The organism is Murimonas intestini (assembly GCF_024622195.1).
Lineage (GTDB): Bacteria > Bacillota > Clostridia > Lachnospirales > Lachnospiraceae > Murimonas > Murimonas intestini.
The window spans coordinates 1-57671 of sequence record NZ_JANKBI010000026.1 but is presented as its reverse complement, the minus strand read 5'-3'; the positions used below and the strand labels follow the sequence as shown (position 1 = coordinate 57671).

Here is a 57671-nt window from a genome sequence, read left to right as displayed (position 1 = left end):
ATCCACGCAAAAGCTATCCAAAAAATACCAAATGCAGCTATAGCCGGCATATACGGCCCGGTTACGGAAAGCGTACAGGAATTTGCAGCCAAATATCAATGCAGGGTATACCTCTCTTCTGAGGAAATGCTGGCAGATGAGGAAGTGGATGTGGTAAATATCTGTACACCGAGCGGAGTACATGCAGAACTGGCTATTGCGGCTGCAAGGGCTAATAAGCATGTAATAGTGGAAAAACCATTGGCGGTCAATAAAGAGGATGCACAGGCCGTGGTCCGGGTGCAAAAGGAGACGGGCGTAAAAATCTGCGTAATCTCACAGCTGCGTTTTTCTCCCGGGGTACAGGCCCTTAGGGATGCAGTCCGCCATGGGAAGCTGGGCAGGATGATCATGGGCAGCTTATCTATGCTGTATTACCGCAGTGAGGAGTATTACCAGAACGGAGGCTGGCGGGGACGCTGGTCCAGCGACGGGGGCGGTGCTCTTATGAATCAGGGTATTCACGGCCTTGACCTTCTTTCTTATATCTGCGGTCCGGTAGTGTCGGTACGTGCATTTTATAAAACCTTATTCCACGATATTGAGGTGGAAGATACCCTGTGTGCAATTTTGGAATTTAAAAACGGGGCACTTGGTACAGTGGAGGCAAGTACAGCGATAAAGCCCGGCAGTCCTCGTAAAATCCACATCGGAGGGACGCAGGGAAGCGCGGTGCTCACTGAGGATGCCATCACGGAATGGAGGGCGGATGAACCTGTTCCTGAAAGCGGGGAGCATTGGCAGATAGGCGCAGCAAATGATCCCTCCGCTTTGGATGTGACAGGACATCTGCTTCAGTTTAAAAATCTGCTGGCTTCTATTGAGGGCAGGGAAGAGCTTCTGGTAGATGCAGCGGCAGGATGCAGCACAGTAGAGCTTGTGCTGGCAATTTATGAATCCGCACGGAGCGGAAAAACAGTAAACCTTGAAATGAGTGAAAAGGACATATGAAAACAGCAGTAATCACAGACGAGATCTCGCAAAATCCCGAGCAGGCGGCAAAGGTTGCCTCTGACTTTTGTTTAGATGGAATTGAATTGCGCAGTGTGTGGGACAAGCAGCCGCACGAGTTGTCAGAAAAGGAAATAGATCGGATCAAAAATATTTGTGAAAGATACGGTCTAAAGGTATGTGCCATCTCCTCACCCTTTTTTAAATGTAATTTTAATAAGGATGAAATTGAGGCACAGATAAATCTTTTAGAAAAGACCATTCAATTGGCAAAACGGCTGGATTGCCGGATCATCAGAGGATTTAGTTTTTGGCAGGAGGAAGATTTTGAAAAGATGCTGCCTCTTATTGCAGAAGCTTTTAAGGTGCCTGCAAAGATGCTGCAGGAAGCAGATATGGAGCTTGCGCTGGAATTGGATCCTTCTGTGTATGCCTGCAATGGTCAGAGGCTTGCACGGCTGGTGGAGGCTATCGGGCATCCGTGTGTAAAAGCCTTATGGGATGCAGGGAACGATATCTATTCTCCTGTTCCGGAACAGCCATTTCCCGAGGGATATCATTATGTTCGGCCCTATATCGTACATGTGCATCTTAAGGATGCCGTGAAAAAGGGGGAGACTGCAGAAAGCGTTAAAATTGGAACAGGACAGGTGGATTGGACTGCCCAGCTTGCAGCACTGAAAGAGGATGGTTATAAAGGATATATCAGTCTGGAAACGCATTATCGAAAAGGGATAAAAATTTCAGAAGAGCTGCTGCGGCAGCCCGGAGGAGCAGATTTTTCTGAATGCGGCCTTGAGGCCAGCGAAGAATGTCTGGAAGCTCTGCAGGATATATTGGGAGAACTAAATTAGATACAGCAGGAGGTTAAATGTTACCGGGCACGGAGTGGACAGTAACATTAACACAGGAGGATTGCAATGCTTGAACTTATCAACGGAAAGATCATTGCTGACCGGGTTTTGGAGGGGTGGAACCTGTGGATCGAAGGAGGCAGGATTGCGGCGGTTACTACCCGTGACTGCCCGGGCGCCCAGGTAATTGATGCAGGGGGAGCATATATAGCCCCTGGATTTATAGATATCCATACCCATGGCGGGGGAGGATATGATTTTATGGACGGGACAGTGGAAGCCGTATGTAAGGCTGCCTCCATGCATATGAGCCATGGGACTACAACACTTCTGCCTACCACCTTGTCTTATGGGGTGGATTCCATAGAAGCGGCAATCCGGCACGCCAGGGAAGCAGGGGATAAACCGGATATGCCCAATATTCCGGGGGTACATCTGGAGGGTCCTTATTTTTCTTTAAAGCAGGCAGGGGCCCAGGATCCTGCATATATTAAGTCCCCGGCAAAGGCCGAATATGAGGGCATAACAGAACGTGCAAAAGGCTTTATTAAACGATGGAGTTTTGCTCCTGAACTGGAGGGGGCAAAAGAGTTTTGCGAATACCTTACAAAGCATGGGATTTCACCCTCTATAGGGCACAGTGACGCAGAATATGCAGATGTTCTGAAGGTATATGAAAAGGGCTGCCGTATGGTCACACATCTGTATTCGGGTATGTCCGGCATTGTACGGAAGAATGCATACCGTGTGCTCGGAGTTGTGGAAAGCGCCTATCTTCTGGATGACATGGCAGTTGAGGTGATCGCAGACGGCTGCCATCTGCCTGTTGAACTGCTGCAGCTGATCTATAAAGGTAAGGGAGCCGATAAGATATGTCTGGTAACGGATTCAATGCGTGGTGCCGGAATGCCCGACGGACCGTCGATCCTTGGACGCAAGCAGGACGGAATGCCCTGTATTATTGAGGACGGAGTGGCAAAACTGACGGACCGCTCGGCCTTTGCGGGAAGTACAGCTACCTTTGACCGGCTGGTGCGCATCATGCATAAGAATGTGGGCATTTCTATTGAAGAATGCGTAAAGATGGCAAGTACCACACCTGCACGAATGATCGGACTTTCTGGATGTAAGGGAAGGCTGCAGGAAGGATATGACGCGGACATTGTTGTTTTTGATGAAGACATACAGGTGAAGAAGGTTTTTGTCAAAAAGGGTGATATGGTGAGGATGCATTGTTATTAAAACACCCGCCAATCTATTTGTAAAATCAAGTGATCAGGCTTTAAAAAGTGATATAATACACCGAAAACCTGCTATACAGCACAATATGGAAAGTCTATAATAAAATTCAGAAAACAGAATTGAAAAAGAGCATAAATCAACCATAATAAGAAAGGAAAGAGTGATTGCTATGAAAATTACGATTATTGGAGCCGGCAGTTCTTACACGCCGGAGGTTCTTGAAAGACTGAACGGAATGCGTGAGGAGTTGCCTGTAACTGATATAACACTGATGGATATCAATGAAGAGCGTTTGAACATTGTCAGCGGATTCTGCGGGCGTTATGCAAAACATATGGGGCTTAATGTTAACTTTGCATGCACAACAAAGCTGTCTGAGGCACTGCCGGGAACAGATTTTGTTATTGTCCAGATCCGCGTGGGCGGCAATGCTGCACGTATCAATGATGAAAAGATTCCTCTGTCTTTTGGTTTGGTCGGACAGGAAACTACAGGTGCAGGCGGATTTATGAAAGCGCTGCGTACAATACCTGCTATGCTTGAGATTGCTCATGCAGTGGAGGAATATTGCCCGGATGCATGGATCATAAACTATACGAACCCCACAGGGATCGTTGCTGAAGCAGTGAATAAATATTCAAATGCCAAGATCGCAGGCCTTTGTGCAGGCGGATTTAACGGACGTAACTGGACAGCTATGGGACTGAATGTGGATGCAGACAGTGTACGGTATGATCTGGCAGGCCTGAACCACTTGAACTTTGCATACAACATTACAGTAAAAGGGAAACCCCTTACGGAAGAACAGTTCCGTACTATTGCTGCATACCGGGGCGAGCAGGACGCAGAAATGTGTATTAAACTAGGTGCCCTTCCTTCACCGTACCTGCAGTATTATTACCATAAATCTAAACGTGTCAAAGAGCTCCAGGAAAAGGAAATGTGCCGTGCAGAGGAAGTGCTGAGCGTAGAAAAAGAAGTTTACAGGGACTATGCAGATCCGGCCTGTGAGACAAAACCCGCTTCCATTGAGAAGAGAGGAGGCGGCGGATACTCTGAGATTGCACTTGGGGTCATTTCTGCCATTTACAATGACAAAGATACATGGATCACTGTAAATGTACCGAACAGGGGAACTTTTAGCTGGCTGCCGGATGATGCGGTGATCGAGACAGCCTGCATGGTAAATGCTTCCGGCATCCGTCCCATAAATGCAGGTCCGGTTCCAAAAGCTGTACGCGGGCTGATATGCGCAGTTAAGAACTATGAACAGCTGGCAGTTGAGGCAGCTGTGACGGGTTCCGTAGAGACTGCGGAATTAGCTTTGCTGGCTCATCCTTTGGTAGGGGAATGGGAACTTGTAAAAGGTATGCTGCCTAAGCTTCTGGAAGCAAACCGTCAGTGGCTGAAAAACTTTAAATTATAAATGGAGACCCCTTTTATGAAATATTATTTATCTATTGATCAGGGCGGAAGCAAGACAGATGCCCTGATCTTCACCCAGGAGGGCAGAATCTTAGCCTTTGCTGATGACCGTGATCTGCGTGCGCCGGGGGAGTCCTATTATCAGCTGCAGGGCCGCTGGATCAGATATGCTGCTGAGAAGGCAGCAGAAAAGGCAGAGCTTACTCTTAAAGATCTTTCTGGGGCCTGCTGTTCGCTTAACGGTGCAGACTGGCCTGAGGATTATGTACGTCTCCGCAAGCTGGTGTCAAATGAACTGGGACTGGCAGAAGAGAATATCCGAATTGTAAATGATTGCATCGGAGCCATGCGGGGCGGTACCGGCGGAGGCAATCAGGCTGTTCTGTGTGCGGGGACTGGCATGAACTGTGCTGTGCGTGCAGCAGACGGCAGAGAGTATATCTACGGCTACTTTGTTAATGCGCCGGATCAGGGAGGCGGTGCCATCGGCACAAAGGCATGGCAGAGTATTCTGGATGCTTATACGGGCCTTGGGCCAAAAACCATGCTTACAGAGCTTCTTTTGGAGCAGCATGGTGAGAGTGATCTGACGGAGCTGTACAAAAAGTTTACTTCCAATCAGATAGTATTCAAGAATTATAATCTGAGTCCGCTTGTAATGCGCGGCGCTAAAATGGGTGATGATGTATCCAGGGATATAGTTGACACGGCTGCAAAGCGGATGGTCTGCTATATGGAAAATGCAGCCAAAAAGCTTGAGCTGCTAAATGAACAGGTGACTCTGGTGCTTACAGGTGGTGTTTTCAAAGGCGACGGGGAAGTATTGTTTCAGGCCATTGAGCATTATATCGGACAAAAGGGTCTTAATTTCATCTGTACTCCGGCCCACTATGAGCCGGTGGCGGGGGCGGCACTGCTTCTGCTGGATGAGTTAGAACCACAAAAGCGGGCTTCTGCCATGGAGAAATTTGCCCAGGATGCCCCGCGCTTCGGAGTAAAATGGGGCTGACGACAGGAGGAACAGATCATGAATGAAAACAAAATGGAAGACAAGATCTTTCTTACCACCATACATCACTCGGATCTTACATGGCAGTTTCCGTATGAGGAGTACGATGAGATCCGCGAAGAGCAATTAAATATTGTAATGGATTTTTTTGAGAAATATCCAGGCTATGGCTATATTTTTGACCAGGCTTATGTACTTCAGAATTACCTGGAAAGGAATCCAAAGAAGCTTGAACAGATCCGTGCATATGTTGATGAAGGACGCGGTATGCTTGAACTTATTGGCGGCTATTGCATTCCTGATATGAATCTGATCAGCGGAGAATCTTTTCTGCGCAACTGTATGCTGGGACGTGAGTTTTATCAGAAGACATGTGGATATACACCCCAGTGTGCAAGTCTCATGGATTCTTTTGGCACACCGTTCCAGACGCCGCAGATGCTGGCAGCAGCAGGTTATCATTATCTTGCACCGGGACGTATGCCAAATGCTCCCGAAGATCTGGATGTGGATGCACCGTTTGTGTGGCAGGGTGCGGCAGGCACATCTGTGACTGTGGCTCCCCAGGGTGCAGGTATTGATAAAACATCATATGTGACAAACGTGCCTGTAATGCTGGACGAGGATGAGCGTTTTGAAAAAACATTTACTGACCTGCAGAAAATGAAGGGAAATGTGCTGGCATACTACATCTCAGAGGTCCAGATGCTGGATGAGAGATTTTTTAAGCATCTTGAAGCGGTAAATGCAAATGCAGGTGCAGAGCGCAAGGTAACGTTCGGCCGTCTGGCTGATTACTGTAAAACATTGGATGAGGATATACTGCCTGTTTATAAAGGAGAATTTAATCCTGTATTTACCGGATGTTATACGACTCGCATTGGAGTCAAACAGCAGATTCGGGCTGCAGAGAATGCACTGTTTAATGCAGAGCTGGCATGTGCCCTGACAGACAGAGAACCGGATCTTGAAAAAGCGTGGAGACAGCTGGCTCTTGGCCAGTTCCATGACGCTGCCTGCGGCTGCCATCATGATGCATGTAATACGGGAGTGATGAAAAAGCTGCAGTTTGCTTTAAGCTGCGCAGAAGATTCCTGTGCAGAAGCATTAGGCAGAGGTACAGCTGTGGCAGTGCTGAATCCTTCAGCCAGCGGGGAGGAGCAGCTGATAGAGACTACCGCGGGGGCGCTGCCGGCAGGAGTTCCCCTCCAGCGTGACGGTGACAGATATTACTTTACTGCTAAACTTCTGCCTCTCAGTGTAAAGACTTTTGAAGCAGGGTGCCCTGATGAAGCAGTGGACCCGCTGAAAAGAGATACTGCAGGCTACTGCGGAGAAACAGATTGCTTTGCCTTTGATTTTACAAATCCCATGCCTAAGATTAAATCCAGGCGCTATGGACATTCTGTGTTTGGACAGGAAAATTTCGGCGAAATTATTTTCCGTCATGAAAGTGGCTCCATGTGGGCAGAAGTTCTCCGTGAGGTTCCTTATGGCGCTGAATTTCAGGATGAAGAAGTATGTGATGTGGAAGAAGGACCGCTTTTTATCAAAGTGACCACCAGAGGAGCGGTGCGTCCGGGCCACAGGCCTATTTCAGGGAACGCAGGTGACTATTGGCCGGGATTTGGTTCTCTGTCCTTCAAGAAAGAGTATATCTTCCCGCGGTATCTGCCATATTTCCGGCTGCGGCTGACTGTGGATTTCACAGGATACAATACTAAAATTTCCCTGCGAATCCCTGTAGAGCTGGATCCGCTGAAGGCGAAAGCACTGTATGATACGCCGTTTGCAGCAGTCTGCCGGAAACCGTATTTTGAAGTGCCGTATAAATATCGTGATACAGCTCAGCCGATGCAGCCGGGTGTGTATAATTACGCAAAAGGTGACTACCCTGCTTTGCACTGGGTAGATTACAGTGACGATCAGGCAGGATTGTCAATTGCCAATACAGGTACTCCGGGCCATCAGATGGTAGGAAAGGATATTTTCATCAGCCTGCAGCGCAGCGGAACAAACTGTCAGGACGGTACTATGTATCCGCAGCCGGGATCTTATGATAACGGGGAGCATGTATTTGATTTTGCTTTTTCAGATCATGCTCCTGAGGAAGATACTGCAGCAGTGGCACTGGGGGCGGTATTGAACCGTGCACCAGTCTGTATTGCGGGGACTTCGGTACAAAATCAGGAGAGCCTTCTGCGGTTCAGTAAATCTAATGTGGCAGTGTCGGCTGCATATCGCGATAAAGGTGTTCTTATAGTAAGAGCCTATGAGATTTTAGGAAAAGAAACACAGTGCGGGCTGATCTGCAGTGAGGGGCTGTCATGCTATGAATCTGATGTGTATGGTAACATAGGTGAAAAGCTGGACAAACAGCAGCTGCAGTTTGCGCCATTTGAGATCAGGACGTTTGTTCTTAAAATGGAAGAACAGCAAGGAGACTTTTCATGAAGAAAATAGTGAGTGGTTCTATGGAAGAGCAGGCAAAAACGGCCGCAAAGATTATTGCCTCATACGTAAAGAAAAAGCCAAATGCTTTGCTGTGCCTGGCAGCAGGCGACACTCCTACGGAGACATATGCCTGGATGGCCCGTATGCAGCGTGAAGGTCTGGCGGATTTTAGGGACTGCAGGCTTATAGGTCTGGACGAGTGGGCAGGACTGGATGAAGATACGGAAGGCGGCTGTATAAAATGTATCATTGACCATGTGGTGAAGCCCTTGGGATTAAAGAAAGAGAATGTTGTCTTTTTCGATGCCTGTTCTGAAGATTTGGATGAAGAGTGCGCCAGAGTCAATAAATATCTGGCAGCAGAGGGGCCGATCGATGTTTCACTCATGGGAGTGGGAATGAACGGCCATATTGCTCTCAACGAGCCTGGATGTGATTTTAACAGTACTGCACATACAGTGCTCCTGGATCCAATTACAGTAAAGGTGGCCCAAAAGTATTTTCAAAAGCCAACCCCTGTCACACAGGGCATCACATTGGGAATGAAACAGATATGGGACAGCCGGGTCCTGGTTGTTATTGCAAACGGGAAAAAGAAACAGGCCATTATGCATACATCCATGTACGGTGAGGTGACAAATGCTGTGCCGGCCAGTGCATTGCAGAATCATCCAAACTGTATCGTAAGCCTGGATACTGCTGCAGATTCTGCCGCAGATTGGGACTTAGATTCGGCTATCGGGGATAAAGGAGAATAGAGATAATGGCTTTTCGGAAGGATTTTGTCTGGGGCGCTGCCGCGAGCGCTTATCAGATAGAGGGTGCAGCATTTGAAGACGGGAAAGGAGAGTCTATCTGGGATGTTTTTTCTCATCAGCCCGGAAAAGTATTTGACGGCCATACCGGCGATACTGCATGCGGACATTATCACTGCATGGAAAAAGATGTAGAAATGATGGCGGATCTGGGTCTTAAGGCCTACCGGTTTTCTGTTTCGTGGCCCAGAGTGCTGCCCCAGGGAATCGGAGATGTCAATGAGGCGGGAATGCATTTTTATGAACGTCTGGTGGACATGCTGCTGGAGCATGGCATTACGCCTTATGTAACATTATACCACTGGGACATGCCATATGCGCTGTATCTTCGCGGCGGCTGGATGAATCCGGAAAGTCCGCAGTGGTTTGCTGAGTATGCGGCGCTGATAGGCCGGAGGTTAAAGGGTAAAGTAAAGCATTTTATCACTTTTAATGAACCCCAGGTGTTTATCGGATGCTCCTTTATACAGACAGTTCATGCACCAGGAGTCAGAATGGAGCGGAGGGAGTGTCTGCAGATGAGCCACAATGTCCTGCTGGCTCATGGGCGTGCAGTCCAGGCGCTGCGGGCAGAGGTGCCCGGTGTACAGATTGGATATGCACCTACCTCAAATGCGGCAGTCCCGGTAAGTGAGAGCCTTCAGGATCAGGAGGCTGCCAGACAGGCTTACTTCGCAACCCCTGGCGGTGATGACTGGGTATGGAGTGTTGCATGGTGGAGTGATCCGGTGCTGCTGGGAAAATACCCGGAGGATGGAATGAAAATTCTGGAGAAAGACATGCCGCATGTTGGCGGGGATGACATGAAGCTGATCTCTCAGCCCATAGATTTCTACGGCCAGAATATTTACCGGGGTGACCCGGTGCGCATGGGCCAGGATGGCAGGCCGGAATTTTTAAAACATCCGGCGGGCGGTCCTAAAACGGCTATCGGATGGCATGTGAATTTTGACTGCCTGTATTGGGCTGTGAAATTCTTGAATGAACGGTATAAGAAGCCGATTTACATTACTGAAAACGGCATGTCCTGCCATGACTGGTTAAGTTTAGACGGTAAGGTACACGATTCAGCCCGTATTGATTATCTGCACCGCCATCTTTTGGGACTGCGCCGGGCAGCAGAAGAAGGTATCGATATTGCCGGATATTTTCAGTGGTCGCTGATGGACAACTTTGAGTGGAGCCAGGGATATAGCGACCGCTTCGGTTTAGTTTACATAGATTTTGCAACTTTAGAACGTATCCCGAAAGATTCATATGAATGGTATCGTGAGACTATTCATATGAATGGAGAAAACTTGTAAGTGCGGTCAGCCTTAAGAAGTAATAAATAAAAACAGGAAACCTTCTGTATATATGCAGGGTGAGAAATATTTGAAGTACCAAAACAATTATTTCTGCATGACTGCGTTGATATGGAAGGTTTTTGCGGTTAAATTACTGGTTAGATGATTAGAGGCGGGGAGGACGCTTTGCATTGTAGGTAGTGAATCAGCGGGAGGGGCAGGCGGCGGGCATGTGGCTTCGGGGCTCTGTCCGAACCGCTGTGTCCTGAAAATCTAAGGTTCCAAAGTCTGCTTGAACCGTGAAAGGCGGGCGGAAACTCGGTGCGTTTGCCTGATGCAAACGCCCCTCAGACAGTTCCGCCCTTGAGCGCAAGCGCTCACTTTCACTGACCGCAGACTCTGGAACCTAAGATTTTCATGTCCTCGCTCAAGTCCTTCACCCCGAAGCCACACGCCCGCCGCCTGTCCCTCCCACTGATGCCAAGGTTATCGGTGCAAAGCTGGCTCCCGTAATGAGGCTGGGGTATGGGTGAGACCACTACTTTGCTGGATTCCCGAAATATATTGGAATCAATTATTTGTCATATTCAAAATATATAGGGTATTCTATTTCTAAATCAACATAGAGAAAGATTTCAATTAAACTCCTTCATATACATAGTGGTTTTCCATCCCAGTCCCGGCCTGTTTATAACAGCCAGCTTTGTGCCAGTAAACTTGAAGCCTTGAGTCAGGAGCAGGGGCAGGAAGAGGCCGTTGTGGCGGACTATAGCGAGGACATGAAACTCTTAGGCTCCAGACAGCGCGGTCAGCAAAAACGAGCGCTTGCGCTCGAGGCCGGAGCTGTCTGAGACGAGTCCGCATCGGCGGACTTGTCGAGTTTCCGGCCGCTTTTTGCGGTTCTAGCGGTGTCTGGAGCCTTAGAGTTTCAGGACACAGCGGTTCGGACAGAACAACGGCCTCTTCCTGCCCCTGCTCCTGACTCAAGGCTCACTGCCTTCTGGACAAAGCGTCCTGTTACTCCCCTAAACAGCAATTAATGTGAAATTATTGTGTTTCTTTACACAAAAGCATTGCGGCAGAGACAAAAAAGGGCTATAATAAGCTGGTGCAGGCGTCTTTGCGCCCTGCAGCGATTTATGAACTTTAGGAGGATACTTACTTATGAATAAGTTAGGCAAGAGATTGGCAGTTATGGGACTGTGTGCCTGCATGGGAGCGGCTTCCCTGACAGGATGTTCTGGCAGCCCGGCAAAGGTAACGGTTGCCACATTAGATGGTGAAGATATTAAATTGGATTTATATACATTTATGGTCCGCTTTAATCAGGCACAGTTCCAGGGAGGGCCGTATGCATCTCTGTTCGGGGATGATATGTTCAATACTGACCTGGCGGGAGACGGGACTACATACGGGGAGACATTTAAACAGGGGATCCTTGAGAATATAGAGCAGATGCTCCTGCTGGAGAAGCATGCATCAGAGTATAATGTAGCTCTTACGGATGAAGAGAAAGCATCCCTTACAAAAGCTGCTGAAGACTTTATTGCAGCAAATGATAAAACTGTCCTTGATGAAATGTGCGCTACCCAGGAAGTCGTTGAGAGGGCTATGACATTGTATGCAGTGCAGTCCAAGATGCAGCAGGCCATCTACAATCAGGCGGATACAAATGTGAGTGATGAAGAAGCGGCACAGAAGACGGTAAATTATGTATTCCTGAGTACTGCAGGTACAGAGAAGGACGAGGAAGGCAATACGATTGACCTGACTGATGAGCAGAAGGCAGAGGTAAAGGATAAGGCACAGAGGATTCTGGATGCAGCTAAAGAGAGCCAGGATCTGGAGGCTGCCGCCAAAGCGGAGGATGACTCCCTTTCCATGATTTCCTCTTCCTATGGGACTGACAACGGAAACCTGAAGGAAGAAGTGAAAACAGCAGCAGAAACACTTGAAGACGGACAGTTTGCGGATGAACCTGTGGAAGCTGAGACAGGTTACTATGTGCTTCAGATGAAGACTACATTTGACAAAGACGCAACAGAGACAAGAAAAGAGACGATCGTACAGCAGAGAAAAGCAGACAAGTTTGAAGAGGTGACTGCTGCATGGAAAGAAGAAGCAGAGTTCACAGTAAATGATAAAAAAGTGGCAAAACTGGATTTCTTTGATACATTTACGCTGAAGCCGACAGAAGCATCCACCGAAGCCCCAACAGAGGCTCCGGCTGCTGAGACAGAGACTGAGTCAGGTACAGAAGCCGCAACTGAGGCACAGACAGCGGGAGAAGATACAACAGAAGAAAATACAACAGAAGTAGCTTCTGAGAGTGAGTCTGCTGCCAAAGCCGAAGAGACGGAGGATACTTCTGAAGCAGCAGAGACAGAGGCTCAGAACAGTACAGAAACAGAGGCATCAACAGAAGCCTAGAGCATAATTTTATAATAAAAAGCAGTTGGAGAGTTGTGAAATTCCTTCCAGCTGCTTTTTTTCTGTCTTTTTCTGTATTTAATTTTTCATGCGGTATTCAATATGATATTTTCGCAGCTGAACAGTTACTTAGAATGAATCCTTTCCAGGGAGAATGGCAATCATAAGACTGACATAAAATTACCTGTTGGATATTGCCGAAAGAATGGCAGGAAATGGAGACTATCATGAGAAGAGAAAATATATGTATCACAATAAATGACGAAGACTTGCAAGAATTTAGGATATACCTTTATGAGCGGGAAAACTCGGAGGCCACTATAAGGAAATATATGACGGATATACGCACCTTTTACCGCTTTCTGGATAAAAGCAGGGATGTCAGCAAGCAATGCCTTGTGGATTACAAGAACTGGCTTGCCGGAAATTATGCTGTATCAAGTGTGAATTCAATGCTTGTGGCATTAAATCAGTTTCTGGTTTTTCTGGAAGCGGGGACATTGAAAGTGAAGCGTTTAAATGTACAGAGGAACTTATTTGCCATACAGGATAAAGAGCTCAGTAAAGAAGAGTACCGCCATCTCTTAAAAGCGGCGGAAGAAAAAGGAAAACCGGCATTGTCACTTATGATAGAAACGATCTGTTCTACAGGGATACGTGTCAGTGAATTGTCCTATTTTACTGTAGACAGTATTAAGCAGGGACGTATCCAGGTTCAGAACAAAGGCAAAACAAGAATCATACTGATGCCTAAGGCGCTTAAAATGAAGCTACTTTATTTTGTACAGAAACAGCATATTACAAAAGGCTGTGTTTTTGTTACAAGAACTGGAAAGCCAAAGAACAGGAGTAATATCTGGGCAGAGATGAAAGCGCTGCACAGGGAAGCAGGGGTGGATGCAGTAAAGATATTTCCTCACAACCTGCGTCATCTGTTTGCCAGAGTCTATTATGCGGCGACAAACGATATTGCCGGCCTGGCAGACCTGCTGGGACACAGCAGCCTGGAAGTTACGAGGATATATACGTCCGCCACCAGCCAGACATACCAAAAACGGCTTGAAATGCTGGGACTTGTCTGAGAGAAAGTAAATAATTACTACATAATAACAATTATGTAATACTTAGAATTAGATAGATAGTTGTTATGACTTTATTCTAATGGTTTTTCCATATAGTGTCAATTACCTTTTTTGTCAGATACTCTTTTCTGAGGATAAAATATTTTCTTTTTTTAGAAATGCATAAAAATAAGACTTTGTTTGCTGACAAAGTTAAAAAAGTTTAACTATTGGGCAGATCTGTGAATTTACTGTACAGACCTTAAGAACATGATCCCGGAATGCAGAAATCTCATCGCTTCTTTTTCCTTTGTTTACGGAAATTTCCGCCAATCCCTTCCACTGTATTTTACTACATAATTGTTATTATGTGATCGTCCGGCGATGATCCATAGTTACGAGGCAAGTGTAGTAAATGCAGCAGATGACCAGTTAAAGGAAAAGGGAGGCATTAGAATGAAAAGAAAATTTCTTGCGTTTTTATTGACAGTATCTTTGTGTATGTCCGGCGGCGGTATAGCGGCTGTGGTACAGGCGGGAAATATGGGAGAAACACAGCTTCAGCCGGAGACGCAGAGCGAATCCCATACAGGTCCGGATGCGGAGTCTGAAATCCAGAATGGGACAGAAAGGGAAACAGCATGGGCAGGTACAGAGGCGGCCGTCGGGGCAGCAGAATCTGAGGAGTCAGAAAAGAAAACAGCCAGCGGCACTTTGGAATCGGAAACAGAGACAGCCAGCGGCACTTTGGAACCGGAAACAGAGACAGCCGGCGGCACTCTGGAATCGGAAACAGACACAGGGACAGCCAGCGGTATTCCGGAAACAGAAACAGAGCCAGTCAGCGGCACTCTGGTACCGGGAACAGAGTCAGGCAGCAGCACTCTGGAATCGGAAATAGACACAGAGGCAGGCAACAGTATTCCGGAATCAGAAACAGAGACAGAGACAGTCAGCGGTACTCTGCAGCCGGAAACAGATGCAGACGGCAATGTTTTGGAATCAGAGACAAATACTGAAGGTAATGGGATACTGCCTGAAACTTCCCGCATACAGGGAGCAGCTTTGCCTATACAGCAGTATTCTGCAGGGATTCTCTCTGATGTGACAAATATAGAGACTAATATCAGTTATCAGGAGGACTCTCTTTCCTGGCCGGGGACTGGCAGTGCGGACGATCCCAAAACAAAAACCGGGGACACTACAAACAGCAGATTTACCGCACGGACCGTGGATGCACAGGCAACAATCAATGGAAATATTAATACATATACACGTCAGCTGGATTACGGGGAAAATGTGTTTGATTTAGAAGTTGTTTCAAGCGACGGTTCAAAGGCAACTAATTACAGGATAACAGTGAACCGCAATAAAAAAGCTCAAAATAATACTCCGCCTTTCTATCTGTTTACCATAATCGCAGCCACGACAGGTGATTCACAGGACGGGGGAATCGTTGGTTTTGATCCGGATAAAAAGTATGACTATCAGAGGCAGGGCGATACGGAATGGAAGCCTGTACCGGATAATGCAGACAGAATACAAAACCTTTCAGCAGGCACATATTTTGTGCGTTATGGAGAAACTGATGATACAAGGGCCGGTATAAACAGTGTCAAGGTTGAAGTGCCAGTTCAGAACCCCAGGACTATAGAGATAGGGAGCGGACTGCAGCAGTTCCTTGATTCAAATCATATTCAGCTGTCATTTCCCCAGTCAGCCACAAGCGGCGAAAACGTAACGATCAGCGCGGTTCTGCCTGTAAATACTTATATGATTACAGGAGTAGACTGGAGCCAAAAAGTTACTACATCCGGAGGATTTAGTGCATCCGGCACCTTTACAGGGGCATGTTCGGTGACAGGCAATCCTACAGACGGGTATCTGTATGAATATACATTTACGATGAACAACTATGACCTGATTCTTGAGAATATAGTGTTAGAGCAGAGCTCTTACTACATGGTCCGTCTGGATGATATATATAAGTTCATTTTGAATATTGAAGTTACTCCGTCTGACCGCAATGAGGTCATAACAAATGGATATATGACAAACTATAAGGAAAATGCAGGAATAACTGTCAAAATTACTCCCGTACAGTCTGGCAGTTATTCTGTGGACAGGGTATTTGCAGTTAATGATCTGGACGGGCAGGAGTTATACTCTCAAATCGGGAGTGAGCTTGTTTTTAATATTGGAGCAAACATTACAGTCAGGGCGGACTTAACGCCGATTCCCGCCGATTTTGATGCGCTGAATATTGTAAGAAAGAAGATACCGGCAGATCTGACAATGCTGGAGTATTCCTCTATGCTTGAGATAAGTAACCTGCTTACCACAGAAGCAAACATCAGGAAACTATTAAAAGGCAGTCAGAGTTTTGTTGATGACTATGTCCAAAGGCTCAGTGATGCAGTATACAGGATGAAGTACCGGCCGGCTGTTTTAGATGAGATCAATGCGCAAAAACAAAGAATTCCGGCCGATTTAAGCATTTATAAGCCAGAGCAGGTCAATAAATTAAATGATGCCCTGAAAGCTGCACAGGAGCCAATTGATGATAACTGGGATATCCGGCGCCAAAATGAAGTAGATGCGCTGGCAGGTGATCTTCGCAGCGCCATCGATGCTTTGGAAAAAATTCCTGCACCAACGCCAGATGCGCCGGAGCTTATCAGCGTTACAGACACCACCATAATTGTAAAAGAAGTCCCTGGCCAGGAATATTCTGCTGATAATGGTGCAACATGGCAGCAGAGCGGTGTATTTTCCGGACTTAGTCCTGCTTCCGATTACGAAATTGTGACCAGGGTGTCTGAAACAGCCACCAGCGGATGCAGCCTGAGCAGCTCCCCGGTGAAGGCCGCCACTGATAAATCAAAGGTAACGGCTCCTCAGACGCCGGAACTTCTGGAGGCCACAGCAGATTCCGTAACAGTAAAATCCGTGGACGGTCAGGAATATTCTATTGACGGCGGAAAGACATGGCAGGATTCAGGAAAATTTGAAAAACTGGACAGCAGCAAAAAATATACTGTTATTACAAGAATAAAAGAGACAAATACTGCATATGCCAGCCCATACAGCGGCGCCCTGGAGGTATCAACAGACTCTCTGCCCGTTGAATCAGAGACGATGGAACCGGAAACAGAACCGGAAACAAAGACGGAACCAGAAACAGAGACAGAATCGGAAACAGAGACGGAAAAAGTAACAGAGAGAGAAACTGACACAGATCAGCCTGAGACAGAAACAGATCAGAATGAAAGTGAAATTAAACAGTCAGAAAGCGAAATAACTCAGACTGAAAGTGAAACAAAGCAGACTGAAAGTGAAGTGAAAAAAAACCAGGATGAAACAAAAAAGCAGGTGACGGATACTCAGCCTGATACAAAAAATGCTGTATCAAATCCTGTGAAAACAGGTGATTCCACACCTATTGCTTTTTATATTGGAATATTAAGCCTGGCGGTATTACTCTTTGCCGCATTCTTACTGATCAGAAGGCGGCGGAACTAATATACAAGGTAATATTATACACCTGCGTGCATTCCATAATTTAGATCCTTGCAGATGGGCGCAGGTGTATAGAAGCGAATGCAGCATTATCAGAATAAATAAAGAAACACTGACTCCGGATTAAAATCAGTTTTTATTTGGTATAATTTCCTCCTTTTTACAAATAATAGTCTCAGGTACAGAAGTACAGATTATGAAAAGTAAAATGGAGGAATTTGATTTTATGAAGGCTACAGGAATAGTGAGACGAATTGACGACCTCGGCCGTGTCGTGATACCAAAAGAGATCCGCAGGACACTGCGCATAAAAGAAGGTGCTCCGCTGGAGATATTTACTGACAGGGAAGGTGAGATCATATTAAAAAAGTATTCCCCCATAGGAGAGCTGGGGGCCTTTGCAAAGGAATATGCCGAATCCCTGGCACAGGTTACAGGACATATTGTCTGTATCGCCGACCGGGATCAGGTTATTGCGGCAGCAGGCGGGATGAAAAAAGATTATATGGGCAAGGAGATCAGCAAGCAGCTTGAGCTGGCTATTAATGAGCGGGAGAATGTGGTTTCGAATAAAGATGACGGAAATTATGTGAAGGTAACGAATGAAGAAGGGAGCGAGAGCCTCCCCCAGGTCATCTGCCCCATCATCTGTGAGGGAGACGCTATCGGAGCTGTTATAGTGATGGGGAAAGAAAGCCGGACAAAGATGGGAGAGCCGGAAATCCTGCTTGCAAAGTGCGCTGCCAGCTTTCTGGGACGGCAGATGGAGCAGTAAGTTGTTAAAACGCGTATCATTGAGGGATGGTGCGCGCTTTTTACTGCCCTCAAAAGGGCTCAGAAGAGGCAGCGCATCCATAATCCTCACTGTCTTCATCCGGCAGGCGGAGGCTGTGATATTCCTCCAGGGTCAGTCCTGTGAGGGTCAGATAGAGAGCCAGGGACCTGGTAACATACCTGATATGCCAGGGTTCATATGCATATCCTGTGATATTTTCTTTTCCTTTAGGATAGCGCAGTATGAAGCCAAACAGCGGGGCATTTTTAGTGAGCCACCGCCCTTCCAGTGTGAGGGCAAATTCTTCTGTCAGATCCAGGCTCAGGGCTGGGCAGGAGACATCCAGGGCCAGCCCTGTCTGGTGCTCACTTCCTCCGGGAGGCGCTACATAGATGGTTTCAGGATTACGGCTGAATAATTCGTTCTGCCGGGAATAGGTGCGGTAGCCGGAAACTCCATAGAGATGAAGGCCGTCATGGCGGCTTTGTATAAAGAGTGATTCTGCGGCATGGGCAGCTTCAGACTCCAGCATACGTTTGGGATCATCCGGGGCAGCGGAGCTGTCAAATGGGATCTGCGGCAAAATTAGGCTTTCGGGCTTAAAATCTTCTGAAAGCCGCCGGTTTCGGTTTACCAGCATATCATATGAGAAAACAAGAGGCATAATAAATTTACTGTAACTGTTCAGTACCTCAGACATGCTGAACAGCTGCAATCTCCTTTCATAAATTCTTAAAACACTCTAAAGCAATGCAGGATCATAATTACAGTCAATTATGATCCTGCATATAAATGTTTATGAGAGGAGAGCCTGTTTTATGTCAACTATTTCCGGAAATCTATTTTAATGCGTCCATGCTCATCTTTTCCAGAAGATCTGCCTTGATTTTATAGAGCTTGTCTGAAAGGTCCACATATACATCATGAGGATTTACAAAACGTTTTGTTTCGTCCCAGATGGTGTCCATTTCCCGGCGGCAGAATGCCTGGATGTCCATAACACTGGGTGAACTGTAGACACATTTGCCTTTCTGGAAAACCGGAATGAGCAGTTCCTTCAGCACGTAGGTGCCGCCGTGGATCTTCGTTTTCTTCCATGTCTCAAGCGGGTCGAAGATAATCATATCCTTTTTGTCATCAAATACTTCCCCCACAAGGGCGATCAGGTCTGCACGGATTTTTCCTGTCTCTTTGTCGTAGATCCTGAATATCGTCTTGTTTCCAGGATTAGTTATTTTTTCAGTGTTCTCTGAGAGCTTGATCTTGGGGATAAATTCACCTGTCTCCTCGTCCTGGATGGCGGCCAGTTTATAGACTCCGCCGAATGCAGGGCAGTCTTTTGAGGTGATCAGGTTGGTTCCAACACCCCAGGAGGTGATTTTCGCGCCCTGGCTTTTCAGACTCTCGATGAGGTATTCATCCAGATCGCTGGAGGCGGAAATAAAGGCATCTTCAAATCCGGCATCATCCAACATCTTGCGCGCCTTTTTGGACATGTAAGCCAGGTCGCCGCTGTCCAGGCGGATCCCGTAATTTTTAAGAGGTATGCCTGCTTCTCTCATCTCGGTAAATACTCTGATGGCATTGGGAACACCTGATTTGATAGTGTCGTATGTGTCTACCAGCAGGCAGCAGGCATCCGGGTACAGGTCTGCATATTTTTTGAATGCAGTATATTCATCCAGAAAACTCATGATCCAGCTGTGGGCATGTGTGCCCTTTACCGGCACGTCAAAGAGCTGTCCCGCCAGCACATTGGAGGTTCCCACACAGCCGCCGATCATGGCAGCCCTGGCCCCATAGACGCCGGCATCAGGACCCTGTGCCCTGCGCAGGCCGAATTCCATAATGCCGTCACCCTTGGCGGCGTAGACTACACGGGCGGCCTTAGTGGCGATCAGGCTCTGATGGTTGATGATAGTCAAAAGAGCAGTCTCTACCAGCTGTGCTTCCATAATAGGCGCCACAACTTTCAGGAGAGGCTCTCTTGGAAAGACAACAGTACCCTCAGGTATGGCATAGATATCACCTGTGAACTTAAAGGTACTCAGGTAATCCAGAAAATCTTCATCAAAAGTATTTAAAGATCTCAGATAACTGATATCATCAGGGCTGAAGCTCAGGTTTTCTATGTAGTCGATCACCTGATCCAGCCCGGCAGCTATGGCATAGCCGCCGTCACAGGGATTTCTGCGGTAAAATGCATCAAAGATCACGACTTCTGTAGTATGGTTTTTGAAATACCCCTGCATCATAGTCAGTTCGTAGAAATCTGTTAACAGCGTTAAATTCATTGTGCTCATATTCGTACTCCTTTATATAAATTTATATGGATTTATATGAATTCATTATTTTAGTATTTTGCTACTCATTTTCAGCGATAAAACTTTTATCTATTGTTATAACACATTGATAGCGTTTGTCCAACCCCTTAATGGCGGAAATGACCTGGTTTTTCAGTTCCTCAGTTTTGCTGCTGCTGTATTCAATAGGCACTACCATGTCAAATATCAGGTTGATCTGCTCTCTGCCGTCAACAAAACGGAAATCATGGATACTGAGACGTGAGTCCACCTGAGCTGCGGTTTTTGCAACTGCTGCTTTGAGCGCTGTGATATGGCTGTTTTCTGTTTCAACAGGATCCATGTGTATGACAAGGAAGATATTCAGTTTTTTGCTGACTTCCCGCTCTGCCCTGTCGATGATCTCATGTGATGTCTCCACATCCACATTGTTTGGAACTTCTGCATGGATAGAGGCCATGCTGCGTCCGGGCCCGTAATTATGGATAATAAGGTCATGTGACCCCACTATGCCTTCATATGATTCCACCAGTGAGGTGATTTCCTGAAAAAGCTTAGGATCCGCAGGTTCGCCGATCAGCGGTTTTAATGTGTCCCTGGCGATGCCGATACCGGCCCAGAGGACTATGCAGGCCACGATGACACCTACAAAGCCGTCAATATTCAGATCCAGGAAGTGAAAGATCAGTATGGAGCAGATAGTTGCAGAAGTTGTCACTACATCTCCGAGAGAATCGGCGGCGGTGGCAAGCATCACCTGGGAATTGATGCGCTGTCCCAGCTTTCTGTTAAAGTATCCCATCCACAGCTTTACGGCTACAGAGAGCAGCAGGATGATCAGGGATACAGTGCTGAAAGTCAGCTCTTCAGGGTGGAATATCTTGTCCAGAGAGTCCTTGAAAAAGGTAAGTCCCACCTGAAGGACAAGAAAGGCAACGATCAGGGCGCTGATATACTCTATACGCCCGTGTCCGAAGGGATGGTCCGCATCAGCTGGCTTGCCTGCCATTCTTGTACCCACGAGTCCTATAATTGAAGATGCGGCGTCTGACAGGTTGTTAAAAGCGTCTGCCATAACGGCAACGCTGTGCAATGCCATGCCTGCCGCCAGCTTTACTCCAAACAGCAGAGTATTGCAGCAGATCCCCACTGCTCCGGCCAGAGTGCCGTAAGATGTCCTGACTCTGATATTTTCAATGTCATCTTTATTTTTAACAAAAAATTTTACAAGTAATTCTGTCATAGGATTCCTCAAATCTTCTATAATAATATTGAAATGATTATATTGCTGCTGTCCCCGGAACCGCACATTTAGCGGGGCAAGGAATAGTAACATTATACTACTTTTTGGAGGATTGTGCCATTAATTTTAATTTTCCGGTATCCGGAAGCAGAGGGGACTTAGTGATTTAACGGCTCACAGGTGAGCTGTTAAATCAAATTGAATAAAAAATTAAAAAAATTTCTTAAAAGGGCTTGACTTTTATCAGAGGGATGATATATAATACAAAACGTTGAAACGGCAACGAGACAACATTAAAATGATGGGCTATCGCCAAATGGTAAGGCAACGGACTCTGACTCCGTCATTTCAAGGTTCGAATCCTTGTAGCCCAGTTAAAAACCAGTAATTACGAGAAAACTTGTACTTACTGGTTTTATTTGTGTATTGAAAATTCCTGTATTAAAATACCGCGTAAATAACCGGACAAATAAATAACATAATCTTCACATAATTTGAAGAAATTTCTGCCGTATTTTGTTTCTATAATAAGGATGTAAACAGCAAACAAAACAGCACAAGAAAGGAAGTAAGCATATGAAAAACAAATTAATGAGATTTGCAATTGCCGCAGCTATTATTGGAAGCACATCCTTGACCGCATTTGCTGCTAAACCCAGCCAGCCACAGGAGACAGCCGTGAGTACGCTTGGCCCGGGAGCCTCTAAAACAGATACTGCCGCAGCGGATCATGTGAAAGAAAGCTATGACAAGACACTTGGTGAGGGAGTATCTGTGATGGATACAGTGAAAGATGTAGTGCAGTAAATCACAGTGGGTGTCAAGAAGCCGGGAACCGGGAAGGTTCCCCGGCTTTTTGGGGTTCTTACTAAACATGTACAGCCGGAGGACTTATGAACAGAAGGATATATCTTGTAGAGGACGAAATACATTTAAGCCGGATTCTGCAGCTTTATCTTGAAAAAGAGGGATATGAAGTGACAACATTCCAATCAGGAATGGAGGCACTTAAGTATACAGAACAGATGCCGGATATGTGGGTATTGGACATTATGCTGCCTGATATCAGCGGATATGATATTCTGAAACAGATCAGGCTTATATCCTGGGATATTCCTGTTATATTTATGTCAGCCAGGAATGAGGAGATGGACCGGGTTGTGGGTCTGGAACTGGGCTCTGACGATTATCTTCCAAAACCATTTTTGCCAAGAGAGCTGGTGCTGCGTGTAAACAAGCTGATGCAGCATGTTTATGGCGCCAATGATGCTCCTGATGATGACAGTATTATTATTAACGGCTATAAGATAAGCAGGAACCAGAGAACAGTTTTTCTGAACGGAGAACAGGTAGTTCTCACTAATAATGAATTTGAACTTTTAATATATTTTGTTTCCAATAAAAATTTAGTGCTCACCAGGGATCAGATCTTAGACGGGGTATGGGGGACAGACTATTATGGCTCTGACCGGGTTGTGGATGATACCATACGGCGGCTTCGGAAAAAAATGGACGCCCTTCTTCTGGAGACACATTATGGATACGGATACAGACTGGCGGTGCAGCCATGAGAAGAGAGATGATCAAGACAAAATCACTGGCTGCCAGGATATGGCTGATACTCACAGCTCTGATCCTCGGCCTGATCTTATGCATCAGCCTGATTTATCTTGTGGTCTTTCAGAAAGTTCATGAAAAGACTGAAGGCAGAAACCTGATGTATCTGCATAATATTATGAAGAATGGGGAGCCTCAGGAACAGCAGATTTTTGAAAAATCAGAGTTTTTAAAAGAGAGTGATCATTTCATATGGCTGGGTCCGGAAAAACAAGAATCTAATTCCCCTGAATATGGGACTAAGTATGAAATGGACACGGGGCCGCTGCGGGAAGAGTTTGTCAAATTTGCGCAGGGGGTTGTACAGGGGGAAATGAATGGTAAATTATTTAAAACTAGTATTCAGGGCAGGACATATCTTATTGTTATAAGTTCTGTTCCCCAGGGATATCTGATCTCATCTGCTCCGCTGGATTTTGAATTCACTATCCTTTATATCGTGCTTTTTGTCTCCTGCCTTTTTATCTTTGCGGGTTTTTTTGCGTCTAAGATCATTGCCAAAAATATAGCACGTCCCTTAAAGGAGCTGGAAGATTTTACTTCCAGTATCGCAGCCAGGGAGTTTGGCCCTCCTGTTGATGTACACAGGGAAGATGAGACAGGGAGGCTGGCCTGTGCCATGAATAAAATGCAGGAGGATTTAAGAAGGGCGGATCAGGAAGAAAAAGTTTTTCTCCAAAGCATATCCCACGATCTTAAAACACCGGTCATGGTAATAATGAGCCATGCTGAGGCCATACTGGACGGTGTTTATATTGGCTCATTAAAAAATACAGCGCAAGTTATAAAAGATGAATCTGCAAGGCTGGCCAGAAAAATAAACCAGCTTCTCTATTTTAACACCCTTGGCTATTCTCTGGAATATTCAGATAAATCAGAAGAAATAGATTTGGGCCTGCTGGTCTCACAGACTGTATCACGAATAAAAGTGGTCAATCCGGATCTGGACTGGGACACGGAGACTGTTCCATTTTTTATCAGGTGTGATGCTGACAAACTAACAGTGGCTATTGAAAATATACTGGATAATGCCATTCGGTATGCAGACACCAGGATCAGTGTAAAGCTCAGGGAAGGGAGTCTGGAGATCTACAACGATGGACCTTCTATTCCGCAGGAAAAACTGGACAGAATTTTTGCAAATATGTATAAAGATAAAACTGGAAATTTTGGGCTGGGCCTTTCCATATCAAGGAAGATCTTCAACTATTACGGCGCATCTGTCAGCGTTGTTAACCGCACGCCCGGAGTCAGCTTCATGATCAGGTTTTCTGATGAAAATAAGATTTCCGGCAAGTCCGGGCAGTAAAATATAAAAAATAACAATTTTTATGCAAATTTTGGGATAAGTATTGAATTTTTGGGAATCATATGGTAGAATGTTGAAGATCAGTGAGGATTCAACAGTATGATCCTTTCAGTTTCAATACTTTTGGGCTATCGCCAAATGGTAAGGCAACGGACTCTGACTCCGTCATTTCAAGGTTCGAATCCTTGTAGCCCAGCTGCACAGGGGCGTTGCATTATGCAACGCTTTCTTTTTGTCTCACAGGGATGAGTGAGAGGCGCTTTTGTTATGACAGGAAATTTTGGGAGGTTATAAAATGGTATATCAGTTTGACAGCAGGGTGCGTTACAGTGAGGTAGATGAAAAGCAGGAGATGAGCCTTGTATCTGTCATTAATTATTTTCAGGATGTGACAACGTTCCATTCCGAGGCCATAGGGCTTGGGATAGAACATCTGAAGGAGGCTTCAAGAGCCTGGATGCTCTCAGCGTGGCAGATAGAGATAAACAGGCTCCCCGTATTTGGTGAGAATATCAGGGTACAGACATGGCCCTATGGGTTCAGCGGCTTCTATGGTGACAGGAATTTTACGCTTATGAATGAGAATCAGGAACTGCTCGTTTATGCGAATTCACTCTGGATATACGTGGATATCCTTACAGGGCGTCCTGTTAAGGTATCTGAGGAGGAAATCAGGGGATATCAGCTGGAGGAGGAGCTTCCTATGAAAAAGGCTCCCAGAAAGATCAGCCTGCCTCAGGAAGGCCGGAGAGCTGAACAGATCCAGGTACAGAAGCATCATCTGGATACAAATATGCATGTAAACAACGGACAATATGTGCTGATGGCACAGGAATTCCTTCCAGAAGGTTTTTTTGTGAAACAAATAAGGGTGCAGTATTGTAAAGCAGCCCTTCTGCATGATACAATAGTCCCATGGGTTTACGAGGAAGAAAAGTCAGTCAGTGTGGCCTTGAGTGATGAGTCTGGAAGGCCGTATGCAGTTGTTCGTTTTGAATAGGAGATAATATGCTGGAATTAGGAAAAAGACAAAAACTAAAAATTGTAAAAAGTGTAAACTTTGGCGTCTATCTGGGGGAAGCAGCTGATGCCCAGGAGCGGGTGCTGCTGCCTGCCAAGGAAGTGCCGGAAGGAGCAGCGGCCGGGGATGAGCTGGAGGTGTTCCTATATAAGGATTCAAAGGACAGGCTTATAGCGACTGTAAGAGAACCTCTTGTGAAGCTTGGAGATGCAGCTGTGCTCACTGTCAAGGAAGTAGGAAATATCGGTGCATTTCTGGACTGGGGTCTGGAAAAAGATCTCCTTCTGCCGTTTAAGGAGCAGACAAGAAGGGTCCGCCAGGGGGAGAAATGCCTCGCGGCTGTCTATATTGACAAGAGCAGCCGTCTGTGCGCCACAATGAATGTCTATGAATACCTCCAGAAAGATTCCCCCTATAAAAAGGAGGACAAGGTCACAGGTGTTGTGTATCTTATAAGTGAAGAGTTTGGGGCATTTGTGGCAGTTGATAACAAATATTCCGGTCTCATACCTAAAAAGGTGATGCCGCCGGAGCTTCACTCCGGAGATGTGGTAGAAGCCAGGGTGACAGGGGTTAAGGAAGATGGAAAGCTGGATCTTACTGTCAGGGAGAAAGCCTATATCCAGATAGACGAGGACGCTGAAAATGTCATGAAGGTCATAGAAGAATTTGAGGGAGTCCTGCCGTTTAATGACAAGGTATCGCCGGATGTCATAATGAGGGAATTTGGGCTGAGCAAGGCCGCCTTCAAGAGAGCAGTGGGACGTCTGCTGAAGAATGGCAGGATCGAGATAACAGAGAACAGGATAAAGAAAGTTAAATGAATTTTATAATTTACAGGAGGAATCATCATGAAAACAGTCATAAGCACAGACAAGGCTCCGGCAGCGATCGGACCATATTCACAGGCAATTGAAGTCAACGGGATGGTATATACATCAGGTGTTATTCCTGTAGTGCCGTCAACAGGGGAGATCCCTGAGGGGGCAGCAGCTCAGGCAGAGCAGGCTATCGGCAATCTGGCGGAGCTTCTGAAGGCTGCAGGCACATCTGTGGAGAATGTGGTGAAGACTACAGTATTTATAAAAAATATGGATGACTTTGGAAAAATCAATGAAATTTATGCAAAATTCTTTACAGAACCTTATCCGTCACGTTCTTGTGTGGAAGTTGCCAGACTTCCCAAAGATGTCCTGATCGAGATTGAGGCAATTGCTACAAAATAGCTGGATTTCATAAAAATCCGTTGCGTTTGCCATACAGGTGGTTTATAGTAATAATGTGGCAACTATTCAAATAACAGATCCGGGTTTTGAGAACCCGGGACAATGGGGCAGGAAAGGAGTTATTGGGAATGAAGGTACAGAATATTACAGATATTGACAAATTTTTTAAGATCGTAGATGAATGTGCAGGAAAAGTTGAACTTGTTACAGGAGAGGGCGACAGGCTCAACCTGAAGTCAAAGCTCTCCCAGTATGTATCAATGGCAAACATTTTCTCAAACGGAGAGATACCGGAGCTGGAAATCATAGCATATGAAAAGGAAGACATTGACAGGCTGGTTAATTTCATGATCAATGGCTAAAAAGCCATATCAGGAAGATCAGGCGATGTTGCAGGCACACAGGGCTGCGGTCAGGCATTTGGTAAATGCCTCCGCAGCTTTTTAATTTCATTGGAAACTTCGTCTCCTATGAAATTAAAAAGCTGCAGTCAGGACTACTTCCATTCTTGTTATTCGTGTGGACATTTGATATAATAGCTCCATTGGCAGCTATTATATCTTAAGCATTTAACCCTTGCGGCAGCCCCCAAGGTCAGGCGGGATTGACTTTGGAGTGCTGCCCGGGAAAATAAAGGAGAAGAATTTTGGATTCTATTGATTATTACGATAAGCACAGCAATGATTATTATGAAGCTACTGTAGATCTGGATATGTCGAAACAGCTGGAGCGTTTCTTTGAACTTTTGCCTGAAAATGCAGAGGTTCTGGATCTGGGCTGTGGATCCGGGAGGGATACTGTCTGGCTGGAGGAGGCGGGCTGTTATGTGACGCCTATGGACGGCTCAGCCCAGATGTGTGAGCTGGCAGGCATCTATACTGATAAAGAAGTCCTGAACCTCACATTCAGTGAGATGGACTTTGAAGAGGTCTTTGACGGCATCTGGGCATGCGCCTCTCTTACGCATGTATCAAAATCAGAGATAGATATTATCATGGATAAGGTTGAAAAGGCTCTCTGCCCTGACGGTGTGCTCTATATGTCGTATCCTGAAGGGGAAGGCACGGAGGAGGCACACGGACGGACTTTTAATAAGTATACACCGGAAGAACTCCATTCCATGCTGAAGAAGCATGGAGGACTTGAGATCATAGATATATGGCTGAGTGACGATGTACGCCCGGGCAATGACAGGCAGTGGGTAAATGTGCTGGCCAGAAAAATTGGAGGATTGGATAAAGAGGATGGTGAAGAATAGGACAAAAGCCGGCGGATGGCTGTTTCTCGTGGAAGTTCTCTGGGTTATGGCAGTGATCTTTGGGATCTCACCGTATCTGCCGGAAATGAATATGCTGGAGAATACCATATTCAGTGAAGTGGTTTTTGCACTGCCGCCGCTGATCTACATTGTGTTAACAAAAGTGAAGGTGAAAGAATGGATTCCCCACAACAGGCTTAATCTGTCGACAGCATTAATGGTAGTGCTCTTTACTGCGCTTCTCATGCCGGTTGTGTCATGGCTGAATATGTTCTCGATGATATTTGCTAAAAACTATGTGAATGACACTGTTGGTGTGCTCACTGATATGCCTCTGTGGCTGGGACTTCTGTCCATGGCGGTAATTCCGGCGGTTTTTGAGGAACTGGTTTACAGAGGGATCTATTACAGAACTTTCCGGGGCAGAGGATTCCTGCAGGCGGCGCTCGCCTGTGGTATAGCATTTGGAATTTCCCATCTGAATTTCAACCAGTTTTCTTATGCCTTGCTCCTGGGAGTGGTTTTTTGTGCGCTTATGGAGGCAACAGGCAGCATATATGCAACGATTTTGTCTCATTTTATTATAAATGGGTGGAGCGTTGTTGCAAATAAGATTTTGCCGCCGCTGATCGAGGCGCTGCAGGACATGCAGGCAGCCATGGGACAGCCGGTGACAACTGTTACTGATGTCTATACACAGACGGAGCTTTTTAATACCCTCAGGGGTTATACAGTTGTTGCAGCAGTGTCAGGCTGCCTGGCTTTCGGTGTGCTTGTCTGGATAATGAAACACTGCAGGAGAACAGATCATATGAGACAGATCATGCAGGATAAAGATACAGCGGAGGGAGGACGCACATTTTTGTCTGTCCCGTTTATTGCCGGTGCAGTCCTGGGATTTATCTATATGGCTTCAAGAGAGCTCTATTTTTAACATATGTCGGGCTTAGAGCGTGTTTGAAAAGGAGGACAGAAGATTAAGTGAACTTTACACATCTGCACGTCCATACGGAATACAGCCTTCTGGACGGTTCAAATAAAATAAAAGAATATGTGGCAAAGGTTAAAGAACTTGGGATGGACAGCGCTGCCATTACGGACCACGGAGTCATGTTCGGGGTGATCGATTTCTACAGGGCCGCCAGGGAGGCGGGGATCAACCCTGTTCTGGGGTGTGAAGTCTATGTGGCCCCGGGTTCCCGGTTCGATAAGGAGCAGGGGGCAGGGGATGACAGGTATTATCATCTGGTGCTTTTAGCTGAGAATAATCAGGGTTATGCCAACCTGATGAAAATAGTATCAAAAGGATTTGTGGAGGGCTTCTATTATAAGCCCAGGGTAGATATAGAGGTTTTAAGAGAGTACCATGAGGGGATCATAGCCCTGAGCGCCTGCCTGGCGGGAGAAGTACAGAGGTATCTTGTCAGAGGGATGTACGAGGAGGCAGTGAAGTCTGCCCTGAAGTACAGGGACATCTTCGGGGAGAATAACTTCTTTCTGGAGCTGCAGGATCACGGAATACCGGACCAGAAAATGGTCAATCCCCAGCTGCTCAGGATGAGCAAAGAGACAGGCATCGGACTTGTGGCTACAAATGATGTCCACTACACTTATAAGGAGGACGTGGCGCCCCACGATATCCTGCTCTGTATACAGACAGGGAAGAAGCTGGCTGATGAGGACAGGATGCGTTATGAGGGCGGCCAGTATTATGTAAAGTCTCCTGAAGAAATGGCCGCTCTTTTTCCATATGCGGCTGAGGCGCTGGAGAATACACACAAGATAGCCATGCGCTGTCATGTGGATATAGAATTCGGCGTGACAAAACTGCCTAAATATGATGTCCCTAAAGAGTATACTTCCTGGGAATACCTTAATAAGCTTTGTTTTGAAGGCCTGGAGGAGAGATACAGCCCGGTGACTCAGGAGTTGAAGGACAGACTGAATTATGAGCTGGATACAATTAAGACAATGGGCTATGTGGATTATTTCCTCATTGTTTGGGATTTCATAAAATATGCCAGAGACCATGGCATTATGGTGGGGCCGGGACGAGGATCAGCGGCCGGCAGCATTGTTTCCTATACACTGGGAATTACAAAGCTGGATCCGATCAAGTACAATCTGCTCTTTGAGCGTTTCTTAAATCCTGAGAGAGTATCTATGCCTGATATTGATATAGATTTCTGTTTTGAGAGACGCCAGGAGGTCATTGACTATGTGGTGCGCAAGTACGGTAAGGACAGGGTGGTACAGATCGTCACTTTCGGTACAATGGCGGCCAGAGGTGTCATCAGGGATGTGGGCAGGGTTATGGATCTGCCGTATGCGCTCTGTGATACAATAGCCAAAATGATCCCCAATGAGCTGAATATTACCATCGATAAAGCGCTGGACATGAGTTCAGACCTGCGCCGTGCCTATAAGGAGGATGAGCAGGTAAAGCAGCTTATAGACATGTCCAAGCGTCTTGAGGGCCTTCCGCGCCATACGTCCATGCATGCAGCCGGTGTTGTTATCAGCCAGAAGTCTGTGGATGAGTACGTGCCGCTTTCCAGGGCGAGTGACGGATCTATCACGACCCAGTTTACAATGACGACGCTGGAAGAGCTGGGACTGCTGAAAATGGATTTCCTGGGGCTTCGCACCCTGACCGTGATCCAGGATGCAGTGCGTCTGGCAGAGAAGTCTACAGGAAAGAAAATAGATATAGACCATATTGATTATAATGATAAGGACGTTCTTTTATCCATCGGTACAGGAAAAACTGAGGGAATATTCCAGCTGGAAAGCGGCGGGATGAAGAACTTCATGAAGGAATTAAAGCCTCAGAGCCTGGAGGATATCATAGCGGGAATATCCCTTTACCGGCCGGGTCCCATGGACTTTATACCACAGTATGTAAGAGGCAAAAACAACCCGGATAATATCACATATGACTGCCCCCAGCTGGAAGAGATACTGGAGCCGACATACGGCTGTATCGTGTACCAGGAGCAGGTTATGCAGATCGTGCGTAATCTGGCGGGGTATACACTGGGCAGGAGCGACCTGGTCCGCCGCGCCATGTCAAAGAAAAAAGCCTCTGTCATGGAAAAGGAGCGGCAGAACTTCGTATACGGAAATGAAGAAGAAGGCGTGCCCGGATGTATTAACAACGGGATCGATGAAAAAGTCGCAAATAAAATCTATGATGACATGATAGATTTTGCCAAGTATGCATTTAACAAGTCACATGCAGCGGCATATGCAGTGGTATCCTATCAGACAGCATACCTCAAGTATTACTATCCGCTGGAATTCATGGCTGCCCTGATGACATCTGTCATTGATAACCCGTCCAAGGTAGCAGAATATATCCTGACCTGCCGCCAGATGGGTATAGCCATACTGCCCCCGGATATCAATGTGGGGGAGAGCGCTTTTTCCGTAGACGGGGATTCTATCCGCTACGGGCTCTCGGCGATCAAGAGTATTGGCAGGCCGGTCATTGACGCTATCGTGAAAGAGCGCAGCGCAGGAGGAAAATACAGGAGCCTGTCGGATTTTATTGAACGCCTCACGGGAAAGGAAGTCAATAAAAGGACAATTGAAAACTTTATAAAGGCCGGTGCACTGGACAGCCTTGGCGGTACCAGGAAACAGTTCATGATGATCTATGTGAGCATTCTGGACAATGTCAATCAGACGAAAAAGTATTCCATGGCAGGCCAGATGAGCCTTTTTGACCTGGTGGGCGAGGAAGAGAAAAAAGATTTTGAAATCAGGCTGCCCGATGTGGGAGAATATGAGAAAGAACAGCTTCTGGCCTTTGAGAAGGAAGTCCTGGGAGTCTATATAAGCGGCCATCCTCTGGAAAAGTATGAGGAGAAGTGGAGAAAAAATATATCCAATACTACTCTGGATTTCCAGTTTGATGAGGAAACAGGAGGAACAAAGGTGCTGGATGGGCAGAAGGTCATCATCGGCGGAATGATCACCGAAAAGACTATTAAGCACACAAAGACAAATAAGACCATGGCTTTTCTGACCTTAGAGGATCTTCTGGGAACTGTGGAGGTCGTGGTGTTTCCAAGAGATTATGAGGGCAACAAGGAGCTGATGGAGGAGGATGCCAAGGTATTTATACGGGGCCGTGTATCTTCTGAGGATGACAAAGCCAGCAAGCTGATCTGCGAAAAAATATGGGCATTTGAGGATCTGCCCAGAGAAATCTGGATCCAGTTTGAAAATATGGAGGAGTACCTCAGGCAGGAAGAGTCCATGTATCAGATCCTGCGCAGGTCTGAGGGCAAGGACACGGTAGTTATCTATGTAAAGTCGCCAAAGGCCATCAAGCGTCTGTCACAGAATTGGTGTGTGGATGCAGGGGAACCTCTTTTTAGTGAAATCTCCGAACGATTTGGTGAGAAGAACGTAAAACTTGTAGAAAAGTGTATTGAAAATATGAAAAAAATGAATTAGAATGAGTAAGACAATGATAATGGTTTAACAATAGAAACAGTAACGAATCACCCTATTTTGAGATGGAGGTTAAAGTCATGGCAAAAGAAATCAAGACGATTGGAGTGTTAACAAGCGGCGGAGACGCGCCTGGTATGAATGCTGCCATTCGTGCGGTGGTAAGAAGAAGTATTTCCAAAGGGCTGAACGTAAAAGGTATATATAAAGGTTATAATGGATTATTAAATGAAGAAATAGTTGACTTAAGTGCAAGGGACGTATCTGATACAATTTCAAGAGGAGGCACTATTCTCTACACAGCCCGCTGTTCAGAATTCCGTACAGCCGAAGGACAGCAGCGAGGAGCTGAAGTCTGCAGGAAGCACGGCATTGACGGGCTTGTAGTCATCGGCGGCGACGGTTCCTTTGCCGGGGCACAGAAGCTGGCAGCGCTGGGGATCAATACGATAGGTGTTCCGGGAACCATCGACCTTGATATTGCATGTACAGAATATACGATCGGATTTGATACTGCTGTCAATACTGCCATGCAGGCGATCGATAAGGTGCGTGATACCTCCACATCTCACGAGAGATGCAGCATCATCGAGGTTATGGGCAGAAATGCCGGATATATCGCACTCTGGTGCGGAATTGCAAATGGCGCGGAGGATATCCTCCTCCCGGAAAAATACGATTATGATGAGCAGAAGCTGATCAACAATATTATCTCCAACAGAAAAAGAGGCAAAAAGCATCATATCATTATCAATGCAGAGGGTATCGGCCATTCGACAAGTATGGCCAGAAGGATTGAAGCCGCCACAGGTGTGGAGACAAGGGCTACCATCCTGGGCCACATGCAGCGCGGCGGAAGTCCCACATGTAAGGACAGAGTATATGCTTCCATGATGGGGGCATATGCAGTAGATCTGCTTGCTGACGGGAAGAGCGACAGAGTCGTCGGGTATAAAGACGGTGAATATACCGATTTTGATATTGATGAGGCTCTTGCAATGCACAAGAGTGTGTCCGAATATCAGTTTGAGGTCAGCCGGGCACTTTCCATATAGGAGGATAAAAAGGAAATGGCAGCAAAATCTTTTGTTGTATTCGGACTGGGGAAATTCGGCTACAGCGTAGCGACTTCCCTGTATGCCAACGGCTGTGACGTGCTGGCCGTAGACATAGATGGAGACAGGGTGGCTGATATTGCAAATGACGTCACCTATGCCGTCAAAGCTAATGTGACAGACCCTGAGGTGTTCAAAAGCCTTGGGCTGGGAAATATGGACGGCGCTGTGGTGGCTGTATCTGACCATATGGAGGCCAGCGTTATGGCAACTATACTGGCAAAAGAGGCAGGCATCCCCTATGTGCTGGCAAAGGCGAATACGAAGATCCATGCAACTGTACTGGCAAAAGTCGGGGCCGACGATATCATATTTCCGGAAAAGGAGATGGGTTCCCGTGTAGCCAGGAATATGGTGTTTGGAAAATTCATGGATACCTTTGAACTTTCCTCAACATACAGTATGGTGGAGATGCAGGTGCCTTCCGAATGGGTAGGCAAGTCTCTGCGTGAGCTGAATGTCCGCAATAAATATGGTGTCAATGTCATTGCGCTGAAGGAAGGCGAAAACATCAATGCAAACGTGGACCCTGACGAGCCTATGAGGGCAAATCAGGTCCTGCTTACAGTAGGGAACAATGACAAACTGCAGAAAATTAAGAATTGAACTTAGAAGAATGACGGCGCTGGGCAGTAGACAGCGCCGTTTTTGCGGGGAGGATAAAAAATGATAACCAGCACAGCAAATCAGCAGATAAAAAATCTGGTTCAGCTGCAGAAGAAAGGAAAGGCCAGAAAAGACCAGGATGTTTTTATTGCAGAAGGCCTGAAGATGTACCAGGAAGCGCCTCAGGATAAGATCGTCAGGACATATATATCAGAAAGTTTTCTGAAAAATCCTGAAAACAGCAGTATAAAAGGGCTGAAGGATGCAGAGGTTCTGGAGGACCGTATTTTTGATTATGTGTCAGATACAAAGACGCCCCAGGGCATCATGTGCATAGTGAGGCAGAGGCACGATAAGATAGAAGATATTTTAAAGGAAGAGAAGCCTCTTATTATGATACTGGAAAATCTGCAGGATCCCGGAAATCTGGGAACGATCATCAGAACGGCTGAGGGGGCAGGAGTGACAGGCATCATCATGAGCAGCCAGACTGTGGACATATATAACCCAAAGACTATACGTTCTACCATGGGCTCTGTCTACAGGGTGCCGTGTGTCAGAAGTGAAGATATATATGCGGATATAGATAAGATAAAGGAGGCAGGTGTGAGAGTGTACGCTGCACACCTGAAAGGGAAATCTTCCTATACAGAAGAATATTACTCGGAAGGCACGGCTTTCCTTATTGGAAATGAGGGGAATGGCCTGAGCAGAGAAATGGCGGAAAAGGCGGATAAATATATATTAATACCCATGTGCGGCAGGGTGGAATCATTAAACGCCGCTGTGGCATCCACAATCCTGATGTTTGAGGCACGCCGCCAGCGGAATTAGTCAAAATGGAGGATAAAAACATGGAAAACCCAGGAAAAACGCGTGTTTTGCGGTCGATTTCTTAATAAGTTCTTAAAAGAAGGTTGACAAACTGGGTGAAGTGTTATACAATACAAACGTAACAAATTTAACAAATTTGTAATAATTGTAAAAGGGTAAGCAATTACCTAAAATCTGCAATTATTCAGGAGGTAAAAAATGAAGGGTAAAATGAAACCTGTGATTGGCTGTACAGTATCAGCACTTGCACTTTCCATGTTTACATCAGCTGTGGCGTTTGCATATCCGTCAACCTTAGTAGGGGCTGGAGTCGGAATGCAGACATCAGAAACAGAACAACAGGAAAGCACCGATACTACTAGTACAGGGGCTGCCGTTACAGAGGACAAGTGGACGTATCGTTCAGTTGCGGATGTGGACACGGCTATCAATATCAGGTCCAATACCTCAACTGAAAGCAGGATTGTCGGAGTTCTGCCTAAAGCAGGAGTGGCAGATGTCATCGACAAAGGGGAAGAATGGACTTACATAAAGTCTGGAGATATCGAAGGGTATGTTAAGACGGATTATCTGGCATTCGGGGATGATGCAAAGGAACTTGCAGAAGTCTACGGAGAACAGGGAGTCGAAGCATCCTGGAATGATGTCAATATATTTGAAAGTGCTGATCCGGCATCAAAGATTGTCAGGACAGTGAATGAGGGGGAAGAATTACAGGTCCTTAATCGGGAAGGACACTGGTATTTCGTACAGCTGAATGCCGATACTATGGCATATGTTCCGGCTGAAGATGTAGAAGAAACTTTACTTCTGGATAAGGCCGTTCCGTATTCAACGGGCAGCGAGACAGGAAGCCAGGGGGCTTTTGAAGGCGCTTACGTACCGGCAGATACGAATGGTTCAACAGATTCCAACGCTGGTGAAGGGCAGACAGAAGGAAACGGCTACACAGATGGGACAAGCACAGGTCAGTCCTCACAGACAGAAGCACCACAGACCGACTATACAGAACAGACAGAAGCGCCATACACAGAGGCGCCGCAGACAGAGTATACGGAGCAGACAGAAGCGCCATACACAGAAGCGCCTGAGACAGACTACACAGACCAGACAGAAGCGCCGTACACAGAGGCACCGCAGACAGAATACACAGAAGCGCCTGAGACAGAGTATATAGACCAGACAGAGGCTCCATATACAGAGGCACCGCAGACAGAATATACAGAAGCGCCTGAGACAGACTACATAGAAGAGACAGAAGCACCTCAGACAGAGGCGCCGCAGACTGAAGGCACAGAGGCTAGCGGCAGCGATGTAGATCTTCTGGCAGCGATTATCTACTGTGAAGCAGGCAACCAGAGCCGTGAAGGCAAGGTGGCAGTAGGTGCGGTTGTTATGCACCGTGTATACAGCGACAGTTTCCCGAACAATATTCATGATGTAATTTATCAGAGCGGCCAGTTTACACCGGCATACAGCGGTTCATTGGCAAGCGCTCTGGCAAACGGAGTACCGAGTGACTGCTACGAGGCAGCCCAGGCAGCGCTATCAGGGGAGGACCCGGTACCTGGAATGTATTATTTTAATACTGCATATGGCAGTGTAAAGATTGGAGCTCACTGGTTCTCATAAAAGCCTGCAGGCTTAAGAGGAGAAAGTGATTGCAAGTGCTAACAGAGGCCGTTGCGTAAGCAGCGGCCTTTGACATTTTTAGGTTTTTTTTAATATGGCCTTCATGTATTAAAAGTAAGCCGTGTGTTATAATAATATAGAAATTAGTGTGACTGTGAAGACAGTGAGCAGTTATAAATGAAAGCCTTCTGCATTGCGGCTGTATGCAGGGGCATAAAAGGAGGAACGGGATGGATAAAAAGAAAAAAACAGTTATTATTATAGCTGCCATATTGATCTTGATCATATGTGCGCTTGGAGCATTGATGGTCTGGCAGAAAAACTCTAAAGAAGAAGGTGCAGTCAGGGCCATGTATGTCCCATACGGGGAAGGCGGATATATATTTGTGGATACAGAAAAAGGAACAGTGTTTACTGTGCATATGCCTGAGGAGATATACGATGCAGGCGGCAGGAAGATAGGGCAGGATGGCCTCCAAAAGGGAAATATAGTAAAAATCTATGGAAACGGCATTATGCTGGAGTCTTATCCGGGACAGTACCCCGGAGTGACTAAAATAAAAGTCATAGAAGAGGGGAAGCCGTCAGATGCTGACAAGTATCAGGAGATCGTTGATGGCATCTATCAGGCACCGGATCCTTCCCAGCCTCCGTATTTGAATGTGGAATATTCTACTGAGCTGGCAAATGTATCCGCGGTAATAACAAGAGGAGGCTATTCATGGTCATATACAGATGAGGACGGGCAGGAACAGCATGTGGTGGCTGACTCTGCACATGTGCTGGAATGGAAAGAAATAAATGATATAAGGCTCCAGGAGCCTGCCGATCTGAAGCTTGCATTCGATGAAAAACCGGAATCAGTGACAGCAGTAAGGTGGCCGGACAGTGAAAGAAAAGACGAAGTAAACGGAGCTGCAATCCCGGAGGGTGAGACTGTAGAGATACAGGAGAAGGACGGCGGCTACTATATCACAGGTGTGCAGGCAGGGTATGTTTATCAGATCACAGGGACCTGGGACAGAGGAACCGCAGAATTTGGCTTTTTGACAGATTAAGAAAAATTTATGTTTTATATAAATCGCTTTCATGTTGTAATTCAATTCAGAATATAGTAGAATGGATTAAACAGTAATCAGATAACACAGATAACAGAAAGCGAGGGATGTGGAATGGAATTAGAGTCTGTTTGCTGGCTGGGCATCCTTATTGTCCTGGTGATCATAGAACTGGCCACTCTGGGACTTACGACGATCTGGTTTGCCGGAGGTGCGTTAATTGCTTTTATAGCATCACTTCTGGGAGCCTCAATTGCAGTGCAGGTAGTCTTGTTCCTGGCAGTATCCGTAGTTCTGCTGTTTTTTACAAGGCCGCTGGCAGTGAAATACGTCAATAAGAACAGGATAAAGACAAATGTTGACAGCCTTATCGGCCAGAAGGCAATTGTGCTGACTGACATAGATAATCTGAGAGAAGAAGGACAGGTGAGGCTGGACGGCAAGGAGTGGACGGCCCGTTCAGAGAATCCGGATGAGATCATCAAAGCCGGAAGCGTAGTGGCAGTCCAGAAAATCAGCGGCGTTAAAGTTATTGTTAAAAAGGTGAGGGAGGAATAGGAAATGGAAATAAGAGATTATTTAGGACCAATATTGATCGTTGCTTTAATTCTTATAATTATACTGCTGGTCATCTCCTGTATCAAGATCGTTCCCCAGGCCACAGCGATGGTTGTAGAAAGGCTTGGAGGATATCAGGGTACATGGTCAGTAGGTCTTCATTTTAAAGTGCCGTTTATTGACAGGATCGCAAAGAGAGTAGTACTGAAGGAGCAGGTAGTAGATTTCGCTCCCCAGCCTGTTATCACAAAGGATAATGTTACCATGAGGATTGATACGGTTGTATTTTTCCAGATCACAGACCCGAAGCTTTTTGCATATGGTGTGGAGAATCCTATCATGGCAATTGAAAACCTGACAGCCACCACGCTCAGGAATATCATTGGTGATATGGAACTGGACCAGACTCTCACCTCCAGGGAGGTTATTAATACGAAGATGCGGGCATCACTTGATATTGCCACAGACCCGTGGGGAATCAAGGTAAACCGTGTTGAACTGAAGAATATCATACCTCCGGCAGCCATCCAGGATGCCATGGAGAAACAGATGAAGGCAGAGCGTGAACGAAGAGAAGCGATTCTGAGGGCAGAGGGCGAGAAGAAATCAACCGTCCTTGTGGCAGAAGGTAAGAAGGCATCAGTGATCCTGGATGCAGAGGCTGAGAAACAGGCAGCCATCCTCCGTGCTGAGGCTCAGAAGGAAAAGATGATCCGCGAGGCAGAAGGCCAGGCAGAGGCTATCTTAAAAGTACAGCAGGCAAATGCGGATGGTATCAGATTCCTGAAGGAAGCAGGGGCTGATGAGTCAGTGCTTGCATTAAAGAGCTTTGAGACGTTCCAGAAGGTTGCAGACGGCAAAGCAACAAAGATCATCATACCGTCTGAGATCCAGAACATGGCGGGACTTGTGAAGTCCATAACAGAAGTGGCTAAGGATGGGGAATGATCCGCGGTTACGGTATACAGGCAGGTAAATAAAAAATTTGCATGTTAGGTTGTTTCAGGAGGGTGCTGCAGGAAATGCAGCGCCCTTTAATGTTATTTGCTTTGAGTTATACCAGAAAGTGATTGAAGAAATAAGGGAAGAGTGTTATTATCTTATCATGGCCGGGAAAAGGCTGATAGAATGCAGGTTATGTAATAGTCCTGGAAGGGCAGTTCAGATAGGAGGAAGCAGATATGAATTTAAAAGGACGCAGCTTTTTAACATTGAAGGATTTTACACCGGAGGAAATTGAATATCTGGTGGATTTGGCGGGTCAGCTGAAGGCCAGAAAGAAAAAGGGTGTAACAGGCAGCAGCCTGAAAGGCAAGAATGTGGCCCTTATATTTGAAAAGCCGTCAACCAGGACAAGATGCGCATTTACCATAGGCTGTGTTGATGAGGGCGGACATCCGGAATATCTTGGGAAGGATGATATCCAGCTGGGACATAAGGAGAGCGTGGAAGATACGGCAAGGGTTCTGGGAAGGATGTTTGACGGTATCGAATTCCGCGGGTTCAAGCATGAGACAGTAGAAAAACTGGCCGAGTATTCAGGCGTTCCTGTCTGGAACGGGCTGACGGATGATTATCATCCCACACAGATCCTGGCGGATATGCTTACTATGAAGGAGCATTTTGGTTATCTGAAAGGGCTTAATTTTGTGTACCTTGGAGATGGGCGCAACAATATGGCAAACAGCCTGATGATCGGCTGCGCAAAGGTAGGCATTAATTTTACCATTATCGCGCCAAAGGAGCTCTGGCCCAAAGACGAGCTTGTGGAGCTCTGCAATGGATACGCCGGGGAGTCAGGAAGCAGCATTGAGATCACCGATTCCACAGATGGGGTAAAGGGGGCTGATGTCCTCTATACAGATGTGTGGTGTTCAATGGGTGAGGAAGATAAGGCAGCTGAACGTATTGCACTTCTGTCTGATTACCAGATAAATAAAGAGCTGATGGATAAAACAGGCAAGGATACAACGATCTTTATGCACTGCCTGCCTGCAGTAAAAGGAAAAGAAGTCACAGAGGAAGTATTTGAGTCACCGGCTTCAGTAGTATTTGATGAGGCTGAGAACAGAATGCACACGATAAAGGCGGTAATGGTTGCAACTCTTGGTGAGTAATATGAAAAAGATAAATGGGAAAAGAACATTTGAACTGGATATGCTTGTCATTGCTGTGTCATTTCTGATACTTGTGTTTTCCGCAGCATCAGTGTTTGACATGGAGGGCGGTTCTCTGTTCTTTGAAATCATATTTTGGCTGGGAACAGTGTTAGATGCATTCCTTGCCTGGATCAACATTAGAAAAGGGCGTTATGTGCTGGGAGGAGTCTGCATAGCGGCAGTTCTCATCTGTCTGGCAGCTGTCTTCCTCCCGGCACTTGCGCGTTAAGGAGGTTAGACCGTGAAGGGAAAGGTATTGAGTGCCTTAAGAAGTGCGGACGGCTATGTATCCGGACAGGAGCTGTGTGAGGAATTCGGCGTATCCAGGACAGCAATCTGGAAGGTGATCAATCAGCTCAAAAGTGAGGGATATTCAATAGAAGCTGTCCCTAATAAAGGATATCATATTACAGGATTTCCAGATGTTGTCTCTGCAAGTGAGATCAGCAGCAGGCTGAATACGAAGTGGGCCGGCAGGACTGTAAAATATTTCGAGACAATAGATTCGACGAATGAGTATGCCAAGAAAATGGCAGATGAAGGGGCCGGGCACGGGCTTTTAGTGGTTGCAGATGAGCAGGAGAGCGGAAAAGGCCGCCGGGGCAGAGTGTGGTCTTCGCCAAAAGGGAAGATGGTAGCAATGACCCTTCTGCTGAGACCGTGTATGAGGCCTGAGAAGGCGTCCATGATAACACTTGTCATGGGGCTTGCAGTGGCCAGGGCATGTAAGCGGGCGGCGGGACTGGATGTTCAGATCAAATGGCCCAATGATATTGTGATAAACGGTAAGAAGCTGTGCGGCATCCTCACTGAGATGGGGGCGGAGATGAATGAAATCCATTATCTTGTTATTGGCACAGGGATCAATGTTAATATAGAAGAATTCCCGGAGGAGCTGTCGGATATGGCTACCTCATTGCTGGCAGAGCTGGGAAAACGTGTATCCAGGGCCCAGCTTATCCAGTACTGCCTGGAAGAATTTGAAAAGTGCTATGACATATTTATGGAAACACAGGATATGACAGGGCTTATGGAAGAATACAACAGCCTGCTGGTTAACAGGGAGCGTGAAGTATGCGTCATGGAGCCGGGGAATGAATACCGGGGGACTGCCAGGGGGATAAATAAAGAAGGAGAGCTGCTGATCGAGACTGAAGACGGCAGCATCAAAGAGGTTTACGCAGGAGAAGTATCTGTGCGCGGTATTTACGGATATGTATAAAAGACAGCAATAAGAATCAGAAAAAAGGAGTTAGGAAGCATGTACTCAGATAATGTGGTTTTATGTGCGGCAAGCGCATATGAAGAAAAATTTTACCTGGACGAGAATTTTAATGCGCTGCCTGACAGTGTAAAAGACGAGCTGAAAATCATGTGTGTCCTGTATACTCAGGATGTTGGCGGGATACTTGTGCTGGAATTTGATGAGGATGGCAACCTGCAGTTCCGTACAGAGGCGTCAGAGGGAGATTTCTCTTATGATGAGATTGGGAGTGTCCTCAAGATAAAAGAACTTCAGAATACAAAAAGAGAGCTTTTGGAAGCTATTGAAATGTATTATAAAGTATTTTTCCTGGGAGAGGAATATGAAGATTAAGATAGGAAATACTGTTATACAAAACCAGTTAGTATTAGCGCCCATGGCAGGAGTAACCGACCTGCCATTTCGTTTGCTCTGTAAGGAAATGGGAGCAGGTCTCGTATGCATGGAAATGGTTAGTGCAAAAGCCATTTCCTTCCATAATAAGAATACAGAGGATCTTATGGAAATCGAGAAAGGAGAAAATCCCGTCTCTCTGCAGCTGTTTGGGTCAGAGCCGGAGCTTATGGGGGAAGTGGCCCGCCGGATAGAGGAGAGACCCTTTGATATCCTGGATATCAATATGGGCTGCCCTGTACCTAAGGTGGTTAATAATGGAGAAGGTTCAGCGCTGATGAAAAATCCCCGTTTAACAGAAGAACTGATCACAAGCGTAGTGAAGGCAGTAAAAAAGCCTGTGACAATTAAAATAAGGAAGGGTTTCAATGACAAGAGCGTAAATGCGGTGGAGATAGCCCGTATAGCTGAGGGCTGCGGAGCCGCGGCAGTGGCGGTCCACGGCAGGACGAGAGAGCAGTATTATTCAGGGAGAGCTGACTGGGATATTATCAGGCAGGTAAAAGAAGCTGTAAAGATCCCTGTGATTGGTAACGGAGATGTGACAGATGGACCCAGCGCAGCAGCAATGCTTAAGGAAACAGGGTGTGACGCCCTCATGATCGGCAGGGCTGCCAGAGGAAATCCCTGGATATTCCGCGAGATCAATTATTACCTGGAGACAGGGAATGAGCTGCCGGGGCCTGACATAGAAGAAGTAAAAGAGATGATACTGCGCCATGCTGCCAGACTGCTGGAGTGCAAGGGAGAGTATACGGGAATGAGAGAGATGAGAAAGCATGTAGCATGGTATACTGCCGGATATCCCCATTCAGCCAGGCTCCGCCAGCGGGTCAATGAGATTGAGACAATGGATGACCTGAAAAAGCTCCTTGAGGGAAATTTTGAAGGGAAGCAGTGAAACAGGAAGGCAAGAGAATCCTGGGGATTGCAGTGCGAAAATCCCGAGTTTTGCAGCGCCAAAATGCTGTATGCAGCATTTTGTGTGCATCACGGAGCGTGTTGCTGGTCACGGAGTGAACAGTAATTTTTCCAGGTATATACAGGAGCAAGATTTCATATATTATGGTTGACAATCGCGGGCCAATAGGATATAATACTGTGATTATTGGTGGAAGGAACGTCCCGCGTTCCAAAAAACAGACTTGAAAGGGTGTAGAATAAGAAATGGAAGAAAAGAAAAATCTGCTCACATATGCAGGCTTGAAAGCATTAGAGGATGAACTTCATGATTTAAAGGTAGTGCAGAGGAAAGAAGTTGCTCAGAAGATTAAAGAAGCAAGGGAACAGGGCGATTTATCTGAAAATGCAGAATATGACGCTGCTAAAGATGAGCAGAGGGATATTGAAGCAAGGATAGAAGAGATTGAAAAAATATTGAAAAACGCTGAAGTAGTTGTTGAGGATGAAGTAGATCTGGACAAAATCAGCGTGGGATGTACTGTAAAGCTGCTGGATGCGGAATATGACGAAGAACTGGAATACCGCATTGTGGGCTCTTCAGAGGCTAACAGCCTTCAGGGCAAGATTTCAAATGAATCACCTGTAGGGAAAGCGCTGATAGGAGCAAAAGCCGGGGATGAAGTGACAGTTGAGACCCAGGCAGGAGAAATCAGATATAAAGTTTTAGCAATTCAGAGATCGATATAAATAAGGAGTGAAGACGGTGGCAGAACAAAAGAATGTACAGGAACAGGATTTGAATCAGATTCTCAAAATCCGCCGGGAGAAGCTTTCTGAGCTTCAGGCGAATGGACAGGATCCATTTCAGATCACAAAATTTGATGTAACGGACCACAGTGCCTGTATCAAAGAGAATTTCGAAGAGATGGAAGGCAGGACCGTAACCATAGCAGGACGTATGATGTTCAAAAGGGTTATGGGCAAGGCTTCTTTCTGCAATGTGCAGGATCTTAAAGGCAGCATCCAGTCATATGTGGCAAGGGATTCTGTCGGTGAAGAAGTGTATAAAGCATTCAAAAAAATGGATATTGGTGATATTGTGGGAATCACGGGCGAAGTCTTTAAAACAAAGACAGGCGAGATTTCCATCCATGCATCAGCAGTCACACTCCTCTCCAAAAGCCTTCAGACTCTGCCGGAGAAATTCCATGGCCTGACGAATACAGACCTTCGCTACCGTCAGAGATATGTGGATCTTATCATGAATCCTGAGGTTAAGGATACGTTTATAAAGCGTTCCCAGATCATCAGGGAAATCCGTAATTTCCTGGACGGACAGGGCTTTATGGAAGTAGAGACTCCAATGCTGGTAGCAAATGCAGGCGGCGCTGCTGCAAGGCCGTTCACAACTCATTTTAATGCATTGGATGAGGACGTTAATCTGAGGATTTCACTTGAGCTTTATCTGAAGAGGCTCATAGTAGGCGGTATGGAGCGTGTCTATGAGATTGGACGTGTATTCAGAAATGAGGGCACTGACACAAGGCACAACCCTGAGTTCACCCTGATGGAGCTCTACCAGGCATTTACAGATTATCACGGCATGATGGACCTGACAGAGAATCTGTACCGCACCGTAGCTGAAAAGGTCTGCGGGACTGCTGTAATTACTTACGGAGACGTGACAATAGATCTGTCTAAGCCATTTGAGAGAATCACGATGGTGGATGCTGTAAAGAAGTATGCAGGCATCGACTTCAATGAGATAAAGACAGATGAGGAGGCAAAAGCCCTCGCTGACAAGCATCATATAGAATATGAAGCAAGGCATAAGAAGGGAGATATCCTGAGCATGCTCTTTGAAGAGTTTGTTGAGGAACACCTTGTACAGCCGACTTTCGTTATGGATCATCCGGTAGAGATCTCACCGCTGACAAAGAAGAAACCGGAAAATCCTGATTACACTGAGCGTTTCGAACTGTTCATTACAGGCCGGGAGATGGCAAATGCCTATTCCGAGCTGAATGACCCTCTTGACCAGAGGGAACGTTTCGAGGCACAGGAAGCCTTAAAAGCAGCCGGAGACGAGGAAGCTAACTCTATAGATGAAGACTTCTTAAATGCCCTGATGATCGGTATGCCCCCTACAGGCGGCATCGGATTCGGCATCGACAGGATGGTGATGCTGCTTACAGATTCACCGGCGATCCGCGATGTGCTCCTCTTTCCGACAATGAAGAGCATTGGAGGAACGGATGCTTCTAAAAAAGCTGCCGCACCGGAAAAATCAGTAGCTGCGGAGGCTGAAAAAGCGCCGGAGAAGATTGATTTTTCTAACGTAAAAATCGAGCCGTTATTTGAAGAGATGGTAGATTTTGAAACCTTCAGTAAGTCTGATTTCAGGGCTGTCAAAGTAAAAGCCTGCGAAGCGGTACCTAAGAGCAAGAAGCTTTTGAAGTTCGTTCTTGATGACGGGACAGACGCGGAACGCGTGATTTTAAGCGGTATTCATGAGTATTACGAGCCGGAAGAGCTGGTTGGCAAGACCTGTATCGCAATCACAAACCTGCCGCCAAGACCCATGATGGGAATTGATTCCTGCGGAATGCTGATATCAGCAGTTCATGAGGTAGATGGCAGAGAAGGGCTGAATTTATTGATGGTAGATGACAGGATTCCGGCAGGTGCGAAGCTGTATTAAGCGGCTTTGAAAATGAGTGTTTGAGCGGTAAAAAATGTACCATTGTACCAATTTTGTACCAGTAAAAAGCAGATAAATAAAAATTTGTAGAGAATTAAAGGAATAGTGTATGATTTGAGTCCTCAGGAGTGCAGATGCTTCTGAGGACTTTTTGGTTTTTCTGGAATATGAATTTCCCAATCCTTTCCCTCTTTATAACCCTTTAGCTGTTTGGAATGTACAATTTTGTAAGCCTGTGTAGTGCCTATTTTCAAAGTAGGGGGAAAGGAAGATGATTTGGACGGCGGTGACGGAAATCCTTATACAGACCCAAAGCAGACAAAGGAATTATCTGTTCCATTGGTACTTCATGGAACATCAGGAGTACCGGATGAAGCGGTAAATGTCAGGATAGAAGGCGCGGCAGAATAAAATGACTATACTACAATAAAAGATTTTTTTGAATCTGACCTGTAGTATGAGGGAGGAAAGTATGGAACGTTTTTTTCAGCGCTGACTAAGGGAATAGCAATTAAATCTTTTGTATGATAAGGCTGTCAAGGAAGTAGGAACTGACAAGAGAAGATATTTTCAAAACGCAGCTTCGGGCCTTGTATCGCACAAGTGCATACGGAAATATAATCCCCTATAGTATGATTGGATTAAGCAGGATGTTATATGATTTTGATTCCAGAGTAATGATTGAAGATATGAAAGGTTTATGGTAGTATAAATATAAAGTTGGTAGGAGCAACATTTTAGTTAAGGCTAATAATAAACAGAGAGATGCTTTATAGAAGCCTAATCTGTCCATTGAGATGTTAGTTAAAGGATATTAGAGGATAACTTAGAATTGATAATCGCATAAAGAATTTTAAGTAATCCTGTTAAATGGGGTGTATCATAGGTATAATATTAACAAGTCTGATAAAAGTATGAAGAGGGAAAACGAAATGCGTACAAGAAGTTCAGCAGTATATACCAGTATTTAAGTTCTGCCGGAAGTGCAGAGAGAAGGTGTTTAGATTGTCTGAATACTACAAATTACTATGATGGGAGAAATTTTATGCCAGTTACAATTCAGTCCTTACTTAACCAATATATTGAAGCATTAATAAAAATATATGGAACGCATTTAAAATCTGTTATTCTATATGGCTCCTATGCCAGAGGGGATTATACGAGGGATTCAGATATTGACATTATGATTTTATTGGATTTGACGGACATTGAAATTAAAAGATTTCGGCATGAACTGTCTGAATTGACTTATGATTTTAATATGGATAATGATATTGACATTAAGCCCATAGCAAAAAGTGAGGAGCATTTTAAGAAGTGGGTAAGTGCTTATCCATTTTATTCAAATGTGGAGAAAGAAGGAGTGAGATTGTTTGATGCAGCATAATGACATTGGAACAAAAAAGGATTTGGCATTGTATCGAATTGAGACTGCAAAGAGCGATATGAAATCCGCTAAAATTCTTCTGGAAGCTGGCGAGTTCAGAGGAGCGAATAATAGAGCCTATTATGGAATCTATCATGCAATTTCAGCAATACATGCATTGGATGGGAATGCATATAAGAGACATAAGGATGCATTGGCAAACTTCAATAAAAATTATGTTAAAACGGAAGTTTTCTCCAGAAGTCTGGGAAGAAGGATTGCTGAGGCAGAGGAAATACGTCATGCTAGCGATTATGATGACTTCTACATTGCAACGAAGGAAGAAACAGAGGAGCAAATAGGAACGGCGGAAGAACTGATTATACAAGTAGAGAGATATGTGTGGAAAAGATTAGAAAAACGTGGATAGAAAAGTAAGAAGCAGCATTAAAATAGGCGTCAGGGTTCTGGTAGTACAGAAGCATGATCTGACCAATGAGGTGTTATTTTAAGGATTTTTAAGGATAATTGATATTCGTAAAGAGAATATTAGAAGAGCAATCATGCTTTAAAAGTCCTGAATCAAAACAGGATTAAAAAAGCTGTTAAATGGGATGTGTTTCAGGTATTATATTAATAAAGTCTGAAAAGAAATTATGAAGAGGGGGGGAACGAAATGTGTACAAGAAGTGACTTGAATAGCATTCTGCACCAGATGGCTGAAACTTATCGTGCAATCTATGGAGATAAAATTGTAAAGATTGTGCTTTATGGCTCCTATGCAAGAGGAGATAACCAGGTGGACTCAGATATTGATATTGTGGGAATTGTACGGGGAGACCGAGCTGATCTGCAGGAGAAGCTTAAAAAATCTGGGATGTATCAGCTGACCTTGAGTTAGAGTATGGAACGATTGTTTCTCCAACAGTCATTCCTTTTCATGAATTTGAAAAATATAAGAATGATTTGCCCTACTATAGAAATATCCTAAACGAAGGGGTTGATATTGTTGCCTGACAATAGAAAAGAATTAATGTAGTATCGTCTGGACATGGCGAAAGAAAGGCTTCATTCCTCCAAGATACTTTTAGGGGCTGGGAGTTACAAAGATTCTATCGGGCGCTCCTATTATGCAATGTTTACTGCTGTGCTTGCACTGCTGGCTATAGAGGGTCAAGATTTTTCCAAACATGCAGGTGTTATTGCATATTTTCAGAAAGAATATACTAAGACTGGAAAGTTTGACAAGAAGTTTTCTAAATATATTAGTCAGGCGTTCCAGATCAGGAACAATACAGATTATGCTGATTTTTTCATCGTGTCTTTGCAAGATGCAAAGGAGCAGTACGAAAGAGCACGCGAGTTTCTGACGGTCATAGAGGAGTACCTGCAGGAAGAACCCCAAAAGTAACAGCAGAAGAATTTGATTATTTTGGTGAAGTAATGATAGATGGCCTCTTAACTGCACCTTTTATTATGATGGGAGAAATTTTATGCCAGAGGTGATTATACGAGGGATTCAGATATTGGCATTAAGCACATAGCAAAAAGTGAGGAGCATTTTAAAAAGCGGGTAAGCGCATATCCATTTTATTCAAATATGGAGAAAGAAGGAGTAAAATTGTTTAATGCAGCATAATGACATTGGAACAAAAAAAGATTTGGCCTTGTATCGAATTGAGACTGCAAAGAGCGATATGAAATCCGCTAAGATTCTGGCTGGAGCAAAACTGAATAGAAATATAAGAAAAGCTTATGGAACGAATATGTTCCACAGGCTTTTTTTATCTAAAAATGTGGGGATAGATAATTTTAACATAAAATTTAGAACGTGATGTAGGCGTGCATAGAAATTGGAGAAAAAAGTCATATAATAAATAAAAAAGACACAATCTGTCATAGTGAAGATGTATAATAAAACCATAGATGGAGGTGACTATGGAAGATTTTAAAAACAACAAAATTGAACGAGTACTTGGTATATATACAAAACTTATGAATGGATACCTTGTTAGCAAAGCAGAAGAATCCGTTAACTATGGTGTAAATGAACGCAGCATTCAGAGAGATATTGATGATATCCGTAATTATCTTGGAATAGATGGTGAAAGAGAAGGGTGCATTAATTCCGTTATATATGACCGTATTAGTAAAGGGTATCGATTGGAGCAGGTATACAAAATGAAGTTTTCAAATGGAGAGATTTTGGCATTGTGCAAAATCCTGCTGGATAGCCGGGCGTTTACAAAACAGGAAATGATGGAAATATTGAATAAGCTGATATCCTGTTGTGTTCCTAAAGAAAATCAGAAGTTGGTAGCTGATCTTATCAGTAATGAGGCATTTCACTATATAGAGCCACGGCATAAAACTAAGTTTATTGATACAATCTGGGATATTGGGTTGGCAATCCGGGGATGTAAATATATTGAGATTGAGTATACCCGTATGAAAGATAGAACCATTGTAAAAAGAAAATTGAAGCCTGTGGCTATCATGTTTTCGGAATACTATTTTTACCTTACAGCATTTATCGACGATGAGGATGTTCGGATAAACTTTGATATACTTAATGATTCTAGTCCAACTATCTACCGGATTGACCGTATAAGAAGTATGACAGTCTTGAATGAAAAATTCTACATTCCATACAGTAGCAGATTTGAGGAAGGAGAGTTTCGAAAACGGGTTCAGTTTATGTATGGAGGCAGTCTGCATAAAGTCAGGTTTAAGTATTTTGGCGCAGACATTGATGCTGTAATGGATCGCTTGCCGACTGCGCAAATACTTTCTGAAGAAAATGGTGTCTATACCTTATCAGCAGAAGTATTTGGTAAAGGGGTTGATATGTGGCTAAGAAGTCAGGGAGAAATGATTGAGATTATAAATTGAGTAGAAAACGTTTATAATTACAAATTGCAAAAAATACAAATACAGTTTGTACTATGAGCGAGAGGAATACAAATATGTACGAAAAGATTATTAAGGAATCTACAGAGAATAGGGAATTATTGCAAACGAAGGATAAATGTGATAAATATGACTATTTAGCAGCAGTAGCCTGTGGTGCTGTTGGAGGCTTAGTAGATATTTTTTTAGTAGGTGCGCCAGGTGAGAGTGTGTTGGGAGGCTGGACAGATGCTCAAATCGATAAGACAGTGTTAGCATTTGCGAGAAAAGTAGGCTGGAAACCAGGAGAAGGAAAAGAAAATAACATTTCTAGTGCGATAGGTTATTTGGAAAGAAACTATAAAGTGAATTATGATCAGAGATCGGTAAGTGATATAGGGGGATTAAATAAAGATAAATTGTCAGGTATGACTACGAAAAATCATCATATGAAATCAATAGCTCACTCTCCCGATCCTGTAGGCTTATTTTTTTCGATTTTAAACCAGTTTACGAATACATCTGCGTTTATATCCCAGGGAGAACTAATTTATATTGCCACAGATGGATCTGGATTGCAAGGAGGGAACTTTATTGCAAAAATTTTTTGTGGTATTGCAAATTGGTTTGGGCATTTGATGTCTGATGTGGCGGGATCATCTGGAGCTAAGGGCAGAGGAACCGGGATAGTAATGCCATTTTATGAATTGTTTGGCTTTTGCACATTTGGAAAATTCGATGTTGGGAAGGATAGGCAGGATTTAGCAACAATCGCTACAAGAGCTTTTCAAAATGGAATGGATTTTCGTTTTGGTTTAGCACAGGCAATTCCAGTTGTTATAACAGAACTTGCTATTCGATTAATATGGGCAATTAGAAGGCGTTTTCAATATCATATGCCGCTGAGAGAATGTATTCCGTCCAGCCAGTATGCAGATTTTCGGATAATGCTTTTTTTAGGGAATGGAACATTATGTGTCATTGATGGTATTGATGCAGGCATACGTTCCGGGGGAAATATGTTATTGCTTTTTATGAGATTAAATCTGGTTGCATGGCTTCGTTTGGTTATGCTTGTTTTAAAAGAGGTTTGTATTAGAGTAGGACTTGGAATTGACCTTCAGAGAGAAATTGAAGCATATAAAAGAATCAATGAGGCGCTGCAGGAATATTTGTATGAATTAAAGAGAATTGATGCAGAATCATTTAAGAAAGAAACGGAGCAGTATAATATCGTAATAAAAATTTTTGAATCTGCGGAAAATGCAGAAGAATTAAATAAGAAACTATTTCATACATATGAGAGTCTAAAGATTGAAAAAGCATGGCAAGGAGATTTTGATGAACATATGTCAGATAAAAACGGAACTTTGGAATTTGAATAATGTTTAAATGTGAAAAATGCGGTTGCTGTTGCCGGAATTTAAGCAAATCTTCATTGTACCGTAAGTTGGATCGAGGAGATGGAGTTTGCAAATATTTACAGGATAATATATGCTCTATTTATAAAGACAGACCTGTATTATGCAGAGTAGACCTTTGCTATGAATTATATTTCAGAAATTTCATGGGGCGGGAGCAATATTACAAATTAAATAAAGAAATGTGCAGAAAATTGCAGAAGGAGGAATGAATATGCCATTGCCATTAATTTTGGGGATAGGAGCAGCGATTGCAGGTGCTGGAGGTGTTGTAGCAGGTGCATATGGTGGAGCGAAAATGGGGGAGGCCAATAATACTTTAAAAAGTGCAGAAAAACAACATCAGAGTAATATAAACAGGTTTGAAACAACGAATGAATTAACAAGTGGAATGATGGATGAACTGGGAAATCTGGAACTGGATATATTAAAAAATTTTAGTTCATTTTCAGATACGATTGAAAAAATACAAAATAGACCAAAGTTTAAGGAGTATAATAAGAATGGTATTAAACTTCCCAAATATGACAGAGAGGAATTAGAAAAGGCATCTGTTGGAGCAACAGTGATTTTGGGAGCATTAAGCGGAGCAGCACTTGGAACGGCGGGAGGCTTTGCAGCGAGTGGTGTGGCAACTTCTGCTGTAATGGCATTCGGTGCAGCATCCACGGGGACAGCAATTTCTTCTTTAAGTGGGGCAGCGGCAACAAATGCAACATTGGCCGCGCTGGGAGGTGGTGCACTAAAGGCTGGCGGAGGTGGAATGGCACTGGGGAGCACTATTTTGGGTGCTACAGCAGTTGGAGCAGCTCTTTTTGTTGGGGGAATTATTTTTGCTAAATCGGCTGATAAGTTGGCTGTCCAAGCAGATACTACATACGCTGAAATGAAAAATGCAGAAAAGACAATAAATGAAATATGCTTATATTTAAATAGTTTAAAAGATACAGCAAGCAAGTATATCCAATCATTAAAAAAAGTCAGAGCATTATACTTGGAAAATTTTGCGTGGATATCATTTACAATCAATGATGTGCATAAAACAGATTGGAATATGTTTACACCAGAAGAAAAGCTGGCGACACAGAATACCGTGTTGTTAGTGGGACTGCTCTATAAAATGTGTAAGGTGAACCTTGTGATAAAAGCGGATAATGATGCGGAGATGAACAAGATAAATAGTGAGGATGTCAACGTGTCTATACAACAGGCAGAGAAAATAGTTGAGGAACTGAATTAGATTAGATTTATATGAAAATATAAGGATAAATGCGGGAGGCAATTATGAGAGAAAATGAAATTATGCAGAGAATAAGGGGACATAAAGATTTTGGAAAAAGGAATCCATTAGCCATAGGAGCAGAATTGGGATATAGTAAAGAAGAGATATTTGCTGCACTGTCAATTCAGGGAACAGAAAAAAAAGAGCAGAAAGAATATTTCATTCTGGATGGGCATGTAGTGTCTGTTAATTTGCTGAACAGAAGGGTATCTCTTGTTAAAGAATTACCAGAAGACTGTGAGGCACAGATAAAGTTTGGCATTTTAGTATGGAAGGTTACTAAAGATAAGGTTATATATTGGGAAAATTTGAATAGCGGAGAGAGTGGGAAATTTTTCGGACAGGATTTAGTTTCGTATCGTTTTTTTGTTGTAGGAGATGGTATCATACTAAACAATTGGAACAAAATATATAAAATGGAATACACAGGCAATGTTTGGAGTTGGGATTATAAGATGTTCGGAGGCATTAGTGTGGTTACAGAAAACAACGGAAAAATATATTTGGCTAACATGAATTCTGTCATTTGTTTGGATAGTGAAACAGGTATACTAAGCACAATATATGAAAATGAAAAAAAACGTATTACAGCTTTGGAAAAGGATGGGAATGAGGTGTGCTATTTTGTTTTTGATGATGACAAAGCATGGAATCGTTATTATCATAAATATTCTGTTGATGGGACAGAGGTGGAAAGAGATGCGATTTTTTCCGGTACCTTTGCGGAGCCATTAGGATATGTGGCAAAACCTATAGAAATTGTGACAACAAAGAATTTTAAAGCGCATAATAATGTTATTTTTCAAAAAAATAGTGGGGGTATTGTGTGGGGGTCTTCAAAGGGTCTGTCTTTTATTAGTCAGGCGGTCAGCATCTATGATAAAGATATTATTTTTTGTTGTGCATCTCGGTTGTGGGACAAAGACCAACTGGGAGTTACAATGTTTGATTTGAGTGAAAGAAGTACACCAGTCTTTCTGCCGCTTGAAGGAAATGTTTAATATTTTTGATCGCTTTCTATAGTAGCGAAGCAATATCTCCAGGCAGAATCTTTAGGGTTCTGCCTAATTCTTTCATAGGGAGTATCAAAGGCTGGATGAGATAAAAAAATCCCCAGATCTATTCATTCTGAGCAGCTATGTACTCACGAGGTGAATATTTAAAGTATTCCCGGAATGCTTTGTAAAAATTGCTGCTGTTGCTATAGCCAAGTAATGCCGCAATTTCTTCAATGGGCAAAGTTGTTCCTTTTAGCAGAATAACAGCCCGTTCCATCCGCTGCTCCAGAAGAATTTCCGAAAAAGATTTGCCCAGTTCACGATGCAGAAGGGTAGACACATAGTTCGGATGATAGGAAAAATGTTTCGCTATATCTTTAAGCGTCACACTATCAAAATGTTCGCCCATATACTGTACAATTTTTTCTGATAAACTCCCGGCGGATGAAGCCTGGTTTGCATGGACAAATTGCCGTGCTATTTGCAGCAGAAAAGAAAGGGTAAGTGACTTTAAAACGGCCTGAGTGTCTTCCTGTTTATTTGCATACTCTATGACCATCATCTCAAGCAGTGTCCGTATGTTACAGTCATGTTCAATTTTGAAATGCATATACTCATCAGAGAATTCATTTGTAGCCGGGTCAAGCAGAAAATGAAACAGTTTTGTGTTAGAGGACAGCATGGGCAGGAAAGTCCTAAAAAAGGTTTCACGCTGTATCAGGACACCAATGATCGTCGTTTCCTTATCATCATGGACACAGAGCGCATGCCCGGCAAAAGGCTGGCCTGCGTAGAGTTCTCCTTCCCTGATGGTGATACGGTTGTCATACTTATAGCTGATAGAATCATATTCGCCCTGATAGGTGAAATTAAAATAAAAAAAGTCATGGCGGTGAAAAAGCTCCTGACGTCCGCCGCTTTGATGGACACAGATCAGAATTTCTTCTTCCGGCTCCCCTGGCCAGCAAAACATTTTTTCTGAATGGCTTCCCACAGGAAAATCGTGGTAGGTCCAATCTAATGTTAAAAATTGTTTCCGAAGTTGTTCGATGGAAGCACAAAAAATTTCTTTTCCCATATCATTCCTCTTCTTTCATATAAAAAACGATTAAAATCACTATGATTGATCATCTGCCGCTGACTCATTATGTTAACTATAGTGGTATCTGGAGCATAATACTGCGGAAATACATATTGCCAGCCTCTCTATTAATTCCAACTTTCATTATACAAAGTTATATTAGAAAACACCAGTAGTAATGTTAAGTTTTAGCGCTGTTTTGTTTTATAACCCTCTTTATAATAGTTACGTGATACTACTATATATAGGAGGCAATTATGAAATCTCAAATTTTAGGCGGGGGAAACTCTGCTTTTTACCGAAAACTGTTCTCGCTTGTTCTGCCAATCGCATTTCAGCAATTTATGTTAGCGGCAGTTAGCGCATCAGATGCACTGATGCTCGGCTTTGTCAATCAGGATTCTCTTTCAGCTGTTTCCCTGGCAGGGCAGATTACATTTGTTTTTAATCTTTTTATGGGTGGGCTGACAATGGGGACAAGTATCCTGGCAGCCCAGTATTACGGAAAAGGTGATATGGACTCAATTGAAAAGATTTTTGCTTATGTTACAAAAGTATCCGTTTTGATTTCCACAGTATTTTTTCTTGCATCTTTATTGGCTCCGGAAATGCTGATGCGAATTTTCACAAAAGAGTCCCAACTTATTGAAGGAGGCATTGTTTATCTCCGTATTGTGGCAATATCATATTTGTTCACCGGTATATCACAGATTTATCTCTGTGTGCTGAAAAATACAGGATACGCAGTGAAAAGCATGGTGATTGGATCAACTGCGGTTGTAATCAATATATTTTTGAACATTGCACTCATCTTCGGGTTATTCTTTTTCCCAAAAATGGGGATTGCGGGCGCTGCCCTTGCCACTTCTGTTTCAAAGCTGATTGAACTGGTCTGGGCGCAGGCAGAATCTCTGCGGGAAAAACATGCCAGACTCCATGTAAAGCTTTGCTTTTCTGCCGATAAGCAGCTGGTGAGAGATTACTGGGTATACAGTCTGCCAATGCTGGGTGATTATCTTGTCTGGGGTGTGGGTTTTACGATGTATTCTGTGATCATGGGGCATTTGGGAAATGACGCAGTGGCGGCCAACTCGATTACAAATATTGTAAAAAATCTCATTGTAAGCTTTTGTACAGGGCTTGCAAATGGGGGCGGCATTATTATTGGCAATGAACTTGGTACAGGAAACTTAGAACAGGCAAAAAAATACGGTGGGATACTTTGGAAGATGGCCGTGATCAGCGGTATCGTGTCCGGTCTGCTTTTAGTTGCGCTGTCCCCTGTTATTATAAACGTAACGGTTTTGAGCGAACAGGCTACGGATTATTTAAAATGGATGCTGATACTTTGCGCCTGCTATATGATTGCTAAATCCATCAATATGATGACGATTGCCGGTGTATTTCCAGCCGGCGGTGATTCAAAATTTGGTTTGATCTGTGATACTGTAACCATGTGGATGTTTGCTGTTCCCGCTGGTTTTCTTGCTGCCTTTTATTTTCATTTACCGGTGGTTATTGTGTTCCTCATTATAAATCTGGATGAAGTAGTAAAAGTTCCCGTGGCCATTTTGCATTATAAAAGGTATGGCTGGTTGAAAAATATTACAAGATAGCAGCCGGCAAGCTAAAAATGAAATTTTTATGGAGATATACTGTCTGTCAGGGTATGAATAAAAATGGCTCTGGCGAATTCCCGGGTTTCATGCGGAAGCAGGGCTCTTCATCTGCAGAAAGGAAGATAATAAATATGACAGAACTTGAAAAATTAAATGCCGGTTTAGAATACGATTTTTGGGATCCGAAGGTGGATGGCCTAAAGATCCATGCTTTAGAATGGTGCCGTAAGCTTAACGCTATTCCAATGCAAAATACAGAAGAGAGGGAGGCAGCTATAAAAAGCCTTTTTAGTTCCGTCGGAGAAAACGCCACCATCCTGCCGGTTTTCAACTGTGACAACGGAAAAAATATCCATGTTGGGAAAAATTTTCTCACGAATTATAATGTTACGATTTTAGATATTGCGCCGGTCTGTATTGGAGATTATGTCATGATCGGTCCAAACACATTGATAACTACGGTGAATCATCCGATTTCACCCCTTGGCCGCCGCAGGCACCTTGGCATTGCAAAGCCTGTCAGCATAGGCAACGATGTGTGGGTTGGCGGCAATGTAACCATTTTGCCCGGTGTCTCCATCGGGAATAATGTTGTGATTGCAGCAGGAGCTGTAGTCACTAAGGATATTCCGGATAACTGCGTTGCCGGAGGAGTGCCAGCCAAAGTAATTCGGAATATTGAAAATGATATAAAGGAGAAGGATTAAAATTGTCAACCGGAAAGGCCAGATGGAACGCATTGTCACCAAGTTGGCAGGGATTTTTGCCGATTGCTCCATGCCAGCTCCATTTCAAATTCTGTTTCGTTATTTCCAGCATATATAATGATGGATGGTCCACATTTTGCAGTGATGCGCCTTTCTTGGTATGAATTCTGGTTTCCAAAATGCTGTCAGGGTACTTATGCCGACAGCCTGTGGAAAAGTAACTACATATGGAAGGCAAAAAGATGGTAATCAAACAGTTACTGAAGTATGTACCCATAACGGCAGATAACAATACTTATAATAAAAGCTGTTAAAGGGAATGGATTTCAGATATAATATAAATAAAGTCTGAAAAGTGATTAAATAACCATCAAAATGATTAGGAGATAAGGAAAAACATGGATGGAACAGTAAGAAGCAGCATTAAAATAGGCGCCAGGGTTCTGGTAGTACAGAAACAGGATCAGAGAACAGGTAAGCTGACAGAAGGTACCGTTCAGCGTATATTAACAAATTCGGCAAATCATCCAAGAGGTATCAAGGTGATGCTGGAAGGCGGCATTGTTGGCAGAGTACAGGAAATTTGTGAATAGTTGAGGAAACAGGCGGCCGTGGTTATGTACCTGAAGTATGGAAAGGCTGGAATTAGTGATGAAAAAGAAAAAGAGGAACAAAAAAGGGACGAATCAAAAAGACAAGAACTTAATGGATGGTAGTGTAAATAAACTTGTGTCTTTTGAAAAAAATGACTCCTTTTTGGTAAGAATTAAGATATGACAATTCTTAT

The 57671-nt window shown here is 44.6% G+C and carries 52 protein-coding genes, 2 tRNA genes and 1 pseudogene (1 of these 55 running past the window's edge); 51 read left to right on the top strand and 4 right to left on the bottom strand.

All coding sequences use genetic code 11. The features are described 5' to 3' along the window. The 12 genes from NSB28_RS23675 to spoVT all read left to right on the top strand — a co-directional run. A protein-coding gene (locus NSB28_RS23675; protein WP_109747808.1) for a Gfo/Idh/MocA family protein crosses the window boundary here: on the top strand, positions 1 to 990 show its 3' portion. The gene continues 48 nt to the left of window position 1, outside the view; the window shows 990 of its 1038 coding nt (coding positions 49-1038); the start codon falls outside the window, past its left edge; its stop codon occupies positions 988 to 990. Further along, positions 987 to 1844, top strand: a complete 858-nt coding sequence (locus tag NSB28_RS23670) for a sugar phosphate isomerase/epimerase family protein (RefSeq protein WP_109747807.1) — start codon at positions 987 to 989, stop codon at positions 1842 to 1844. The genes NSB28_RS23675 and NSB28_RS23670 overlap by 4 nt, the downstream gene beginning before the upstream one ends. Positions 1845 to 1910: 66 nt before the next feature. Beyond that, on the top strand, positions 1911 to 3086 hold the full coding sequence (nagA, locus tag NSB28_RS23665; protein WP_109747806.1) for an N-acetylglucosamine-6-phosphate deacetylase: 1176 nt from the start codon (positions 1911 to 1913) through the stop codon (positions 3084 to 3086). A gap of 169 nt (positions 3087 to 3255) precedes the next feature. Continuing rightward, entirely contained in the window at positions 3256 to 4512 is a 1257-nt protein-coding gene (locus NSB28_RS23660) for a 6-phospho-beta-glucosidase (RefSeq protein WP_109747805.1), read from the top strand. A 15-nt stretch (positions 4513 to 4527) separates the two neighbouring features. Beyond that, positions 4528 to 5520 carry an N-acetylglucosamine kinase gene (locus NSB28_RS23655; RefSeq protein ID WP_257497806.1) on the top strand — a complete coding sequence of 331 codons (993 nt, stop codon included), beginning with the start codon at positions 4528 to 4530 and terminating at the stop codon, positions 5518 to 5520. A gap of 18 nt (positions 5521 to 5538) precedes the next feature. Continuing rightward, positions 5539 to 7974 (top strand): glycoside hydrolase family 38 N-terminal domain-containing protein, encoded by a 2436-nt coding sequence (locus NSB28_RS23650; protein ID WP_109747803.1) that lies wholly within the window; start codon positions 5539 to 5541, stop codon positions 7972 to 7974. After that, positions 7971 to 8732 carry a glucosamine-6-phosphate deaminase gene (locus tag NSB28_RS23645; RefSeq protein ID WP_109747802.1) on the top strand — a complete coding sequence of 254 codons (762 nt, stop codon included), beginning with the start codon at positions 7971 to 7973 and terminating at the stop codon, positions 8730 to 8732. Before NSB28_RS23650 ends, NSB28_RS23645 begins: the two co-directional genes overlap by 4 nt. A gap of 5 nt (positions 8733 to 8737) precedes the next feature. Then, entirely contained in the window at positions 8738 to 10093 is a 1356-nt protein-coding gene (locus tag NSB28_RS23640; protein ID WP_109747801.1) for a GH1 family beta-glucosidase, read from the top strand. 1146 nt (positions 10094 to 11239) lie between these two features. Next, positions 11240 to 12505 (top strand): peptidylprolyl isomerase, encoded by a 1266-nt coding sequence (locus NSB28_RS23635; RefSeq protein WP_109747799.1) that lies wholly within the window; start codon positions 11240 to 11242, stop codon positions 12503 to 12505. Positions 12506 to 12732: 227 nt separating this feature from the next. After that, entirely contained in the window at positions 12733 to 13587 is an 855-nt protein-coding gene (locus NSB28_RS23630; protein WP_109747798.1) for a tyrosine-type recombinase/integrase, read from the top strand. A 435-nt stretch (positions 13588 to 14022) separates the two neighbouring features. After that, positions 14023 to 17088, top strand: a complete 3066-nt coding sequence (locus NSB28_RS23625) for a cadherin-like beta sandwich domain-containing protein (RefSeq protein ID WP_257497805.1) — start codon at positions 14023 to 14025, stop codon at positions 17086 to 17088. 223 nt (positions 17089 to 17311) lie between these two features. Further along, positions 17312 to 17860, top strand: a complete 549-nt coding sequence (gene spoVT, locus NSB28_RS23620; protein WP_109747894.1) for a stage V sporulation protein T — start codon at positions 17312 to 17314, stop codon at positions 17858 to 17860. Positions 17861 to 17909: 49 nt separating this feature from the next. On the opposite strand, the gene NSB28_RS23615 is transcribed toward spoVT, so the two are convergent. From NSB28_RS23615 to NSB28_RS23605, 3 genes are all read right to left on the bottom strand, one after another. Beyond that, the gene (locus NSB28_RS23615; protein WP_257497804.1) at positions 17910 to 18575 is read right to left on the bottom strand and encodes a M15 family metallopeptidase; all 666 of its coding nucleotides are present in this window, start codon (positions 18573 to 18575) and stop codon (positions 17910 to 17912) included. Between the two features lie 124 nt (positions 18576 to 18699). Then, the gene (locus NSB28_RS23610; RefSeq protein WP_109747797.1) at positions 18700 to 20163 is read right to left on the bottom strand and encodes a nicotinate phosphoribosyltransferase; all 1464 of its coding nucleotides are present in this window, start codon (positions 20161 to 20163) and stop codon (positions 18700 to 18702) included. A gap of 61 nt (positions 20164 to 20224) precedes the next feature. Next, positions 20225 to 21406 carry a cation diffusion facilitator family transporter gene (locus tag NSB28_RS23605; RefSeq protein ID WP_109747796.1) on the bottom strand — a complete coding sequence of 394 codons (1182 nt, stop codon included), beginning with the start codon at positions 21404 to 21406 and terminating at the stop codon, positions 20225 to 20227. Positions 21407 to 21708: 302 nt separating this feature from the next. Between NSB28_RS23605 and NSB28_RS23600 the strand changes: the two genes are divergently transcribed. From NSB28_RS23600 to NSB28_RS23425, 36 genes and pseudogenes are all read left to right on the top strand, one after another. Next, positions 21709 to 21780: transfer RNA gene (locus tag NSB28_RS23600), tRNA-Gln, on the top strand. A gap of 202 nt (positions 21781 to 21982) precedes the next feature. Next, entirely contained in the window at positions 21983 to 22213 is a 231-nt protein-coding gene (locus NSB28_RS23595; protein WP_109747795.1) for a hypothetical protein, read from the top strand. Between the two features lie 86 nt (positions 22214 to 22299). Beyond that, on the top strand, positions 22300 to 22977 hold the full coding sequence (locus tag NSB28_RS23590) for a response regulator transcription factor (protein WP_109747794.1): 678 nt from the start codon (positions 22300 to 22302) through the stop codon (positions 22975 to 22977). Beyond that, a complete protein-coding gene (locus NSB28_RS23585) occupies positions 22974 to 24332 on the top strand; it encodes a sensor histidine kinase (protein WP_109747793.1) in 1359 nt (452 codons plus the stop codon). The genes NSB28_RS23590 and NSB28_RS23585 overlap by 4 nt, the downstream gene beginning before the upstream one ends. Positions 24333 to 24456: 124 nt before the next feature. Then, positions 24457 to 24528: transfer RNA gene (locus tag NSB28_RS23580), tRNA-Gln, on the top strand. A gap of 99 nt (positions 24529 to 24627) precedes the next feature. After that, a complete protein-coding gene (locus NSB28_RS23575; RefSeq protein ID WP_109747792.1) occupies positions 24628 to 25332 on the top strand; it encodes an acyl-[acyl-carrier-protein] thioesterase in 705 nt (234 codons plus the stop codon). 8 nt (positions 25333 to 25340) lie between these two features. Continuing rightward, positions 25341 to 26177: a CvfB family protein gene (locus NSB28_RS23570; protein WP_109747791.1), complete on the top strand. Its 837-nt coding sequence runs from the start codon at positions 25341 to 25343 to the stop codon at positions 26175 to 26177. 27 nt (positions 26178 to 26204) lie between these two features. After that, on the top strand, positions 26205 to 26579 hold the full coding sequence (locus NSB28_RS23565) for a RidA family protein (RefSeq protein ID WP_109747790.1): 375 nt from the start codon (positions 26205 to 26207) through the stop codon (positions 26577 to 26579). A 128-nt stretch (positions 26580 to 26707) separates the two neighbouring features. Beyond that, positions 26708 to 26941, top strand: coding sequence for a polya polymerase (locus NSB28_RS23560; protein WP_109747789.1), 234 nt, complete (start codon positions 26708 to 26710; stop codon positions 26939 to 26941). A gap of 284 nt (positions 26942 to 27225) precedes the next feature. Further along, positions 27226 to 27837 (top strand): class I SAM-dependent DNA methyltransferase, encoded by a 612-nt coding sequence (locus NSB28_RS23555; protein ID WP_109747788.1) that lies wholly within the window; start codon positions 27226 to 27228, stop codon positions 27835 to 27837. Beyond that, on the top strand, positions 27824 to 28771 hold the full coding sequence (locus NSB28_RS23550; RefSeq protein ID WP_257497803.1) for a CPBP family intramembrane glutamic endopeptidase: 948 nt from the start codon (positions 27824 to 27826) through the stop codon (positions 28769 to 28771). The genes NSB28_RS23555 and NSB28_RS23550 overlap by 14 nt, the downstream gene beginning before the upstream one ends. A 47-nt stretch (positions 28772 to 28818) precedes the next feature. Beyond that, entirely contained in the window at positions 28819 to 32301 is a 3483-nt protein-coding gene (locus NSB28_RS23545; RefSeq protein ID WP_109747786.1) for a DNA polymerase III subunit alpha, read from the top strand. A 77-nt stretch (positions 32302 to 32378) separates the two neighbouring features. Beyond that, a complete protein-coding gene (pfkA, locus tag NSB28_RS23540) occupies positions 32379 to 33353 on the top strand; it encodes a 6-phosphofructokinase (RefSeq protein ID WP_109747785.1) in 975 nt (324 codons plus the stop codon). Positions 33354 to 33368: 15 nt separating this feature from the next. Then, positions 33369 to 34019: a potassium channel family protein gene (locus NSB28_RS23535; RefSeq protein WP_109747784.1), complete on the top strand. Its 651-nt coding sequence runs from the start codon at positions 33369 to 33371 to the stop codon at positions 34017 to 34019. 60 nt (positions 34020 to 34079) lie between these two features. After that, positions 34080 to 34853, top strand: coding sequence for a TrmH family RNA methyltransferase (locus NSB28_RS23530; RefSeq protein ID WP_109747783.1), 774 nt, complete (start codon positions 34080 to 34082; stop codon positions 34851 to 34853). 198 nt (positions 34854 to 35051) lie between these two features. Next, complete coding sequence (locus NSB28_RS23525) at positions 35052 to 36485, top strand: cell wall hydrolase (RefSeq protein WP_109747782.1); 1434 nt, start codon at positions 35052 to 35054, stop codon at positions 36483 to 36485. 230 nt (positions 36486 to 36715) lie between these two features. Then, positions 36716 to 37543: a hypothetical protein gene (locus NSB28_RS23520; RefSeq protein ID WP_109747781.1), complete on the top strand. Its 828-nt coding sequence runs from the start codon at positions 36716 to 36718 to the stop codon at positions 37541 to 37543. 114 nt (positions 37544 to 37657) lie between these two features. Beyond that, positions 37658 to 38101: an NfeD family protein gene (locus tag NSB28_RS23515; protein ID WP_109747780.1), complete on the top strand. Its 444-nt coding sequence runs from the start codon at positions 37658 to 37660 to the stop codon at positions 38099 to 38101. A 3-nt stretch (positions 38102 to 38104) separates the two neighbouring features. Beyond that, positions 38105 to 39049, top strand: a complete 945-nt coding sequence (locus NSB28_RS23510; protein WP_109747779.1) for an SPFH domain-containing protein — start codon at positions 38105 to 38107, stop codon at positions 39047 to 39049. A gap of 233 nt (positions 39050 to 39282) precedes the next feature. Next, positions 39283 to 40218: an ornithine carbamoyltransferase gene (gene argF / locus NSB28_RS23505; protein ID WP_109747777.1), complete on the top strand. Its 936-nt coding sequence runs from the start codon at positions 39283 to 39285 to the stop codon at positions 40216 to 40218. 1 nt (position 40219) lies between these two features. Next, a complete protein-coding gene (locus tag NSB28_RS23500) occupies positions 40220 to 40489 on the top strand; it encodes a DUF6637 family protein (RefSeq protein ID WP_109747776.1) in 270 nt (89 codons plus the stop codon). A gap of 12 nt (positions 40490 to 40501) precedes the next feature. Continuing rightward, positions 40502 to 41482 carry a biotin--[acetyl-CoA-carboxylase] ligase gene (locus NSB28_RS23495; RefSeq protein WP_109747775.1) on the top strand — a complete coding sequence of 327 codons (981 nt, stop codon included), beginning with the start codon at positions 40502 to 40504 and terminating at the stop codon, positions 41480 to 41482. A 39-nt stretch (positions 41483 to 41521) separates the two neighbouring features. Then, positions 41522 to 41857: a DUF6145 family protein gene (locus NSB28_RS23490; protein ID WP_109747774.1), complete on the top strand. Its 336-nt coding sequence runs from the start codon at positions 41522 to 41524 to the stop codon at positions 41855 to 41857. Beyond that, positions 41847 to 42818 (top strand): tRNA dihydrouridine synthase DusB, encoded by a 972-nt coding sequence (dusB, locus tag NSB28_RS23485; RefSeq protein ID WP_109747773.1) that lies wholly within the window; start codon positions 41847 to 41849, stop codon positions 42816 to 42818. Before NSB28_RS23490 ends, dusB begins: the two co-directional genes overlap by 11 nt. A 266-nt stretch (positions 42819 to 43084) precedes the next feature. After that, positions 43085 to 43567 (top strand): transcription elongation factor GreA, encoded by a 483-nt coding sequence (greA, locus tag NSB28_RS23480; RefSeq protein WP_109747771.1) that lies wholly within the window; start codon positions 43085 to 43087, stop codon positions 43565 to 43567. A 16-nt stretch (positions 43568 to 43583) separates the two neighbouring features. Beyond that, on the top strand, positions 43584 to 45521 hold the full coding sequence (gene lysS / locus NSB28_RS23475) for a lysine--tRNA ligase (RefSeq protein WP_109747770.1): 1938 nt from the start codon (positions 43584 to 43586) through the stop codon (positions 45519 to 45521). Positions 45522 to 45773: 252 nt separating this feature from the next. Next, positions 45774 to 45902 (top strand): annotated as a pseudogene (gene kbaY / locus NSB28_RS23470) (tagatose-bisphosphate aldolase subunit KbaY); the annotation flags it as partial. Between the two features lie 664 nt (positions 45903 to 46566). After that, positions 46567 to 46908, top strand: a complete 342-nt coding sequence (locus NSB28_RS23465; RefSeq protein WP_109747769.1) for a nucleotidyltransferase family protein — start codon at positions 46567 to 46569, stop codon at positions 46906 to 46908. Continuing rightward, entirely contained in the window at positions 46895 to 47317 is a 423-nt protein-coding gene (locus NSB28_RS23460; protein ID WP_109747768.1) for a HEPN domain-containing protein, read from the top strand. Before NSB28_RS23465 ends, NSB28_RS23460 begins: the two co-directional genes overlap by 14 nt. 246 nt (positions 47318 to 47563) lie before the next feature. Next, the gene (locus tag NSB28_RS23455) at positions 47564 to 47788 is read left to right on the top strand and encodes a nucleotidyltransferase family protein (protein WP_306812255.1); all 225 of its coding nucleotides are present in this window, start codon (positions 47564 to 47566) and stop codon (positions 47786 to 47788) included. A gap of 150 nt (positions 47789 to 47938) precedes the next feature. Beyond that, on the top strand, positions 47939 to 48298 hold the full coding sequence (locus NSB28_RS23450; protein ID WP_109747767.1) for a HEPN domain-containing protein: 360 nt from the start codon (positions 47939 to 47941) through the stop codon (positions 48296 to 48298). A 217-nt stretch (positions 48299 to 48515) separates the two neighbouring features. After that, positions 48516 to 48722 (top strand): hypothetical protein, encoded by a 207-nt coding sequence (locus NSB28_RS23445; protein WP_109747766.1) that lies wholly within the window; start codon positions 48516 to 48518, stop codon positions 48720 to 48722. 103 nt (positions 48723 to 48825) lie between these two features. Then, complete coding sequence (locus NSB28_RS23440; protein WP_109747765.1) at positions 48826 to 49779, top strand: helix-turn-helix transcriptional regulator; 954 nt, start codon at positions 48826 to 48828, stop codon at positions 49777 to 49779. A gap of 74 nt (positions 49780 to 49853) precedes the next feature. Next, positions 49854 to 51161 (top strand): hypothetical protein, encoded by a 1308-nt coding sequence (locus tag NSB28_RS23435; protein WP_109747764.1) that lies wholly within the window; start codon positions 49854 to 49856, stop codon positions 51159 to 51161. A gap of 250 nt (positions 51162 to 51411) precedes the next feature. Beyond that, positions 51412 to 52437 carry a hypothetical protein gene (locus NSB28_RS23430; RefSeq protein WP_109747762.1) on the top strand — a complete coding sequence of 342 codons (1026 nt, stop codon included), beginning with the start codon at positions 51412 to 51414 and terminating at the stop codon, positions 52435 to 52437. Positions 52438 to 52481: 44 nt separating this feature from the next. Next, on the top strand, positions 52482 to 53480 hold the full coding sequence (locus tag NSB28_RS23425) for a hypothetical protein (RefSeq protein WP_109747761.1): 999 nt from the start codon (positions 52482 to 52484) through the stop codon (positions 53478 to 53480). 118 nt (positions 53481 to 53598) lie between these two features. Here the strand turns inward: NSB28_RS23425 and NSB28_RS23420 are convergent, their stop codons facing one another. Then, positions 53599 to 54555, bottom strand: a complete 957-nt coding sequence (locus tag NSB28_RS23420) for a helix-turn-helix transcriptional regulator (RefSeq protein ID WP_109747760.1) — start codon at positions 54553 to 54555, stop codon at positions 53599 to 53601. A gap of 260 nt (positions 54556 to 54815) precedes the next feature. Here NSB28_RS23420 and NSB28_RS23415 point away from each other — a divergent pair, with 260 nt between their 5' ends. From NSB28_RS23415 to NSB28_RS23405, 3 genes are all read left to right on the top strand, one after another. Continuing rightward, a complete protein-coding gene (locus NSB28_RS23415) occupies positions 54816 to 56174 on the top strand; it encodes an MATE family efflux transporter (protein ID WP_109747759.1) in 1359 nt (452 codons plus the stop codon). 134 nt (positions 56175 to 56308) lie between these two features. Then, positions 56309 to 56884 carry a sugar O-acetyltransferase gene (locus NSB28_RS23410; protein ID WP_109747892.1) on the top strand — a complete coding sequence of 192 codons (576 nt, stop codon included), beginning with the start codon at positions 56309 to 56311 and terminating at the stop codon, positions 56882 to 56884. Between the two features lie 398 nt (positions 56885 to 57282). After that, complete coding sequence (locus NSB28_RS23405) at positions 57283 to 57477, top strand: YwbE family protein (RefSeq protein ID WP_109747758.1); 195 nt, start codon at positions 57283 to 57285, stop codon at positions 57475 to 57477. Positions 57478 to 57671: the final 194 nt, after the last annotated feature.

Bases quoted from the DNA above. Each gene is read 5' to 3' on its own strand.
- NSB28_RS23670 (WP_109747807.1), top strand. From the start codon at position 987: ATGAAAACAGCAGTAATCACAGACGAGATCTCGCAAAATCCCGAGCAG.
- nagA (WP_109747806.1), top strand. From the start codon at position 1,911: ATGCTTGAACTTATCAACGGAAAGATCATTGCTGACCGGGTTTTGGAG.
- NSB28_RS23660 (WP_109747805.1), top strand. From the start codon at position 3,256: ATGAAAATTACGATTATTGGAGCCGGCAGTTCTTACACGCCGGAGGTT.
- NSB28_RS23655 (WP_257497806.1), top strand. From the start codon at position 4,528: ATGAAATATTATTTATCTATTGATCAGGGCGGAAGCAAGACAGATGCC.
- NSB28_RS23650 (WP_109747803.1), top strand. From the start codon at position 5,539: ATGAATGAAAACAAAATGGAAGACAAGATCTTTCTTACCACCATACAT.
- NSB28_RS23645 (WP_109747802.1), top strand. From the start codon at position 7,971: ATGAAGAAAATAGTGAGTGGTTCTATGGAAGAGCAGGCAAAAACGGCC.
- NSB28_RS23640 (WP_109747801.1), top strand. From the start codon at position 8,738: ATGGCTTTTCGGAAGGATTTTGTCTGGGGCGCTGCCGCGAGCGCTTAT.
- NSB28_RS23635 (WP_109747799.1), top strand. From the start codon at position 11,240: ATGAATAAGTTAGGCAAGAGATTGGCAGTTATGGGACTGTGTGCCTGC.
- NSB28_RS23630 (WP_109747798.1), top strand. From the start codon at position 12,733: ATGAGAAGAGAAAATATATGTATCACAATAAATGACGAAGACTTGCAA.
- NSB28_RS23625 (WP_257497805.1), top strand. From the start codon at position 14,023: ATGAAAAGAAAATTTCTTGCGTTTTTATTGACAGTATCTTTGTGTATG.
- spoVT (WP_109747894.1), top strand. From the start codon at position 17,312: ATGAAGGCTACAGGAATAGTGAGACGAATTGACGACCTCGGCCGTGTC.
- NSB28_RS23610 (WP_109747797.1), bottom strand. From the start codon at position 20,163: ATGAGCACAATGAATTTAACGCTGTTAACAGATTTCTACGAACTGACT.
- NSB28_RS23605 (WP_109747796.1), bottom strand. From the start codon at position 21,406: ATGACAGAATTACTTGTAAAATTTTTTGTTAAAAATAAAGATGACATT.
- NSB28_RS23595 (WP_109747795.1), top strand. From the start codon at position 21,983: ATGAAAAACAAATTAATGAGATTTGCAATTGCCGCAGCTATTATTGGA.
- NSB28_RS23590 (WP_109747794.1), top strand. From the start codon at position 22,300: ATGAACAGAAGGATATATCTTGTAGAGGACGAAATACATTTAAGCCGG.
- NSB28_RS23585 (WP_109747793.1), top strand. From the start codon at position 22,974: ATGAGAAGAGAGATGATCAAGACAAAATCACTGGCTGCCAGGATATGG.
- NSB28_RS23575 (WP_109747792.1), top strand. From the start codon at position 24,628: ATGGTATATCAGTTTGACAGCAGGGTGCGTTACAGTGAGGTAGATGAA.
- NSB28_RS23570 (WP_109747791.1), top strand. From the start codon at position 25,341: ATGCTGGAATTAGGAAAAAGACAAAAACTAAAAATTGTAAAAAGTGTA.
- NSB28_RS23565 (WP_109747790.1), top strand. From the start codon at position 26,205: ATGAAAACAGTCATAAGCACAGACAAGGCTCCGGCAGCGATCGGACCA.
- NSB28_RS23560 (WP_109747789.1), top strand. From the start codon at position 26,708: ATGAAGGTACAGAATATTACAGATATTGACAAATTTTTTAAGATCGTA.
- NSB28_RS23550 (WP_257497803.1), top strand. From the start codon at position 27,824: ATGGTGAAGAATAGGACAAAAGCCGGCGGATGGCTGTTTCTCGTGGAA.
- pfkA (WP_109747785.1), top strand. From the start codon at position 32,379: ATGGCAAAAGAAATCAAGACGATTGGAGTGTTAACAAGCGGCGGAGAC.
- NSB28_RS23535 (WP_109747784.1), top strand. From the start codon at position 33,369: ATGGCAGCAAAATCTTTTGTTGTATTCGGACTGGGGAAATTCGGCTAC.
- NSB28_RS23530 (WP_109747783.1), top strand. From the start codon at position 34,080: ATGATAACCAGCACAGCAAATCAGCAGATAAAAAATCTGGTTCAGCTG.
- NSB28_RS23525 (WP_109747782.1), top strand. From the start codon at position 35,052: ATGAAGGGTAAAATGAAACCTGTGATTGGCTGTACAGTATCAGCACTT.
- NSB28_RS23520 (WP_109747781.1), top strand. From the start codon at position 36,716: ATGGATAAAAAGAAAAAAACAGTTATTATTATAGCTGCCATATTGATC.
- NSB28_RS23515 (WP_109747780.1), top strand. From the start codon at position 37,658: ATGGAATTAGAGTCTGTTTGCTGGCTGGGCATCCTTATTGTCCTGGTG.
- NSB28_RS23510 (WP_109747779.1), top strand. From the start codon at position 38,105: ATGGAAATAAGAGATTATTTAGGACCAATATTGATCGTTGCTTTAATT.
- argF (WP_109747777.1), top strand. From the start codon at position 39,283: ATGAATTTAAAAGGACGCAGCTTTTTAACATTGAAGGATTTTACACCG.
- NSB28_RS23500 (WP_109747776.1), top strand. From the start codon at position 40,220: ATGAAAAAGATAAATGGGAAAAGAACATTTGAACTGGATATGCTTGTC.
- NSB28_RS23490 (WP_109747774.1), top strand. From the start codon at position 41,522: ATGTACTCAGATAATGTGGTTTTATGTGCGGCAAGCGCATATGAAGAA.
- dusB (WP_109747773.1), top strand. From the start codon at position 41,847: ATGAAGATTAAGATAGGAAATACTGTTATACAAAACCAGTTAGTATTA.
- greA (WP_109747771.1), top strand. From the start codon at position 43,085: ATGGAAGAAAAGAAAAATCTGCTCACATATGCAGGCTTGAAAGCATTA.
- NSB28_RS23465 (WP_109747769.1), top strand. From the start codon at position 46,567: ATGCCAGTTACAATTCAGTCCTTACTTAACCAATATATTGAAGCATTA.
- NSB28_RS23455 (WP_306812255.1), top strand. From the start codon at position 47,564: ATGTGTACAAGAAGTGACTTGAATAGCATTCTGCACCAGATGGCTGAA.
- NSB28_RS23450 (WP_109747767.1), top strand. From the start codon at position 47,939: ATGGCGAAAGAAAGGCTTCATTCCTCCAAGATACTTTTAGGGGCTGGG.
- NSB28_RS23445 (WP_109747766.1), top strand. From the start codon at position 48,516: ATGCAGCATAATGACATTGGAACAAAAAAAGATTTGGCCTTGTATCGA.
- NSB28_RS23440 (WP_109747765.1), top strand. From the start codon at position 48,826: ATGGAAGATTTTAAAAACAACAAAATTGAACGAGTACTTGGTATATAT.
- NSB28_RS23435 (WP_109747764.1), top strand. From the start codon at position 49,854: ATGTACGAAAAGATTATTAAGGAATCTACAGAGAATAGGGAATTATTG.
- NSB28_RS23430 (WP_109747762.1), top strand. From the start codon at position 51,412: ATGCCATTGCCATTAATTTTGGGGATAGGAGCAGCGATTGCAGGTGCT.
- NSB28_RS23425 (WP_109747761.1), top strand. From the start codon at position 52,482: ATGAGAGAAAATGAAATTATGCAGAGAATAAGGGGACATAAAGATTTT.
- NSB28_RS23420 (WP_109747760.1), bottom strand. From the start codon at position 54,555: ATGGGAAAAGAAATTTTTTGTGCTTCCATCGAACAACTTCGGAAACAA.
- NSB28_RS23415 (WP_109747759.1), top strand. From the start codon at position 54,816: ATGAAATCTCAAATTTTAGGCGGGGGAAACTCTGCTTTTTACCGAAAA.
- NSB28_RS23410 (WP_109747892.1), top strand. From the start codon at position 56,309: ATGACAGAACTTGAAAAATTAAATGCCGGTTTAGAATACGATTTTTGG.
- NSB28_RS23405 (WP_109747758.1), top strand. From the start codon at position 57,283: ATGGATGGAACAGTAAGAAGCAGCATTAAAATAGGCGCCAGGGTTCTG.